This is a genomic window from Mesorhizobium sp. ES1-3, from assembly GCF_020164795.1.
Taxonomy (GTDB): domain Bacteria; phylum Pseudomonadota; class Alphaproteobacteria; order Rhizobiales; family Rhizobiaceae; genus Mesorhizobium.
Window position 1 is genome coordinate 1 of the sequence record NZ_JAIUGW010000007.1, and the last position, 57521, is coordinate 57521.

Sequence of the window (57521 nt, forward strand, 5' to 3'; positions counted from 1 at the left end):
CGCCAACTTCATGGGCTTTGTCAAACTTGCCGCTATCGCTATCTGGCTCAGGTAGTTAAATCGTCACTACGCCCTAGAGCGGTTCAGCGTTTGATAGAATCGCTGAACCGCTCTAACTCTTTGTTTTCACGCAATTCCCTGGGGAAAGCGCTACGCGCCTTTCCTGGAATTGCTCTAGCCTTGCCCTGGAAGGGCCGCGGTGCCCGTCAGGCCGTCGGGTCGTCGGAACCGGGGACGAAGGCGTCGAAGGCAGCGAGGAATTGTTCGCGGTAGAGGTCGACTTCCTGCAGGATTTCGTGTTTGGCGCCGTCGATCATCAATAGCGAACCGAGTCGCAGGTTTCTCGCATATTTTTCCACCGCCTTGGTCGAGACGACCTGGTCGGCGCCGGCGGCGATGATCAGCAGCGGCACCTGAATGCGGGCCATGAAGTCGGGGTCGCTGATGGCTTCCGACGCCTTCGCCGCCGCCTGCAGCCAGCGGACCGTCGGGCCGCCAAGCGCCAGTTGCGGATATTCTTCATAGATGCGCGTGTTGCGGCGATAGCGCTGCGGATCTGATGTCACCTTGTTGACCTCGAAAGGCAGCGTGTGTCTCGGCCGTGGACCCCAGGCGGCGTAGAGCCGGCCGAGCCCCAGGGCGCAGAAAATCGAACAGACCCGGCGGACCGTCCCTATCGAGACCGGCAGGTCGGGCAATGTCAGGAATGGCGCGATCAGCACCATGCGCCGCACGCGGTTCACCATCGACGGCGCGGCAAGCAGCGTGATTACCGCCCCGGCGGAATGGGCGAGGATGTAATAGGGTCCACGGCAGTCCGGTAGCACGATCTCCTCGAAGAACTGCTCCAGATCGGCCGTATAGTCGCGGAACGACCTGACATAGCCGCGCTGGCGATCGCGGATCAGCCTGTCGGAATCGCCTTGGCCGCGCCAGTCGAAGGTGGCGACGCCGAAGCCCCGCGCGGCAAGATCGCGGATGGTCTCGAAATATTTCTCGATGCACTCGTTGCGGCCGCCGAGCAGTACCACGGTGCCGCGCATCGGCCGGGCGACCGCTGCGAACAGTCCATAGCGTATCTTCTTGCGGTCGCGCGTGGTGAAAAAGCCGCCGGTGGCGTTTTCCGGTCGCGGATTGCCCTCAACTTCGTGAAAAAGGGGTGTGTCGTGGAGGAGATCCGTCATTCGGCGCTTTGTGCTCGGCGTCTTGGCGCGCCAGCCCCTCGCGGCTGGCCTCGTCAAGGTGATAGACGCCCACACATCAAAAGCAAAGCAAATCCGGACTACGGAGACCTGCACCAGGGAAGGCCGGAAGCGGCTTTGAGCGCGCTTCCGGCCCCTGTCGATCCGGGAGGAAGGGACGTTAACACCCGGTTCGGCCTCGATGTGGCACCTCTGCAAATCCGGCGCCGCCAATCCTTGATCTTGAAAGCCACTTTAGCGGCGGCTGTCTGAACGGGCGCCGAAGCGCCGGTTCATCTGCCGTTCATCAAAGGCACGCGGCCTCACCTTTTTTGCCGTCAAACGAAACTTGAAATGCTCTTGAGCGCTCCCCAGATGTGTGTTGCGGCCGCCAATGTCGGGGTCGCTGGTCCAGCCGAGACGCCGCTTACGGGTTTCGCACCGGCCATACGCAAACCATGTTGCTCAACAGGAGAACACCTCATGCGTCACGTTGATTTTTCCCCGCTTTACCGTTCGACCGTCGGCTTCGACCGTCTCTTCACGATGCTCGATTCGCTTGCGCAGCCTGATGGCGCGCAGACCTATCCGCCCTACAACATCGAGCGCACCGGCGAGGATTCCTACCGCATCTCGATGGCGGTTGCCGGCTTCTCGGATGAAGAGATCTCCATCGAAGCCCACCGCAACGTGCTGACCGTGAAGGGCGAGCGCAAGGACGAGGGCACCGGCGAAGGCTCCGAGCTGCTCTATCGCGGCATTGCCTCCAGGGCCTTCGAGCGGCGCTTCCAGCTTGCCGATCACGTTGAAGTCGTCGGCGCCGCGCTGAAGAACGGCCTGCTCTTCGTCGACCTCAAGCGCAACATTCCCGAAGAGCTGAAGCCGCGCAAGATCGCGATCACCTCGGCTCCGGCCAAGGCCAAGCAGATCGAGGCCAAGACCGCTGCCTAAAGTCTAAAGTCTCCTCCCGAGACGGAAGCGGCGCCGAAAGGCGCCGCTTTTTTGTTGTCGCGAAGGCTGATTATCCGGCGATCAGCTGGCCAAAACGGTCGACTTCCTCCGAGGTCGTGGCAAAGCTGGTGACGAAGCGATAGAGCAGTTCGTCCTCGCCGATATGGCCCTCAAAGCCGTGCGGCCTGTGCCAGTCGTAGAAGGCCGCGCCCGCCGCCTGCAGCTTCTCGGCTTCCGTTTTCTTGATCACCGCGAAGACTTCGTTGGCCTGCGGCAGCCAGGCCAGCTTGGCCGTGGCCGAATCCTCGATCGCCGCCGCGAGGCGCGCGGCCATGGCGTTGGCATGCCTGGCGGTGTCGAGCCACAGCCCGTCCTTGAAATAGGCTTCGAACTGCGCCGCCACGAAGCGCGACTTCGAAAACAGCTGTGCGGCGCGCTTGCGCAGAAAGGCCAATTCCTTGGCGCGGTCGAGATCGAACACCACGATCGCCTCGGCGCACCAGCAGCCGTTCTTGGTGCCGCCGAAGGACAGGATGTCGACGCCGCGTTTCCAGGTCATTTCGGCCGGCGTCGTGTCGAGCGCGGCCAGCGCGTTGGCAAAGCGGGCGCCGTCCATGTGCAGAGGCACGGAATGGTGTTTGGCGATGGCTGAGATCGCGTCGATGTCGTCCAGGCCATAGATAGTGCCGACCTCGGTCGACTGGGTGATCGAGACGGCCATCGGCCGGCCCCAATGGACCACCTCGCCGGCGAAACGGCCGATCGCCCTGTCCAGATTGTGTGGCTCGATCTTGCCCAGCGGGCCGTCGACGGCGTGAAGCCGCGAGCCGCCTGAAAAATATTCCGGCGCGCCGCACTCGTCCTCGATGACATGCGATTCGCGGTGGGCAAAGGAAATGCCGCCGGGCTTGTTATAGGCAGTCAGCGACAGCGAATTGGCGGCGGTGCCTGTCGCTACGAAGAACACTGCCACCTCGCGTTCGAAAATCTCGCTGAAGCGCTGATAGACGGCCTGGTCGAGGGCACCATCGCCATAGGCGGTCGAAAAGCCGGCGGTATGGGCCGAAAGGCCGGCTGCAATGCTTGGGTGGGCGCCTGCCCAATTGTCGGAAGCGAAGAACATGCGTCTGCCTGTGCTGGGGAAATCGCTGGGACCTTGACCGGTTTCATGACCCGCCCGCAAGAGCCAGACACAAGAAAACGGATAAAGCCAGTGTCGGGCTCGCGGCGCCTTCAGAGACCGAAGCTTACGTTTTGCAATCGCGTCACGAAATTTTGTGTCGCGGCGCGGCCAAGTTTTTTGTGAATCGGTCTTGTGTGGGTTCTGGATTTCTGTCATAAAAATTTAGGACAGTAGTGCTGTCTTATTTTGTCGCACAAAACAGGCTGGATTGGCGTATCGTTTAGGCCACTCCGGCTTTTGCCGCGAGCGACAGGTGGACGGACCGGCTCTGGCCTGTACGATACCGGATGTGAACCAGCGGCGTGCCGCCTGGTTCGGCGATTTCGCAAGACGTGCCGCAAGGATGAAGGGCGAGCCCAAGTGCTCGCCAAGGCAAACCAGCGCCCACAGGCTGACCAATGCCAAGTGGCGCGGAACGGAGGATAGGACGATGACGGAATTGACGCTCTCTGCGACGAACGGCCAGGCCGCGCAGACGGAAGCGGCCGCCGTCAAAAATACCTCCACCAAAAATCGTGCGCCCACCGGCGGCCCGACCGCCCAGGGTCTCTACGATCCGCGCAACGAGCATGACGCCTGCGGCGTCGGCTTCATCGTCAACATGAAGGGCGTGAAGTCGCATCAGATCGTCAAGGACGGGCTTGCCGTGCTCGAGAACCTGACGCATCGCGGCGCCGTCGGCGCCGATCCGCTGGTCGGCGATGGCGCCGGCGTGCTGGTGCAGCTTCCGGATCTTTTTTTCCGTGAGGAGATGGCGGCCCAAGGTATCGAACTGCCACCGCTCGGCCAGTATGGCGTCGGACACTGGTTCATGCCGCAGGATGCCATCCTTCGTGCCCATGTCGAAGAGGTCATAGCGGAATCGGCGCAGTCCGAAGGGCTGCCGCTGCTGGGATTCCGTGACGTGCCCGTCGACAATTCGTCGCTGTCGAAGGCGGCTGACATCGTCGCGTCCGAGCCGTTCCACCGCCAGGTCTTCATCGGCCGCACGGCTGACATCACCGACGACGAGGAATACGAGGCCAGGCTCTACCTGCTGCGCAAGGTCATATCGGGCCGCATCTACGCCGAGAACGACAACAAGGACATCGGCGCTTATTGCGTGTCGCTGTCGGCGCGCACCATCGTCTACAAGGGCATGTTCCTGGCCTATCAGGTCGGGGCCTACTACAAGGACCTGACCGATCCGCGCTTCGAGACCGCGCTGATCCTCGTCCACCAGCGCTTCTCGACCAACACCTTCCCGTCGTGGAAGCTGGCGCATCCCTATCGCATGGTCGCCCACAATGGCGAGATCAACACCGTGCGTGGCAACAACAACTGGATGGCGGCGCGCCAGGCGTCTGTCGATTCCGAACTGTTCGGCAACAATATCTCGAAGCTCTGGCCGATCTCCTATGATGGACAGTCGGATACGGCGTGCTTCGACAATGCGCTCGAGTTCCTGTTCCAGGGCGGCTACAGCCTCAGCCACGCGATGATGATGCTGATCCCGGAAGCCTGGGCCGGCAACAAGCTCATGGATGCCGACCGCAAGGCTTTCTACGAATACCATGCGGCGTTGATGGAACCTTGGGACGGGCCGGCGGCGGTCGCCTTCACCGACGGACGCCAGATCGGCGCCACGCTCGACCGCAACGGATTGCGCCCGGCACGCTACATCGTCACCGATGACGACCGCGTCATCATGGCTTCGGAAGCCGGCGTGCTGCCGGTGCCGGAGGAGAAGATCGTGCAGAAGTGGCGGCTGCAGCCCGGCCGCATGCTTCTGATCGACCTGGCCAAGGGCCGCATCGTCCCCGACGAGGAGATCAAGTCGGAGATCGCGACCAGGCATCCCTACAAGACCTGGCTTGGCAATACGCAGCTCATCCTGGAAGATTTGAAGCCGGTCGAGCCGCGCGCGCTGCGCAAGGATGTCAGCCTGCTCGATCGCCAGCAGGCGTTCGGCTACACCCAGGAAGACACCAAGCTGCTGATGTCGCCGATGGCGACCACCGGTCAGGAAGCGGTGGGCTCGATGGGCACCGACACGCCGATCTCGGCGATGTCGGACAAGTCGAAGCTGCTCTACACCTATTTCAAACAGAATTTCGCCCAGGTCACCAACCCACCAATCGACCCGATCCGCGAGGAACTGGTGATGAGCCTGGTGTCCTTCATCGGACCTCGGCCGAACATCTTCGACCTGGTCGGCAATTCGCGCCGCAAGCGGCTCGAGGTGCGCCAGCCGATCCTGACCAATGGCGACCTCGAGAAGATCCGCTCCATCGGCCACACCGAGGACCGTTTCGACACGAAGACGATCGACATCACCTATGGGTCGAGCGAGGGCGCCGCGGGCATGCAGGGCGCCATAGACCGGCTGTGCGAGCGGGCGGAGGCGGCGGTCGCCGGCGGCTACAACATCATCATCCTTTCCGACCGCCAGCTCGGACCGGACCGTATCGCCATTCCGGCACTGCTGGCGACAGCCGCCGTGCACCACCACCTGATCCGCAAGGGGCTGCGCACCGCGGTCGGCCTGGTCGTCGAATCCGGCGAGCCGCGCGAGGTGCATCATTTCTGCTGTCTTGCCGGCTACGGCGCGGAAGCGATCAATCCCTATCTCGCCTTCGACACGCTGCTCGACATGCACAAGCGTGGCGAATTGCCTGAAGAAGTCGACGCCTACGAAGTGGTGTCGCGCTACATCAAGTCGATCGGCAAGGGCATCCTCAAGGTGATGTCCAAGATGGGCATCTCGACCTACCAATCCTATTGCGGCGCGCAGATCTTCGACGCCATCGGGCTGAAGACCGATTTCGTGCAGCAATACTTTACCGGCACCGCCACGCTGATCGAAGGCGTCGGACTGGATGAGGTCGCGGGCGAAACCGTCAGCCGCCACACGGACGGTTTCGGTAGCGATCCGGTGCTGCGCAACAGCCTTGAGGTCGGTGGCGAATATCTGTTCCGCATGCGCGGCGAGGCGCATATGTGGTCGCCCGACGCGGTCGCCACCTTGCAGCATGCCGTGCGCCAGGGATCGTGGGAGACGTTCAAGGATTATTCGGCGCAAATCGACAGCGAGACGGCGCGCGCCCAGACCATCCGCGGCCTGTTCAAGATCAGGCTGGCGGATGAGACCGGCCGCAAGAAGGTCGCACTCGACGACGTGATGCCGGCGGCCGACATCGTCAAGCGCTTCTCGACCGGGGCGATGTCGTTCGGTTCGATCTCGCGCGAGGCTCACACGACGCTGGCGCGGGCCATGAACCAGATCGGCGGCAAGTCGAACACCGGCGAAGGCGGTGAAGAGGCCGACCGTTACCTGCCGCTGCCCGGCGGCGGCAAGAACCCTGAGCGCTCGGCGATCAAGCAGGTCGCCTCGGGACGGTTCGGCGTGACGGCCGAGTATCTCGTCAATTCCGACGTCATGCAGATCAAGGTGGCTCAGGGCGCCAAGCCCGGCGAAGGCGGCCAGTTGCCCGGCCACAAGGTCGACGCGACCATTGCCAAGGTTCGGCATTCGACGCCGGGCGTCGGCCTGATCTCGCCGCCGCCACACCACGACATCTATTCGATCGAGGACCTGGCGCAACTGATCTACGATCTGAAGAACGTCAATCCGGCGGCCGACGTGTCGGTCAAGCTGGTGTCGGAAGTCGGCGTTGGCACGGTCGCGGCGGGGGTTGCCAAGGCGCGCGCCGACCACATCACCATCTCGGGCTATGATGGCGGCACCGGCGCGTCGCCGCTGACCTCGCTCAAGCACGCCGGCAGCCCGTGGGAAATGGGCCTTGCCGAGACGCACCAGACGCTGGTGCTGAACGGCCTGCGCTCACGCGTGGCGCTGCAGGTCGATGGCGGCCTGCGCACCGGGCGCGACGTCATCATCGGCGCGCTGCTCGGCGCGGACGAATTCGGCTTCTCGACCGCGCCGCTGATCGCGGCCGGCTGCATCATGATGCGCAAGTGCCATCTCAACACCTGCCCGGTCGGTGTCGCGACGCAGGACCCGGTGCTGCGCAAGCGCTTCAAGGGCACGCCCGAGCACGTCATCAACTTCTTCTTCTACGTGGCGGAAGAGGTGCGGGCGCTGCTCGCCGAAATGGGCTTTACCCATCTTGACCAGATTATCGGCGACGCCGACCTTCTGGAAAAGCGCGACGTGATCCAGCACTGGAAGGCGCGCGGTCTCGACTTCTCGAAGATGTTCTACAAGCCCGATGCGCCGCATGAAGCGGTGCACTGGACCGAACGGCAGAAGCACCCGATCGACGACGTGCTCGACCGCAAGCTGATCGAACTGGCCAAGCCCGCACTCGAGGCCAAGCAACCGGTCAAGATCGAAGTGGACATCCGCAATGTCGACCGCTCGACGGGCGCCATGCTGTCGGGTGAGGTGGCCAAGCGCTTCAAGCACAAGGGCCTGCGCGAGGACACGATCCAGGTCAAGCTCACCGGAACCGCAGGCCAGTCCTTCGGCGCCTTCCTGGCGCGCGGCATCTCGTTCGAGCTCGTCGGCGCCGGTAACGACTATGTCGGCAAGGGCCTGTCGGGCGGACGCATCGTAATCCGGCCGCCGCAGGAAGCCAGGATCGTCGCGGCCGACTCCATCATCGTCGGCAATACGGTGCTCTATGGCGCGACCGAGGGCGAGGCGTATTTCGCCGGTGTCGCCGGCGAGCGTTTCGCCGTGCGCAATTCGGGCGTCGCAGCCGTCGTCGAAGGCGTCGGCGACCATGGCTGCGAATACATGACCGGCGGCGTCGTCGTCGTCATAGGCAAGACCGGCCGCAACTTCGCCGCCGGCATGTCGGGCGGTGTTGCCTATGTGCTGGACGAGGCGGGTGATTTCGCCGAGCGCTGCAACATGGCCATGGTCGAGCTGGAGCCGGTTCCGGAAGAAGACGACCTGATGGAAAAGCTGCTGCACCATGGCGGCGACCTCGATCACAAGGGTCGCGTCGACGTGTCGGGCGACATGACCAGCCATGACGAGGAACGGCTCTACCAGCTGATCTCGAACCACGTGCACTATACGGCTTCGGTGCGCGGCCGCGAGATCCTCGACGACTGGACGACTTTCCGGCCGAAATTCCGCAAGATCATGCCGGTCGAATACCGCCGGGCCCTGATCGAGATGGAACGCATGCGCATGGGCGTCGCGGCCGAATAGATTTTTGAGAATTGCCGGGGAGCCCAGGCTTCCCGGCCCCTTCATCGTCAGTTTGACCTCGGGTGCAAGGTTGCCATGGCTGCCTCAAGAGGTTAACGGGTGCGGCGAAAACCGCACCATCTGGACAGCAGGAACTGGACTATGGGCAAGGTAACAGGCTTTCTCGAAATCGACCGGCAGGTGCACAAGTACCAGCCTGCTTCCGACCGCATCCGGCACTTTCGCGAGTTCACGCTGCCGATGTCGGACAAGGAGGTCGAGAAACAGGCCGCGCGCTGCATGGATTGCGGCATTCCGTTCTGCCATGGGCCGACGGGCTGCCCGATCCACAACCAGATTCCGGACTGGAACGATCTCGTCTACAACAGGGATTGGGATAACGCGATCCGCAACCTGCACTCGACCAACAATTTCCCGGAGTTCACCGGCCGCATCTGTCCGGCACCTTGCGAGGAAGCCTGCACGCTGAACCTCGAGGACATTCCGGTCGCCATCAAGACAGTGGAGCAGGCGATCGCGGACAAGGCCTATGAGACCGGCCATATCAGGCCCTATCCGCCGGAGAAGAAGACCGGCAAGCGTGTCGCCATCATCGGCTCCGGCCCGGCCGGCATGGCGGCCGCCCAGCAGCTTGGCCGCGCCGGCCACGACGTGCATGTCTATGAGCGCGAGAGCCGCCCCGGCGGGCTGATGCGTTACGGCATTCCGGACTTCAAGATCGAGAAGCACTATATCGACCGGCGCATCGAACAGATGCAGGGCGAGGGCGTCATCTTCCATTGCGGCGTCAATGTCGGCGTCGACAAGCCCGTCGCGGAACTCCTCGCCGAACATGATGCGGTGCTCTATTGCGGCGGTTCGGAAACACCGCGCGCGGCCGGCATTCCAGGCGACGATCTCGGCGGCGTGCATGACGCGATGCCTTATCTGGTCCAGCAGAACCGCCGCGTCGGCGGCGAGCCGATCCAGTCCGTGGCATGGCCGTCGCATCCGATCATCGCCGGTGGCCAGCATGTCGTCGTCGTCGGTGGCGGCGATACCGCGTCCGACTGCGTCGGCACCGCCTTCCGCCAGGGCGCGGTGCGCGTCACCCAACTCGACATCCGTCCGCAGCCGCCCGAGAAGGAAGACAAGCTCTCCGTCTGGCCCTACTGGGCGACCAAGATGCGCACCTCGTCCTCGCAGGCCGAGGGCGCCGAACGCGAATTCCAGGTGGCGACGCTCGAATTCATCGGCGAGGAAGGCCAGCTTACGGGCGTCAAGTGCTGCGAGGTCGACGAGAAGCGCAAGCCGATCCCCGGCACGGAATTCGTCATCCGCGCCGATCTCGCCTTCATCGCCATCGGCTTTGCCGGCCCGGCTATGGCGGGCGTTGCGGCGGAACTGGAGGGTGAGATGAAGATCACCACCGACAGCCGCCGTTCCAGGAATGTCGAGGCCAACGACCTTGACTACAAGACCAGCGTCGACCGGCTCTATGTGGCGGGCGATGTGCGCCGCGGCCAGTCGCTGGTCGTCTGGGCGATCCGCGAAGGTCGCCAGGCGGCACGCTCGATCGACGAGGCGCTGATGGGGACGAGCGTTCTGCCGCGTTAAGGGCTGATCGCCGTCGTGGTATCGGCCGCCGCAGCGGCTGCCGAACTTGCCTTCGGTGGCCAGGAGAAATCATCGGCGCGGCCAGGCGAAGCCTCCGGCGCCTTGCCCTCGATCATCAGCCTTTCCCCGGGAAGAGCTGGATTGGCCTTCGGCGGCGGGGCGGCGCCGAGCAATTCCGTGCCGCCGTCGAGCGCGGGATCGCTGAGCAGCATGGGCTGGGTGCGATCGATGACGATGGGCGCGGCCGCCGGAGCAGGTGCTTCGACGGGTGCGCCCGCCGGCGCGACGGCCGGCGCCACGCTTCCTGGCGCGGCCAATCCAAGGATCTTCAGCAGCGGCTTTTCGGTGTAGAAGGCGAGTTTGCGCTTGCCGGCCTTGGACACGTTGATGCCGTCATCGGCGCGCAGCCGCACGGGCTGGCCGTTCATGTCGGGGCCGTTGGTGATGAAGGCGCCGTTCTCGTCGACGAAGCCGTCCCAGACATCGACGAACTCGCCGCCGTGGCTTTCGGCCGCCTTGTGGTAGATGTCGTTGAAGGCCAGCATGTCCGAGGTCATCTTCGGCACCCGGAAGGCCGGCATGCCAACCCACAGGAAAGGCACCTTGGCGGTGGCGATTGCCTTGCCGAACTCATCGGTGCGGCGTTCGTATTCCTTGGTCCAGTTCTCGGAGCGGGGCTGCTCGCGCACGTCGCCGATCTTCATTTGCTGGCGGTCGTTAGACCCCAGCATGACGACCACCGCGGCGGGTTTTTCGGTTTCGATCAGCGATTTGATCTGTTCGGGCCAGTTGTAGAAATCATCGCGCACGAAGCCTGACGAGCCATTGCTGCGGACAACGATCCTGACACCGGTATTCTCGGCGAAGGCGTCGTCCAGACCCTCGGCGAGGCCCGCCGCCATGAAGTCGCCGACCACCAGCACGGTGTGGGCGTCCGGCGCTTTTTCGACCACGGGCGTTGCCGGCTCCGCTGGCGGGCGAGGCGCACGCGGTTTTTTCTTCGGCTTAGGCGTCGCCTGCTGAATGTCCTGCGGCGGCTCGACCCGCTCGCTGCGGCGCGGAAACAGGAGGTCGCGCAACGACCAGCCGCGGCTCTGCTGCGGCTGCTCCTGCGCCATGGCTGGGGCATGGACGGCACCGGCCACGGCAATGGCGAGCACGGCGAAGGCCAGGACCAGCACCGGCATGCGACGAACGAACGCCCCGATGCGCGCAGGCCACACCAATCGTTCCCTCCCTACTCAATACGTCAGACTCTATTTCCGCCTGAGCCATTTCAGCACTTCCAAGCTCGGATAGCCATCCTGGGTCAAGCCGACCTTTGCCTGATAGGCCATAATGGCCGTCTTCGAGCCGTCGCCGATCTTGCCGTCGAATTTGCCATCATAAAGGCCATGCTGGGAAAGTCGCTTCTGCAACTCCTGCCGTTCCTCGAAGCTGAGCTTGGTGAAAGGCCGGTTCCAATCCTGCACCAGGCCGTTGCCGCCGGCGATCTCATCGGCAAGCAGACCGACGGCGAGCGCGTATTTGTCGGCATTGTTGTAGGCCTTGATGACCGAAAAATTCCTGATCATCAGGAAGGCCGGCCCGCCACGGCCATCCGGCACTTTCAGCGTCGCCTTGTCGGCGAGGCTCTTGAACGGCTTGCCGCTGGCGCGGACCACGCCGAGCGCCTGCCATTGCGCCAGCGTCTTGGATCCGGCCGGCAATTTGCCTGCCGGCAACGTGACTTCGTAGCCCCAGGTCTTTCCGGCCTGCCAGCCATTCTTCTTGAGCAGGTTGGCTGATGTCGCCAGCGCATCGGGAATGGAATTCCAGATGTCGCGCTTGCCGTTACCGTCCATGTCGACGGCATAATGCTGGTAGCTGGTCGGGATGAACTGGGTCTGGCCCATGGCGCCCGCCCAGGAGCCCATCAGATGGCTCTCGTCGATGTCGCCGGTTTGCAGGATCTTCAGGGCCGCGACCAACTGGGTGCGAGCGTATTTCGAACGTTTCGCGTCGCCATAACCCAAAGTCGCCAGCGAACGGATGACGTTGCGCATGATGTCGTCGCGCTTGAGGATCTCGCCATAGTTGGATTCCATCGACCAGATGGCCAGGAGAACGTACCGGTCGACGCCGAACCTTGCCTCGATCCTGTCCAGCCAAGGCTTCCACTTTTTCGCCATCAGCTGCCCGACGGCGACGGACTGGTCATGGACGCGGTTGTCGAAATAATCCCAGGCGGGGGCGGTGAATTCGGGCTGCGTGCGAGCCTTTTCCAACACTACCGGGTCGGCTTCTTTGATGCCGCTGAATGCTTGGTCGTAAATAGCGCCGGAAACGCCGCCCGCCACGGCGGTGGCGCGGAAGCCGGCGACCCATTGCCGGAACCCGGCGTCGGCGAAAGCCGGCCCGGTGGGGATGAGCAAAGTGAGCGAGAGGCTGGCTGCCGTCATGGCGCTGGTAAAACGTTTTGCGGCATTGCGAACGGACATCTTTTCCTCCTTCTCTGTCTCAGGAAAGACCATTCATCGCCGAACCGGGTTAGGAATTGGTTTACCATAGGCGTCGCCTGGAACGAAAAGACACCTCGATGCTTTAACCGGTGGAAGTTTCCCTCACCCGCCCAGTAATCTTCGATTCCGGCGTGAAAATGTCGCGAGACGGGATTGCGGTGCGGGCCAGCAAACGGATAATTGAAAGTATGAAGAGAGTTCGCAAGGCAGTTTTCCCGGTCGCCGGTCTCGGCACGCGGTTTCTCCCGGCCACCAAGGCTGTTCCCAAGGAGATGCTGACCGTCGTCGACAGGCCGGTCATCCAGTATGTCGTCGATGAGGCGCGCGAGGCGGGCATCGAGCATTTCATTTTCGTGACCGGCCGCAACAAGGCGGTCATCGAGGACCATTTCGATATCCAGTTCGAGCTCTATGACACACTGGCACAGCGCGGCAAGGACGAGCAGCTTGCCCGACTGCAACGACTGCAGCCGTTGCCGGGCCAGACCAGCTTCACCCGCCAGCAGGTACCGATGGGTCTCGGCCATGCCGTCTGGTGCGCGCGCGAACTGGTCGGCGACGAACCTTTCGCCCTGTTGTTGCCGGACATGATCATGCAGTCGGAGAAGAGCTGCACGAAAGCAATGGTCGAGCTCTACGAGGAAACCGGCAACAACATCATCGCCGTGCAGGAATGCGATCCGGCGGAGGCCCATAAATACGGCATCGTCGGCCGCGGCGAAGACACGCATCACGGGTTCCGCATCACCGAAATGGTGGAAAAGCCGAAGACCGGCACGGCGCCGTCCAACCTCTACATCAACGGCCGCTACATCCTGCAGCCGGAAATATTTGGGATTCTGGAAGGACAGGAGAAGGGCGCCGGCAACGAGATCCAGCTCACCGACGCGATGCTGAAGCTGGAGAAGCAGCAGGCCTTCTACGGCTACCACTATCAGGGCCGTACCTTCGATTGCGGTTCGCCGGAAGGTTTTGTCGAGGCCAATGTCGCCTTCGCGCTGTGGCGCAACGACATGAACCAGAGCATGGCCGGCGTCATCCGCACGCTGCTCGACGAGATGCAGCCATCGGAGCGCCGCGGGGCGGCATTTTAGGCCCCATTTTCGTCGTCCTCGGGCAAAGCAGGAGCGTAGCGACGTCGCGGAGACCCGAGGATCCATTCCGTTACATAGACCCAGAGTGTAGCGGTCCGGAACGATGTCCCCAGGCCTGCCATCGCGGAGGCGACCCATAAGTCGCGGCATGGATCCTGGGGTCTGCGCCGCGTCGCTTCGCTCCTTGCTACGCCCCAGGATGACGAAGCTCATACGCCTTCAGCGCTGCACCTTCACGCCGAGGTAGATGCTGTTGGCGGTGTAGTCGCGGCCGGGTAGGTTGCTGGTCAGTTTTTCGGTTCTCACCCGGCTGGTGAGACCGGCATAGCGGTTCAGCCACCAGGTCAGCCCGGCCTCGGCGCTCAATATCCTGTCGTGGCCGTCGATGCCGACATAGTCGCGCCAATCCAGGCCCAGAGCCGCATTCGCGGTGAGATTGGATCGGATCACGCGTTCGCCGGTCAGGCGTCCGGAGTAGAGGATATCGCCGCTTTCGCCCGACGTGGTCGTGGTCTCGACGGTGGTCTTGCCGGTCAGGCCGATCGTGGTGCCGCGCTGCGGCGACCATTTGAGATCGGCATTGACGGTGGTCCCCGAAATCGCTTCCAGGCTTTTGTCGTCGATCGCCTCCCTGAGCCAGCCGGCCGAGAATTCACCCGACAGCTTCTCACCCATGTCGAGTTGCAGGCCGGCGCGGGCGCCAAGCCGCGTCGAGGAGCGCTCGAAGCCTTCATTGTCGATGCGCTGGTCATAGGCCCGGCGGCCGACCTCGATTTCGGTGAAGGGCGTGAGCGCTGGAGATATCTCGTAGCCGGTGCGCAAGGTTGCGGTATAGAGCGTGTTGTCCTGATCTTTCTGCGACAGCGAGGTGCCGTCCGAGAGCTTGGCGTCACCATAGAAGTCGTGTGAGACCGCCCCGGTCAACGTGTACTGCATCTTGCCGACCGCCTTCTCGACGCCGATGCTGCCGTCGATCGTCTGCCGCAGCGGCTGGGTGCTGACGCCGGCGATGGCATCGGGCGAAGACGCGGATTCCGGCACGGCTTCGTAGCCGAGCTTGGCGATGGCGCGCAGTTCCTTGTCGAGGTCGACATTGAGCTGGCCTTCGATGCGGCCCTGCGCATCGTGAACCGGGTAGCCCGACACGGTTTCGCGGAAAATGCCATAGCCGTCGATGGTCGCGGAGTTTTCGCGCCAGTCGGAAGCGGCGGTAAAGCGCAGCGCCGTCTCGGACAGCAGCGCCGATGTACCGGCACTGCTCGAATCGCCGTTCGTGGTGGCGGTCAGCCCCTGTTCGATGGTCGGCCGGATGACGAAGGAGCCCCATTTGACGCCGGTGGCGGAAAACGGATCATCCTCTGGTTTCTTGTTCTGGCCCTCGATTGCGGCGGTGCGCTCGGCGCCGGCATCGAGTTTCTGCCTGTCCACACTGTCGATCGTGAGTGCACGGCGGTTGGCCGCTTCCTTGTCCGCCGCGCTGCTGTCGGTGTCGTCCGTCGTCGCCGTGGTGGCAGTCGTGGCGGTGGTGGTTGGATCTGTAGCCGCCTTGGTGGTCTTTTTCTTCTTCGACTTGTCGGCTGCCTTGTCCTTTGCCTTGTCAGCCGCATTCTGCCTGGCGGTCGAAGTGCGGCGTGGCTTGGGCGGCGCTGGCGTGTCGGCGGAGGCCTCCTCGACCGCCTGGGGCGGGTCGAAGACGCTGGTGGTCGAGTTCGCGGCGTCCGTGTCGTCAGGCACGGCCCCGACGCTGGCCGGCAGATAGGTACGCGCCGGCGCATCGTCCTGCGCGGCAGCGTTGGCCGCCGCTTGCTGGGCGAGAACCAGGCTTCTCGCCTTGCGCTGCTGGTCGGACAGGATCGCCGATTCGGACACTTCTCCACGCAGTTCCGTTTCCTGGGCATGGAGCGGCGCGGGACGCAGCAAGGCAAGGATGCTGGTCGCCAGCAGCAACGCGCAGACCGCCTTGCCCTGTCGTCCTCTCAATTTTTCTGGCTGGACCCCGGACATCGCCACCACTGCTTGCGCGGCGCATGCGCGCCATACTTACCGAACCGTAAATGCGGATGGTTAACGGAGGGTTGAGGCCGTGCGCGCCATGGGCCTCGAACGCCGATTTGGGAGTCTTACGACCGTCGTTGAGCTTCCTGTTCTTGCGCTTGTCGTTGTCCCAATCGATCGCACGGCGTTTGAGCAACAGACGCGGGGCCATTTCCGTTGGACAGGCGGGCGGCAAAGCGCTAATCGCATCATCCATGCATGCGAAATCCCTGGAAAAGAAGCCCTTGGACAGGCAAGCGTCGATCGAATCGGCGCTGAGAACCGTGGCAACCGAACAGGCCGGGATCGCGGCCCTTGCCGACGCGCTCGAGAACGGACTGGCAGCACCCTTTGCCCAGGCCGTCGAAATGATCTCGAAGATTGAGGGCCGGCTCATCGTCACCGGTGTCGGCAAAAGCGGCCATATCGGTTCGAAGGTCGCGGCGACGCTGGCCTCGACCGGCACGCCGGCCTTCTTCGTCCACCCCGTCGAGGCCAATCATGGCGATCTCGGCATGATCGCCAGGGACGACGCCATCATCGCCATCTCATGGTCGGGCGAGAGCAAGGAGATGATGGGCATCGTCGCCTATTCCCGGCGCTTCTCCATTCCGCTCATCGCCGTGACCTCCGGGGAGACGTCGGCGCTGGCGCGCGCGGCCGACGTGGTATTGCTCTTGCCACGCGCCCCCGAGGCTTGCCCGCATGGCCTGGCACCGACGACATCGACGCTGCTGCAGCTGGTCATCGGCGATGCGCTGGCGATTGCGCTGCTCGAGGCGCGCGGCTTCACGCCGGACCATTTCCGCACTTTCCATCCCGGCGGCCAGCTCGGCGCCAACCTGACCATGGTGTCCGAGATCATGCGGGTCGGCGACCAGATGCCGCTGGCCGCGCTCGGCACCAAGATGCCGGAAGCGGTGATGACGCTGTCACAGAAGAAGGTCGGCTGCGTGCTGATCGTCGAGGCGAATGGGGAACTGGCGGGGATCATCACCGACGGCGATGTCGCGCGCAACCTGCACCGCAACCTAGCCGATGTCATCGTCGACGAGGTAATGACCCGCACGCCCAAGACGGTCGACCCGCAGACGCTCGCAGGCACGGCGATCGCGCTGCTCAACGAGCACAATGTCGGCGCGCTGGTGGTGACCAGGAACAACATGCCGCTGGGCGTGGTGCATTTCCATGACCTGTTGCGCATCGGCGCAGCCTAAGGTGCGCTGATATTCCGGTGAAGCCGGCCTGCGAACGGCGGCTTTCTGCGCTTCCGGCCTTCGCCGGCCGAAGCACTCATGAGGGATCGTGGCAAGGCTTCGGCCGGCGTAGGCCGGTGCTCACCTACTGAAGTACGCTCCGCTCCGGTTCTCGAAAGCCGTCGTTCTCGACTCGGCCTGACCTGAATCTCAACACATCTTGCGCCGGTGCTATTCAGGTATTGGCGGCCTGGAAACTCAGACCCGTTCCACCGTCAGTTCCAGATCGGTGTCGGCAGCGGCGGTGACGCGCACCTGGGTGCCGGCGGGCAGATCCGGGCCGGAGACGCGCCACAGCGTGTCGCCGAGCTTGATGCGGCCGCGGCCGTCGCGGATCGGTTCGGCAAGCGTCGCCATCTTCCCGATCATCTGCGCACCACGGCGGTTGAGCAGCGGCTGGTCGCTCGGCTGGTCGCGTCCGCCCATGAGTTTCTTGCCGACAAAGGCTGAAACCAGTGACAGTACGAGGAATAGCAGCACCTGGACCTGCCATGTCCAGATGGCGGCATCCCAGATCAGCAGTGACACCGCGCCGATGACCAGGGCGGCGATGCCGATCCAAAGCATGAAGAAGCCCGGCGCGATGACCTCTACCACCAGCAGCACGAAGCCCAGGACCATCCAGTTCCACGGCCCGAGTTCAGAAACGATGCGATCGAGCATGGGAGTAACCTCCTACGATCTCAATTCTCGCTCGGGCGGACTACCGGCGGACGTGCCGCCTGCCGCTGCGCGCCGGTCGTGCCTTCGCTGCGGAACACTTCCTTGGCGATTTCGCCGATACCGCCAAGCGTGCCGATCAGCGACGAGGCTTCCAGCGGCATCAGCACGACCTTGCTGTTGGTGGCCGAACCGATCCTGGTCAGGGCCTCGGTGTATTTCTGGGCGACGAAGTAGTTAAGCGCCTGCACGTCGCCCTTGGAAATCGCTTCCGACACCACCTGGGTGGCGCGGGCTTCGGCTTCGGCGGAGCGTTCGCGCGCCTCGGCGTCGCGGAAGGCGGCTTCCTTGCGGCCCTCGGCTTCGAGGATCTGCGACTGCTTGAGGCCCTCGGCGGCCAGAATCTGCGCGCGCTTGTTGCGCTCGGCGGTCATCTGGCGGCCCATCGATTCGATCAGGTTGGCTGGCGGGTTGATGTCCTTGATCTCGACGCGGGTGATCTTGATGCCCCATGGGTGTGCCGCCTCGTCGACGACGCGCAGCAGGCGCTCGTTGATGGCGTCGCGGTTGGACAACAGCTCATCGAGGTCCATCGAACCCATGACGGTACGGATGTTGGTCATCGTCAGGTTGAGGATGGCGTTCTGCAGGCCGGCAACCTGATAGGCGGCCTGCGCCGCATTGAGGATCTGGTAGAAAGCAATGCCGTCGACACCGACGATGGCGTTGTCGCGGGTGATGATCTCCTGGCTCGGAACGTCGAGCACCTGCTCCATCATGTTCATCTTGGCGCCGATCCGGTCAACGAAGGGCGTGATGAGGTTGAGGCCGGGGCTCAGTGTCTTGGTATAACGACCAAAACGTTCGACGGTATAGTTGTATCCTTGCGGAATTGTCTTGATGCCCTTGAACAGCACCAGCACGACAAGCGCGACCAAAACAACGACCGCAATATCGAAACCACTGAAATCCATTTGGCTCTCCCTCAGAAGCAGGCCGCGCAAGCCATTCCCGCACAGCCGACTTCGCCAAAGACTTAAGTGTATTTCAGTAGCGTTACAATCAGGTGATGAGGGATTGTTTGCGGTTACACACTCAGTGGTTGAAGGCAAACAGGCTTGCATCCGTGTCTTCAAGCCCGTCGATCGATGCCGAGACGATCTCGGCAGCGATCCGCGAAAAGGTGATGCCGTTGCCGCCATATCCCAACACGGCATGGATGCGAGGATGCCCCGGAATGGCGCCGATATAGGGCAGCCCTGACGTCGTGGTGCCGAAGGAGCCGGTCCAGGAAAAATCGGGGCTGACGTCCAGATGCGGAAATATCAGGTTTAGTTTTGCGGCGATGCGTGCGCTCTTGTCGCCGATCAGGTCATCGCGCTGCGTCTCGTCGATGAAATCCTCGTCCTCGCCGCCGCATATGACCCGGCCATCGGCCGTTGCCCTGACGTAGAGATAGGGATCGGAAGCTTCCCAGACAAACGCCGCACCCGGCCAGAGCTTTCGCGGTTGCGGGCGGGTCGCGATCGCCCATGTCGATATGACCCGATGGGCGGCCGCCGGCACGATGTCGACCAGTTCGTAACCGGTGGCCAGGACAACGTGCCATGCCGTGATGGCGGGGCCGTCCCTCGTTGCCACGACCACTTCGTCGGCGCTGTCCTTGATCGCTGCCGATTCGACCGGCGCATAGAGACGTGCCTTGCGCTCCCGAGCCCTGAGCAGCAACCCGGCCGTCAGCTTGCGCGGGTCGAGCGCGATATTGCCATGGCTGAGGATGGCGCCGCTGCGGTCGATGCCGAACGCCTCGGCGAGCGGCCGAGGGGTCAGATAGGTCGCGGCGATGCCGGCTCGCCGTCGCGCCTCGGCTTCCTCGCGCAATCCCGATGGGTCGAGCACGGTACCGGCCAGATAAAGCGATGCGGTGCGGCTCATGCCGCAGTTGATGCCGAGCTCTTCGATGCGGGCGGCGAGATTGGAAATGGCCAGCCTCGAACGTCGCCAGGCCTGCCGTGCCTGGGCCTTGCCAATCATCCTCGAGAGAACCGAAAGCGGCTGGTCGATTTCGAACTGCACCAGCGCCGTGGTTGCCGCTGTCGATCCTTTCAGCGGCCCACGCCGGTCGATGCAGATTACGGAGTGACCGTCCGCTGTCAGCGTCTCGGCCATCATGGCGCCGCTGATGCCCATGCCGATGATCAGCACATCGGTCTTGACGTCCCGAGTGAGACTGGCAATCGGCACCGCGGGCGCGCGATAGGCGGACCAGACGGGCTGGCCGGTCCTGAGGTCGAGTTTGCGGAGCATCGAATTCTCCGGAGGCGCTGCTCAACGCCCCGGAGCTTGTGTTGTTCCGGTGTCAGGCCCAGCCTGACAGTTCGCGGCGTACCATCGCTTCGATCACCGCCATGCCCTCGGGGCTGTCGTTGAGGCATGGGATGTGGGCGAAGTTTTCGCCACCGGCATGATGGAAGGTCTCGGCCGCCTCGCGGCCGATCTCGTCCAGCGTCTCGATGCAGTCGACGGAAAAGCCGGGATTGACGATGGCAATCGATTTGACGCCGTCCTTGGCCAGCTTCTCCACCATCTTGTCGGTATATGGCTGCAGCCATTCCTGCGCGCCGAAGCGCGACTGGAAGGTGGTGATCAGCTTGTTCTCGTCCCAGCCGAGTTTTTCGCGCAGCAGCCGCGTCGTCTCCAGGCAATGCGCCCGATAGGGATCGCCCTTGTCGGAATAGGGTTTCGGGATTCCGTGATAGGAGGTGATGACCAACTCCGGCTCGAAATCGAGCGTCGCCAGCTGCCGTTCGATCGAACTGGCGAGCGCCTCGATGTAGACCGGCTCGGCATAGTAGGGCGGCACACTGCGGACGGCAGGTGCCGCGCGCATCTTCATCAGCGCCCGGAACAGCTGGTCGTTGGCGGTGGCGGTCGTCGTCGCCGAATATTGCGGATAGAGCGGGAATGAAAGGATGCGGTCGCAGCCTTGCGCCACCAGCCTTTCGGCGACGCTCGATGTCGAAGGGTTGCCGTAACGCATCGCCCAGTCGACGACGACATCGGGCAGGTCTCGTAGCGCCTCGGCCAGTTTTTCACCTTGTGCACGGGTGTAGGTGCGCAGCGGCGACTCGTTCTTCTCCCGGTTCCAGATCCGGGCGTAGTTGGCGCCCGACTTCTTCGGTCGCCTGGTCAGCACCAGCCCATAGAGGATCGGATACCAGATCGCCTTGTTGAGTTCGATGACGCGCGGATCGGACAGGAATTCCCGCAGATACCGCCACATCGGCTTGAATTCGGTACCGTCGGGCGTGCCGAGATTGAGCAGCATGACGCCGACCTTGCCAGCCTTGGCCGGCGCGTGTCCCGCTGTCGGGCCGACCGGCTTGATCGTCTTGGGGTCGACAGCATTGGCAGGCGTCATAAGGGCTCTCCGGACACGGCGTGAAACTAGCGATGGCGCGCCGGTTTTCAATGCAGCGTCTGGCCGCACCATACCGCCTTTCCGACCGGAAACAGAACATCCGCCAGGTTTCCCCGGCGGGTGCTCCCGCTGAAAGCGAAATGACGTTACTTCGCCGGGATGGTCAGGGTTGCGCCCGGCACAAGCCGATGCGGCCTTTGATCCTTGTTCGCCTCATAGATGAGTTTCCACTTGGTCGCGTCGCCATAGGCTTTCTTCGCCAGATCCCAGTAGGTATCGCCGGTAACGACGACATGGCTGCCTGTGGCCGGTGCGGCTTCAGCGGGCTTTGCCGGCTCGGCGGTCGCGGGTGCCGCCGGGGCGGGCGCGGGTGCCGCGGGGGCGGTCTCGGCAGGCTTTGCCGGTTCGGCGGGCGCCGGCGGGGCCGGTGGCGGAGGCGCGTTTTCCGTCGATATGGGTGGCGGTGTGTTGGCGATATCGCCTGAATTGGCAGGCAGTTCAGGCATCGCCGGCGCAGCTTCGGCGGGCGTTGCGGGTTCGGCAGGCTTGGCCGGCTCGGCGGCGGGAGCCGCCGCTGTCGTTGCGGCGATCTCGGTGATGCGGCCGTCGAGCTTCGGCGTATAGGGCTGGTGGGCGCCGAGATAATCGGCGACGACCTGTTCGAGGCCGGGGCCGTAATCATAGGCGTTCCTGGCCTTTTCGGCGAAGACCTTGTAGCCGTCGCCGCCCTGGCGGACATAGTTGTTGGTGGCGACGAGATAGTCCTTGTCGGGATTGATCGGCGTCCAGGCGCCGTTTTCCATCACCTCCACCGACTTCACACGGCCGGTATTGGGCGCGACCGACTTGTCGAAGGAATATTTGAGGCCCGCCACCTGCGGGAAGCGGCCGGCGCCGTCCTCGATCTGGCTGAGTCCGCCTTCGAGCCCGGCGACCAGATCCCTGCCGGAAATCTGGAAGGTCGCCAGCGTGTTCTGGAACGGCAGCACGGTCAGCACCTCGCCCATGGTGACGGTGCCCTTGTCGATCGAGGCGCGCAGGCCACCACCGTTGGAGATGACGATCTCGACGCCCTGTCCCTTGACGCGGTCGAGGATGGCGTCGGAGACGAGGTTGCCCATCGCGCACTCCTTGGTGCGGCAACTCTCACGACTGCCGTCGATGACGTCGGTCGTCTCGGCCACTTCCTTGTTCTTCAGGGCCTCGATCGGTGCGCCGAGCTCCTTGATGCGGGCGAGCACCGCGGGATTGGGCGTGATCGACTTGTCGAGATAGATCGGGTCGCCGCTCGCCGATTTGACGACGCCATTGTCGTCGAACACCACCTTGAACTCGCCGAGATATTTCGAATAGGACGCCGCCTGCACCACCGGCACCTTGTAGCCGTCCGGATTGTCGACCATCGTCGGGTAAGGGCCAGCCGCCTTCGGATCGGTGTTGGACAGAAGCGTGTGGCTGTGGCCGCCGACCACGACATCGATGCCGGGGATCTTGGCAATGACATCGCGCTCCCTGTTGTAGCCGATATGGGTCACGGCGATGATCTTGTTGACGCCTTCTCCCTTGAGCTTCTCGACCTCCGCCGTGATCGACTTGACGTCGTCCTCAATCGTGATGTTGGGGCCGGGCGAGGCGAGTTCGGGCGTGTCGTTGGTGACGGCGCCGATGATGCCGATCTTCTGGCCGCCGACCTCGACGACGATCGACGGCTTGACGCGGTCGCCGAGCTTGGACTGCGCGTTTGCCTTGACGTTGGCACCGAGCACGGGGAATTTGATCATGTCGAGGAACGGCGCCAATGCCGCTTCGCCGTCGTCGAATTCATGGTTGCCGAGCGCCATGGCGTCGAACTTCATGTCGTTGAGGAACTCGCCTTCGACCTTGCCCTTGTAGGTCGTGTAGAACAGCGAACCCTGGAAATTGTCGCCGGCGCTGAGCAAGAGCACGTTCTGGCCTTCCAGCTTCTTGCGTTCCTGGGCGATGGCGGTGATCAGCCGGCCGGCGCCGCCGATGCATTCGCCCTTGGTCTCCTCCTCGGCAGAGCAGGTCGATTCATATTTGTTGTTGCCTTCGATGCGGCTGTGCCAGTCATTGATATGCAGGATGTTCAGTGTGTAGTCGGCAAAGGATGCGCCGGCCGACAGGCCAAGTGTCGACGCGGAAAGGGCGGCAATGGCGGCAAGCTTCTTCATCTTCGTCTCCCGGTAGGCTGATCAGAGGCGGTTAACGCCTTGCTTGACTGGGATATTGCAGCCAGCGTTTCGATCATGTTCCCATCGCGTTCGGGCCGACGCAAGCGGAAATGCCGGTGGTATTTGCTGGCGCAAAACCCGGGGTATTTCCGGCGCAAAAGGCGAGGGATTGCCGGCACAAAAACGGCGACCAAGCGGCCGCCGTTCTTTGTGACTGGAACGTTCGCCAGGTTCAGGTGCGCCGCGTCAGCACGAAATTCTGGCCGGCGGAACTGGTGCAGTTGAGCTGGCTGGTCGACACCATCAGGCAATTGAAGCTCACCGGGGTTTGGCGGATCAGCGAGGTGCCGTTGATCTGCACCGATGTGGCGCCGGTCATCGTGTAACTGCCATCGGCAAGCTTCTGTCCCGTGTCCGTGGCGACGGTCGTGAAGGTGCCGCCGGTGAAGGTCGACAGGCCAGTACCCTTGGCATCGATCCAGGAACCTTCGACGCCTTTCGGCGCGGCAGCCATCGGCGGCTGGTCGGGGCCGCTGGTGGCACAGGCAGCAAGCATCGAGGCGAGGGCACCCGCCATGCCCATCGAAAGAACTTTGCGCGCAATCGTCATATGAAATCCTCTCCAAACGCGTCGGTCCAAAAATCGGGCCGATTTCTGGAAGCGCGACGCGAACGTCCAAAGTGCTGGGGTATGCTGTAAGCGTCCAACGGACGCACATCGCCACCCCAGGCCGCACCCTTCAATCGCCCGATTTCCGGGCGATTGCAAGGCAATGGCGCATGGTCCGGGTGATGCTATCGGACGAGGATGTTGCGGAATTGCCACGGGTCGCTGCGGTCGAGGTCCTCAGGGAAGAGACCCGGGCGTCTGTCGAGCGGCGTCCAGTCGGTATAATAGCCCTTGACCGGTCCGAGATAGGGCGACTGCACGTCCAGGCAGCGCTTGTAGTCCATCTCGTCGGCCTCGACGATGCCGGCGGCCGGATTTTCCAGCGCCCAGACCATGCCGGCCAGAACCGCCGAGGTGACCTGCATGCCGGTGGCGTTCTGATAGGGTGCCAGCTTGCGCGCCTCGGCGAGCGACAGCTGGGAACCGTACCAGTAGGCATTCTTGTCGTGGCCATAGAGCAGGACGCCGAGTTCGTCGACACCGTCGACCAGTTCGTTCTCGTCGAGCACGTGGTGTACCGGCTGCGGCTTGCCGGCGGCACCGAACATCTCGTCCAGCGACAGCATCGCATCGTTGCAGGGATGGTAGGCGTAGTGGCAGGTCGGGCGGTATTGAACCTTCCCCTTCTTGGAATGCACGGTGAAGAAATCGGCGATCGAGATAGCCTCATTGTGCGTCACCAGCAGACCATATTGCGGTCCCGGCGTCGGGCACCAGGAGCGCACGCGGGTGTTGGCGCCGGGTTGCTCCAGGTAGATCGCGGCCTTGGAACCGTGCTTGTGCTTCTTGCCGTTCTTCGGCATCCAGGTCTCGTGCGTGCCCCAGCCGAGCTCGGCCGGCTGCAATCCTTCCGAGATGAAGCCCTCGACCGACCAGGTATTCCAGAACACATCCATCGGCTTGGGCTTCTTGGTACGCTGGGTGTCGCGCTCGGCGATGTGGATGCCCTTGACGCCAGTCTTCTTCATGAGCTTGGCCCAGCCCTCGCGGTCTTCCTGCGCGGGCTCGGAGAACTCCATGCCTAGATCGGTGGCGAGATTGACCAGCGCCTGCTTGACGAACCAGGACACCATGCCGGGATTGGCACCGCAGGTGGAGACGGCGGTGGCGCCGCCCGGCTTGTCGTGCTTTTCCTTGAGCAGCGCCTCGCGCAACGCATAGTTGGTGCGGCTGGCATTGTCGGCCTTGGCGTCGAAATAGAAGCCAAGCCAGGGCTCGACGACGGTGTCGATGTAAAGCACGCCGAGCTTGCGGCAGAGCCGCATCAGGTCCACCGAGCCCGTGTCGACCGACAGGTTGACGCAAAAGCCCTGGCCACCACCATTGGTCAGCAGCGGCGTCAAAAGCTTTTTGTAATTCTTCTCGGTCACCGCTTCCTGGACGAAGGTGATGCCGCGCTCGTCGAGCAGCTTGCGATCGGTGTCGCGCGGGTCGATGACCGTCATGCGCGACTTGTCGAACTTGAAATGGCGTTCGATGAGCGGCAGCGTTCCGTGTCCGATCGAACCAAAGCCGATCATCACCACGGGGCCGGTGATCTCACCGTAAACGGGCCAGTTTTCATTCGCCATTTTATCGAGCACTCCTTCAACTGCGTGCAAAAGCTGGGCAACTACGTGCAAAAGCCGAACAACCACGTGCAAAAGCCGGGCATTTTCGCCCAACGGCCATGCGCTACATCACAGATCATTGTCATAAACCAGCGAAAACCGCCAACCCGCGACTACGCGTCTTTGGCCATGTGGTTAAGGACAGCGGTCAGCCGATCGCGATCCGACGTCAGGCCCTTGTAGTCGAGTTGGGCGATGTCGAGCGCTTCGAGCTGGGCAGCGAAGGACGCCGCCAGCGTCGCCCGGTCCGGATGCCGCGCCAGCACGGCGAGCGGGTCGAGATGGATGCGGATAGTGAACAGGATATCGCGCGAGGCGGGCAGTTTGCGCAGCGTTTGACGCTCGACGCGGATGAAGGCGTGCGCCTTCACGTCACCATCGGGGAAACGCGTCGGCCGGCTGGTGGCGCGGTCGATGCGCTCGACATTGGACAACGGGTGGTAGAGCGCATCGCCTGATTGGATCGACCAATTGTAGCGCTCGACGGCCTGGCCCTGAAGGCCATCGAACATCCGGTTGATGAGATCGGCCGGTCTCGTGCCCGGGCCGAAGCCCGGCACCGGCTGATGGATCTGCTGCAGCGGCTTGCCGAATTTCTCGGTGAGCGACCAGGATGAGGGGAAGCACAGCGAACCCGCGGCCAGACGCCAGCCGTCTTCGCCCCGGCGCATGAGGATCAGGTCTTCCTGGACCAGCAGCGAGGCCGCTACCAAGGGAGCGCCGGCGAGGCTGGACGGGACTGCCGGATGGCTCGTCGCGCCCATGACCGCAACGCCCGCATCGCTGCGCCGGTGGGTGTCGGGAAATCTTTCCGGCAGGTAGGCGCCGAGCAAGTCGAGCACCTCTTGCTGGGCAGCGCGCGTGCCGTCCTCCTCGACGAAGACGCGCTCGGGGATTTCGCCATAGAGCCGGCGCTTCTCGGCGAGATAGGGCAGCAGGTGACCGTCCACCTCGATCCAGTTCGCGGGTTCCAGCGGCTTCAGACCGACGGTGAAGAGTTTCGACGAGCCGTCATAGGGCGTATGGGTGGGTTGCCGGAAACTCATGCCTCTTTGAACGAGCCCAAGCCGGCGGCGGTCATCCGCGCCGTGAATTCGGTGATGTCGTAGTCGGCGGCGCCCGCCTGGGCGAAAGGATCGGCTGCCAACCTGGCATCGAGCACTTCGCGGGGGCAGCGTGCGATGATGATGCCGCCGGTTCTTGGCCGCTTGGGCCCGGACGCAACGAAGATGCCTTCGGCGTAGCAGGCTTCCAGCCACTCGATATGGCCCGGCGCCAAGCGGTCGATCTCGGTGAGCGGCACCTTGTAGTTCAGCGACACGACGAACATTGTATTCTCCGGGCTTGGGTCACGACAGCCTGGCGGGGATCAGCCCGCGCAGCGAATTGCCGACGAACAGCGCCTTGGCGGATTTGAGGTCATCCAAGCTGTAGATCGCTTCACTGGCGCGGCCTTCATCCAGAAGCACGGCGCGCAATACGCCAGGCAGCAGGCCGCAATCGAGCCGAGGCGTCGCCAGGATGCCGTCGCCGAAATCGGCGAAGACATTGGTGATCGTGCCTTCGCAGATCTCGCCGCGCTCATTGGCCAGCAGCACCTCGTCGGCCTGGGTGATGAGATATTCGGAGCGGGCATGGGTGTAGAGCTGCCGCCGGCTGGTCTTGTGGCGCAGCAGCATGTCGCGCGAATCGAGCCTCGTCCGTGCCAGCCGCAGCGCCCACACCTTGTCGGCGGCAAGGGGTTCATAGGGCTGCGCCGAGGCGTTGGCCTCGCCATTGCGCGACAGAGCGAGCCGCGTGCGCATGGCGATGGGCGATCGGTCGACCGCGCCGCTCAGGGCTTCGCCGACTTCTTGCGGATCATAGCTGAACCCCAGTTCCGCCGCCGAGCCATAAAGGCGCGCGAGATGGCGATCGAGTCGCAGGAAGCCCGAGGCGGGCTCCCAGCGCATGGTCTCGATCAGCTCGAAACCGGCGGCGTCCCCGTCGCGAAGCGGGCTTTGAGCAGACACTCCTGATACTCCTCTTGTGCGACCGAATCGAAGACGATGCCGCCGCCGACATTGTAGACGGCCTCGCCGCTGGCAAAGAGCGAGATGGTCCGGATCGCAACGGAAAAGCGCATCGTGCCGCCGGGTGCGACCCAGCCGATGGCGCCGCAATAGACGTCGCGGGGCGTGCCTTCCAGATCGTGCAGGATCTCCATGGCGCGGATCTTCGGCGCGCCGGTGATCGAGCCGCAGGGAAACAGCGCCGCGAAAATCTGGCGTATGCCGAGGCCGGGCAGCAGCTTGGCCCTGACGTCGCTCACCATCTGGTGGACGGTCGGGTAGGTCTCGATGCGGAACAATTCCGGCACCTCCAGCGTGCCGACCTCACTGATCAGCGATATGTCGTTGCGCAGGAGGTCGACGATCATCCGGTTCTCGGCCTGGTTCTTCTCGTCGTTGCGCAGGAAATTCTTCTGCCGTTCGTCCTCGTCGCCTGTTGTGCCGCGCGGTGCGGTACCCTTCATCGGATGCGTTTCGATCGTCCCGGCGGCATCGATCTCGAAGAACAGTTCGGGCGAGCGCGACAGAACGATCGGGTCGCCGAGCGAGACCAGCGCGCCATATTTCACCGGCTGGCGTTCGGTCAGCGCGTCGAAGGCGCCGAGCGGATCGCCAGACCATTGCGCGTGCACCGGAAAAGTCAGATTGCCCTGGTAGCAATCGCCTTGCCTGATGTGCTGGTGCAGCCGCGAGAACCGCTTCTGGTAATCCTCGAACGACCACGTCGCCCTTGCGTCGAAGATCGGGCCGTTGGTCGGCGTGCTTCGCGGCGGTACCGCCTCTTCATGAGGGGCATCGAAGACCCCGAGGCAGACCAGCGGGGCCCGGCGCCTGCCCGGCAGCAGGGGAACGAGTTTCGGCTCGAGCAGGTAACCGGCCTCGTAGGAGAAATAGCCGGCCAGCCATTTGCCGGCGTCGTGCGCGGCCTGCGCCGCTTGCAGCGCGGCCGGGAAGTCCTTGGCCTCATGCGCGACGATAATATCGGCCGGCCGCTCGAAAACGAGCTGGCGCGCGCTTTGGTCGTTGCGGAAAATTGCGGCGGGCAGGGACATGGGAACCGGGATCGATGTAGCCGACGATCGCTCTATATGGGCGGCCGGGCGCGCGCAATCGAGAGAACGGCACCCTGTCCCTCAAAGCCGACCTTGGCCGGATCCAACTTTGCCGGCAAAAGAGAAGCGGCGGCGCCAAGGGCGCCGCCGCTCACAAGGTCTCTGTGCCATCGTTCAGGTGTTGCTGGCGGTTCCGGCCGTCGGAAACTGCTTGGCGAATTCGGCCTCGTTGCCGACGGCGAGCAGCTTGGCCTGCTCGATCCAGCGTTCGCGCGCGATGCGGCCGTCGAAGTTCATCACATCCTCGATCCGCTTGATGTCGGTTGATGTCCAGGCGGCGATCTGGGCGAAGGTGGTGACGCCTTGCGCCTTGAGCAGCTTTTCGTTGACCGGGCCGATGCCAATCAGCCGGCGCAGATTGTCGGGCTTGCCCGACGCCGGTTTGGCTGCGGCCGTTGCGGCCTTCCTGGCGGCGGGCGCTGTCTTGGGAGCGGCCGAGGTCTTCGCTGGAGTTTTGGCCGCTGCGGGCTTCGGCGCCGCCTTTGCCGGGGCGGCCTTCGCCGCGGCCGGCTTGGCTGCAGCCGGAGTGGATTTGGCAGCGGCAGGCGTCGACATCACGGCTGCTGGTGCCGGACTTGACGCCTTTGCTCCGCCGGCGCCCGACGAGGCCTGCGCCTCACGCAACTGGCGCTCGAGGTCGGAGCGGGTCTTGCCGCATGCATTGAGTTCGCCGGTCAGGCGATCGCTGTCGGCGCGCAACTTGTCGCGCTCGCCGCGGGTGCGATCGAGGTCGCCTCGAAGACCGTCGAGCTCACCGCGCAAACGCCCCCAGATGAACCAGCCAACCAACACGCCTACCAGGAACGCCAGCAGCATGTAGAAAAAAGTGCCCATTATCTCTCTCCAGTCAGATCCGTCTGCCGCAGGGTCATGACCTTCGGCGATGGACTACTCGATGGTTCCGCAGATTCGCGAAACAGCCGGCTTCGGTTCGAGCTGTCGGCGATCGGCTTTGCCTGCCCATGGCCAACGGCCGTTGTCGCGTTCGCCTGAGCGCACGGCCGGCCGGGACTTTTCCTCGCCGATCCGCATGCGCTCCGGCTGAGCTTGAAGGGAAAGCTACCATAGAGCTTGCCGAAAGCTATGGGAAAACGTCCGTGCAGAGTTCTTCAAGAACAAATATTTAGGGCAAGAATAGCACGGTCCATACATGCATTCGGGCTAAACTGTTCTTGCCGGGCGAGAGGCGTCTCAATCGTCCAGCGTTTCCAATTCGTCGATCAGGCCGCCGATCACACCGAGCCCGATCTGCCAGAAGGCAGGGTCGGTGGCGTCGAGGCCGAAAGGCGCCAGAAGCTGCGAATGATGCTTGGTGCCACCGGCACGCAGCATCTCGAAATATTTGTCCTGAAAGCCGCGCTCGGCATTCTGGTAGACCGCATAGAGCGAGTTCACCAGGCAGTCGCCGAACGCATAGGCATAGACGTAGAAGGGCGAGTGGATGAAATGAGGGATGTAGGTCCAGAACACCTCGTAGCCCTCGCGCAACTTGATCGCCGGTCCGAGGCTTTCGGCCTGCACTTCCAGCCAGAACTGGCCGAGCCTGTCGGAGGTCAGTTCGCCGTTGCGGCGCTCGGCATGAACCTTGCGCTCGAATTCATAGAAGGCGATCTGGCGCACCACCGTGTTGATCATGTCCTCGACCTTCTGGGCGAGCATGGCTTTGCGCTCGCGCCGGTCGGTGGTCCGCTCGAGCAGCGAACGGAAGGTCAGCATTTCGCCGAAGACGGATGCCGTCTCCGCCAGCGTCAGCGGCGTCGGGGCCATCAGTGCGCCCTGGCCGGCGGCCAGCACCTGATGCACGCCGTGCCCGAGTTCATGCGCCAGCGTCATCACGTCGCGCGGCTTGCCCATGTAGTTGAGCAGCACATAGGGATGAACCGATGGTACGGTCGGGTGGGCAAAGGCACCCGGCGACTTGCCTGGGCGCACCGGCGCGTCGATCCAGTTGCGGTCGAAGAAGGTGCGCGCGATCTCGGCCATCTCAGGCGAGAAGCGGTGATAGGCCGACAGCACGGTGTTCCTGGCCTCGTCCCAGCCGATCACCGCCTGCGGCGTCTCCGGCAAGGGCGCGTTGCGGTCCCAGTGGTTCATCACCTCCATGCCGAGCCAGCGCGCCTTCATGGCGTAGTAGCGGTGCGACAAGCGCGGATAGGCCTCGCGCACCGCGGTGGCGAGCGCATCGACCACGCCGCGCTCGACGCGGTTGGCGAGGTGGCGTGAATCGGCAATGTCCTCGAAGCCGCGCCAGCGGTCCGAAATTTCCTTATCCTTGGCCAGCGTGTTGGTGATCAGCGTGAAGGTGCGCAAATTCTTGCGGAAGGTCGTGGCCAGCGCCTCCGAGGCACGCCGGCGGACCTCGCCATCGGCATCCTGAAGGCGGTTGAGGGCCGGCTCCAGCGTCAGTTCCTCGCCATCGATATCGAAGCGAAGATCGGTCATCGTCTCGTCGAACAAGCGGTTCCAGGCGCCGCGCCCGGTGATCGACTTTTCGTGGAAGAGCTGCTCGACGCGGTCCTCGAGCTGATAAGGCTTGTCCATGCGCAGATCGAGCACCCACGGGCGGTAATGCCCGAAGGCGGGGTCGCCGGCCAGCGCGCCTTCGATCGCCGCATCCTCGATCAGGTTCAGTTCGAGCGCGAAGAACAGGAGATGCGCGCTGGCGTCGGTCATCTTCTCCTGGACGTCGCCATAGAGCTTGGCGCGCTGCGGATCGGCGGTGTTGCCGGCATAGACGAGGCCAGCATAGGAGACGATGCGGCCGATCAGTTCCTCGAGCGCCTCGTAGGCGGCAAGGGCCTCGCCCAGCCTGCCGGCACTGCCGCGCCCGGCCTCGGCGGCGAGCGTGCCTTTCCAGCGGGCCTCGAATGCGATGGCGTCGGCAGCCGCTTTGGCAATGTCGCGCTTCAGTTCCGGCGCGTCCATGCCGGCATAAAGGTCGGCGAGGTTCCATTCCGGCAGATCGCCAAGCCCGGCCGCGCCCTGACCGGACGCTGGCGCCGCAATCCGCCGATCAAACATCATGCGCATCGACATACCTTCTTTTTGGATCAAGAAACCGGCTTTTTGAATCGAGTGGCCGGCTTTGAATCAAGTGGCCGCAATTGGGAAGCCAGGATCAAGGGAATGGAGAAGCCGGTCAAATCCTAAGGAATTCGTTCACCGGGTTTTTTGAAACCTTATTTAGAACCCTGTGCCAAGATGATCCATGGGGATTTCGGGCGCGGGCAAACCAAGACAGTCATGACAGGTTCCATACTCATAGTCGATGACGATCCCGTGCAGCGCCGGCTGCTCGAGGCGGCGGTGACGCGGTTCGGCCATACCGCGATCGTCGCCGATGGCGGTGCTGCCGGCCTCGAAGTTCTCGACGGGCGTGGCGCCCGCGACGTCTCGGTTGTGATTCTCGACCTGGTCATGCCCGGTCTCGACGGCATCGGCGTGCTGAAGGCGATGCGCGAGCGCGACATCAGCGTGCCGGTCATCGTGCAGACCGCCCAGGGCGGTATCGAAACCGTGGTTTCGGCGATGCGCCACGGTGCTTTCGATTTCGTCGTCAAGCCGGCCTCGCCCGACAGGCTGCAGGCCTCGATTTCCAATGCGCTCAAGGTCGAGGCCGTCGAGGGTGAGGTCAAGCGCACGTCGCGCAAACGCGGCGGGCTGCTGACCTTTAGGGACATGATCACCCACAGTCCGGCCATGGACAGGGTGATACGCCTCGGCCAGAAAGCGGCGGCCTCCAATATCCCGATCCTGATCGAGGGCGAATCCGGCGTCGGCAAGGAACTGGTGGCGCGTGCCATCCAAGGAAGCGGCGACCGTCGCTCGAAACCGTTCGTCACGGTCAATTGTGGCGCCATCCCCGACAATCTGGTGGAGTCCATCCTGTTCGGCCACGAGAAAGGGTCGTTCACCGGCGCCACTGACAAGCACACCGGCAAATTCGTCGAGGCGCATTCCGGCACGCTGTTCCTCGACGAGATCGGCGACCTGCCGCTCGACGTGCAGGTCAAGCTGTTGCGCGCCGTCCAGGAGGGCGAGGTCGATCCCGTGGGCGGCCGCTCGACCGTCAAGGTCGACATCCGGCTGATTTCGGCGACGCATCGCAACCTCCTGCAGCAGGTCAAGGACGGCAAGTTCCGCGAGGATCTGTTCTACCGGCTGAACGTCTACCCGATCTTTGTGCCGCCGCTGCGCGATCGCCGCGACGACATTCCCCATCTGGTCACGCATTTCATGGAAAAGGTGGCGCCGGCCGACCCGCGCCATCGGCTGAAGGGCATTTCGGCGGCGGCGCTCGCGGTGCTGCAGGCCTATGACTGGCCCGGAAACATCCGGCAGCTCGAAAACGCCGTCTTCCGCGCCTCGGTGCTGTGCGAAGGCGATGTGCTGACCGCCGACGATTTTCCGCAGATCCGGGCGCAGGTGGAAGGCACCGTCAATCTTGACGCGGACGACACGTTCGAAGCAGGCGGCGCCGCGCCGCCGCTGGCGCCGCGCGATGAGGACGTCGTGTCCGACGAGACCGCTCCCGTGCGCGAGCAGCCGGCCGGGGCGCAGCCCCGCTTCGGCATGCTGCGGGCACTCGACGAGCGCGGCAATGTGCGTGCGCTGGCCGATGTCGAACTCGAAATGATCAAGCTCGCCATCGATCACTACAATGGCCAGATGAGCGAGGTCGCCCGCCGGCTCGGCATCGGCCGCTCGACGCTCTACCGCAAGCTCAAGGAATACGGCATCGACCCGGAAACCGGCCGCGTCGACAGGCTTGCTTCCTGAGCCGCAAGGCCGGGACCAGTTTCCCTCGTCATTATATCAGCTGACAGAGTGCCTCCCCGGACTATGGCGGGCCGGAGGCGGCGCTCGACGGGCAGTGTTCACGCATTAAGGCCGGCGGTAACAGATCGTGTTCGGCCAAAGCCGGAAAACATGATCTAAACCAGCGGTTTACCAAGAAACCTTGGGGACAATTTTTGACGGGATATCGCCACCGTGTTACCGCATTTCGGCTTCAATAAGCGATGATTAACCATTAGGATCGATATTCGGATGTGATAACGACACGTCCGTTTGGGCAAATCCGGGGACAAACGGCAGCCTGCAAGGCCTTTTGATTTGAACAGAATCGAACGACTCAAAAACGGGCGGCAGTATCATTTGAGCGTCTGGCCGAGATGGTTGGCGGCGGTGATTGTCGCATTTGGTTTTGTTGCCGCGGCTGCCACGGGCGCCCAGGCTGAAGTTCGTTCGCTGAAGCTCTACCACCTCCACACGCACGAGAAGGCGGAGATCGTCTACAAGCGCAATGGCCGCTACGTTCCCGAGGGCCTGAGGAAGATCAACATCATCCTGCGCGACTGGCGCCGCAACGAACCCACCAAGATGGACCCGCGTCTGCTGGATCTGGTCTGGGAAGCGTATCGCGAAAGCGGTGCTACCGACTATATCCAGGTTGTCTGCGGCTACCGTTCGCCATCGACCAATTCGATGCTGCGCAGCCGCAGCCGCGGTGTCGCCGAGAAGAGCCAGCATATGCTTGGCAAGGCGATGGATTTCTATATTCCCGGCGTGCCGCTGAAGAAGCTGCGCAATATCGGCCTCAAGATGCAGGGCGGTGGCGTCGGCTATTATCCGACCTCCGGTTCGCCATTCGTCCACATGGATGTCGGCAATGTGCGCCACTGGCCCGGCATCAGCCGCCAGGAACTGGTCAGCCTGTTCCCCAATGGCAAGACGCTGCATGTGCCGAGCGACGGCCGGCCGCTGCCCGGCTATGAACAGGCGCTGGCCTCCTATCAATCGCGCAAGGGTTCCGGCACACCGAATATCGAAATGGCCAGCGCCGGCGGCAGCGGCAAGAAATCCGGCGGGTTCCTCTCTGCCTTGTTCGGCGGCGGTGGCGCCGACGAGGCCGACGACAGCGCCGACGTGGAGACCGCTTCGGCCGCACCTGCGCCCAAGGCTAGAAATCTGAAGCCGGCCGCGACCGCGAAGAGCAGCAACCTGCCTGGTATCGCCATCGTGGCCCCGGAGAATGCCCAGCGCGCCGACATTCCTCAGCTTGCCGACGAGCAAGCCCCAGAGCCGGAGAAGAACACGCCGGAGACGATCATCGCGGCGCTGCCGGCCAAGGAAATCCCGCTGCCCGATTTCGCGCCCCGGCCGAAGGCCGATGTCGGCGCACAGCCTGAGAATGTTCCCTTCGCCATGGCGGATGCGACGGCCACCACCGAACAGGCAGTGGCGACCGCGCAGGCACCGGCGAACATGCCTTTCGGCAAGTCCGATCCGGCAGCCATCGCGCAAGCCGCCGCCGCCGATCAGGCGCAGGTTGCCGTCAACAACATTCCCCTGCCGACATGGCGCCCCGAGCACTCGCTGCCAGCGGACCTCGCCCCGCCGCCCAGCAAGGATGTGCTGATGGCGCTGGCCGAAACGGCTGACCAGGACAAGACCGCGACGGATGCGTTCTCCGTGCTGCCGACAGCGCGTCCCGAGCCAACCAAGCCCGACGCCGTCAAGGCCGTGCTCGACGAAGCCAATGCCCAGGTCGGCACCGCCGCCGAATATCAGGTGGCTTCGTTGTCCGAAGAGCCGCGTTCGGCCTTCAACGATCCGTCGGGTGTCGATGCGGCGTCGCCGCGCCAGGCTGTTGCCGCCCGTCCTGCCGGTTCCGATCCGGTCGCCGCGATCGGCGCCGGCGTGAAGACGACCCGCAAGGAGGCCAGGGCCACCGCCCGCGATCAGAAACCCGGCCCCAGGGCCGTGGTGGTTGCCGCGGCGCCGCAGGCCGCCCGCTGGGCACTGACCAGCGGCGAGAACGTCGCTACCGTTTCGAGCGCGACGACCGCGCCGGGCTACGCCTACAACATCGTGCATACGCCGCCGAGCGAGGTCTATACGGCCGGCTTCCAGCCGAGCAACCAGATGGCCGACGCCAGCCGCTTCACCGGCAATGCCGTCAAGTTCCTGTCGGTCGCCCGCTTCCAGACGAAGTAATGAACAGGCCACAATATTGCTGAAGCCGCGCCGGGCGACCCGCGCGGCTTTTTGCTGTCCGAGGCACGATGCATCGGCGATGGATCACGTGCTGCTGAACTCCTCGTGAAGCCGGAACCGCTTGCTCGTTTCCCAGTTGGTGTGGGTATGTTCCAACCTGAGGAAATTCATGAAGAAGATACTATTGGCATCGGTTCTGGCAGTGGCGGCAGCATCGGCCGCGATCGCCCCATCGCAAGCTGAAACTCTGATCGTCAAGCATGGTAGGCATCACTGCAGGACCAAGGTGGTCACGCATTGGCAGCACCATCACAGGGTGGTCGAGAGGGTCAGGGTCTGCAACTGACCTGTGCTTGAGAAGAAAGCAATGCGGCCCGGTTGGCGAAAGTCGGCCGGGCTCTTTCGTGCCGAGCCGACAGGCGTTATCGCTGAAGCTTACTCGCGGCCCGCGCGAGCGCTTCGATCTCGTCCCACTTGCCGGCCTTGACCATGTCGTCGGGGGTCACCCACGAGCCGCCGACGCAGATGACGTTGGACAGGCTGAGATAGTCGGCGGCGTTCTTGCCAGTGATGCCGCCGGTCGGGCAGAATTTGACATCCGCCAGCGGCGAGGCAAAAGCCTTCAGCGAAGCGATGCCGCCGGACTGTTCGGCCGGGAAGAATTTCAGGAAGCGTAGGCCGGCTTCGCGCGCGGCCATGATCTCGCCGGGCGTGATGGCGCCGGGCAGCAACGGGACCTCGTTGTCGGCGGCGGCAGCCAGAAGCTCGCGGGTGATGCCGGGGCTGACGATGAAGCGCGAACCGGCGCCGGCTGCCTCGTCGAACTGCTTGCTGTCAAGAATGGTGCCGGCGCCGACGATGGCCTCCTCGACCTCGCCCGCCACACGACGGATCGCTTCGAGCGCATCCGCGGTCCTGAGCGTAATCTCGATCGCAGGCAAGCCGCCGCGCGCCAGAGCACGGGCCAGCGGCACCGCATCGGCGACGTTGGCGATCTTCAACACCGGAATGACTGGCTGGCCATTGAGGAGCGACAGGAGTTTCTCGGTCTTGCTGGGCATCTGTCTCTCCTTGTCAGGCCGCATCGAAGGGAATTTCAACCGATTAGCAGACGGGTATTGCCCTGTCCACGAAACCGGTCGCGGCGCGATGTCACGCGCTGCCATCAAGCTTAAAGGTTCTTTCTCGACAAGGCCATGACAGGCAGCCCGACCCGTTTCGCCTTGAATCGGCTTCCACGAGCGTCTAGTTGCTCAGGCAATGACAACACCGCCCGCGCCATCCCAGCCAGTTCGCGTCGCCGCGCTCTACCGTTTTGCCCGGCTCGACGCCTTCGCGGCGTTGCGCGCGCCGCTTGCGGCCTTCTGCTGCGGCCGCGGCATCAAGGGTACGCTGCTCCTGGCTCATGAGGGCATCAACGGAACCGTAGCCGGCAGCGAGGAAGCGATCGCCGCGCTGGTCGAACATATCCAAGCCATCGACGGACTGGCGGGCCTCGAGGTCAAGTACAGCAGTGCCGCGGCCATGCCGTTCCACCGCATGAAGGTGCGGCTGAAGCGCGAGATCGTCACCATGGGCGTCGAGACTATCGACCCGGCGGCAAGCGCGGGCACCTATGTCGAACCGGGCGACTGGAATGCGCTGATCTCGCAACCCGACACGATCGTCATCGATACGCGCAACGCCTATGAGGTCTCGATCGGCACCTTCAAGGGCGCCGTCGACCCGGCGACGGCGAGCTTTCGCGAGTTCCCGGCCTGGGTAGAAGCGCATCGGGCGGATCTCGAAGGCCGCAAGGTGGCGATGTTCTGCACCGGCGGCATACGCTGCGAAAAGGCGACCGCCTATGTGAAGTCGCTCGGCTTCGAGGATGTGTTCCACCTCAGGGGCGGCATTCTCAAATACCTCGAGGAGGTTCCATCCGAACAGAGCCTCTGGCAAGGCGAATGCTTCGTCTTCGACGAGCGGGTTTCGGTGTCGCACGGCCTCGCGGAGGGCGCCGCGGAATTGTGCCGCGCGTGCCGCCATCCGCTGACGGAGAGCGACCTGATGTCGCCGAAATATGCCGCCGGGGTTTCGTGCCCGCACTGCTTCGACGCCCGCTCGGATGAGGACCGCAAGCGCTACGCAGAGCGCCAGCGGCAGGTCGAGCTCGCGCAAGCCCGGGGCAGGGGACCGCATATCGGATCCTGATGGAGGCGCCGGGGCCGGGCAAACCGGGGCCGCCTGTCATTGCAATGTCAAGCTTCGGGACCTACGTCTTCGGCGTTCGAAACCTGCCCGTTCGGCCGGGCAAATCCTGGAGGCATCGATGTTCGATCCCAAGAAGCTTCTCGACGATCTGCTCGGCTCGCAAGTTCCCGGCACCAGCGGCACGGTCCGCGACAAGGCCGGCCAGGCGGTGCAGATGGCCAAGGATAATCCGCTGGCCGCCGGTGCGCTGGCGGCCGTGCTGCTTGGGACCGGGGCCGGCCGGCAGGTGACGGGTGCCGCGGTGAAGCTCGGCGGGTTGGCCGCCATCGGTGGCCTCGCCTACAAGGCCTACCAGAACTACAAGGCCGGCAACGCACCGGAACAGGCGCCCGCCGCCGGCGAGCCGGCATTGCTGCCGCCACCCAAGGACACTGCCTTCCACCCGTCGCAGGCGCCACAAGGCGAGGATGAGTTCACGCTGACCCTGGTGCGGGCGATGATCTCGGCGGCCAAGGCCGACGGCCATGTCGACGACGAGGAACGCCAGAAGATCGCCGGCAAGCTCAGCCTCGCCGGGATCGGCACCGATGCTGAAAAATTCTTGATGGCGGAACTGGAGAGCCCGCTCGACCTCGACACGCTGGTGGCCGGCGCCAGGACCGACGCGCAGAAGCTCGAGCTCTATACCGCGTCGCGCCTCACCATCGACCCCGACACGCGCGCCGAGCGCGGTTACCTCGACCTGCTTGCCGGGCGGCTTGGCCTGCCGGATGCCCTGATCGACCATGTCGAGGCAACGGTTTCGGCGGCGAAAGTGCCGGCCGCCAAGGGTACGTCACCCAATCCGCGGTGGTAACCCGGATTGGCACAGAGGGCCCTGGAGGCGTTTACCTTTCGTTAACTCAGGAAGCGCATGATTCTACACAGTCGGATCGGCTTTCCTCCTCCCAAGCCCGGTTCAGATCAGGGCGGTCGCCAATGACCGCCCTTTTTGTCGGCGTTCGCCTGGTTCTCTCCAGAGAAACGCGTTTCACTTTTCGACGGCATGTCCCGGTGGCCGCGCTTGCCATCGCCGCCATCATTTGCGATGCCTTCTCCACTCGAACCAAACTTGTGGATCAGGCGAGCACGCACAGCGCCGCCGGAGGACAACTGCCATGACCGAGCAAAAAACCGCCATCGTCACCGGCGCCGGCACCGGGATCGGCAAGAGCGTCGCCACGGCATTACTCAAGGCGGGCTGGAACACGGTGTTCTGCGGGCGCCGCAAGCCGGTGCTGGATGCCGCGATCGCCAAGATCGGCCCGACCGAGGCCAAGGCATTGGCGGTTGCCTGCGACATCAGCAAGGCCGGCGAGGTCGACGATCTGTTCGAGACGGTGGCGGAGGCGTTCGGCCGCGTCGACCTGCTCTTCAACAATGCCGGCATGGGCTACAAGTCGACGCCGATCGACGAGATCCCGGTCGAGGTGTGGAACGATATTGTCGGCGTCAATCTCACCGGTTCGTTCCTGTGCGCGCGCGCTGCCTTCGGCGCCATGCGCAAGCAGAAGCCGATGGGCGGCCGCATCATCAACAACGGCTCGGTGTCGGCCTATGCGCCCCGTCCGGGCTCCGTGCCCTATACGGCGACCAAGCACGCCATTACGGGGCTCACCAAGACGCTGGCGCTCGATGGCCGTCCCTTCGACATCGCTTGCGGCCAGATCGACATCGGCAATGCGCTGACCGACATGGCGCAGCCAATGACCGTCGGTGTGCCGCAGGCCAATGGCTCGATCGCCGCCGAAGCGGTGATGGATGTCCAGCGCGTTGCCGACGCGGTGCTTCACATGGCGAGCTTGCCGCTCGACGCCAATGTGCTGTTCATGACCGTGATGGCGACGAAGATGCCGTTTGTCGGCCGCGGATAGCCGCCAAGCATTGGTCGAGCGAAGCACCTACAGCATGTCGCGCTGAGACGGGTTCAGACGACGCGCTTCAGGTTTTTGTCTCGATGCATTCGCCGAAGCCGCTGCCCACTTTGGGCGATGTGCATCAATCGCCGAGCACTCGCCGTCGCTCCTCGAACTCGTTCTTGTCGATTTCGCCGCGCGCGAAGCGCTCCTTGAGAATGTCAACAGGCGAGCGACCCGGCAGCGCGTGGTGATGAGGTGGCATTACAACCGCCCCGCCCAGCCAGCGAGTGAGAGGCAGAACGGCAGCCACCAACACGACGAAAAAGAGGATCATGAACAACGGACCGAAAATCATCGCCCAACCTCCGCCCCACCACATCATGCGGGGACCATAGGCATACCTGTCCGCATCCGGCAGTGCCTGTGCCCATGCAGCGCCGGGCGCAAGGGCCAGGATCGCGCTGATTGCCGTGGGGGACTTCATCAAAGCTTTCCGCATGGGATTGTCCTATCGCTGACGATTGTCATCCTACACGTCAGGCAGCCCGGCATTTTGCGCTGGATCAAACGCCTGCTTTTTTGCTCCGGGTCATCATGCGGCGGCGATGCTTGCGACGCCGAGACTGCGACTGGACCGTCGCGAAGACGCGCTTGATAACAACAAGGCTTGGAGCGCGTCGCTCGAGCTCACTTTGTCAGGAACGCTCCGATCCGCTCCAGCGCGCGCAGGATGTTCTCTTCGGAATTGGCGTAGGAAAGCCTGATATAGCCTTCGCCGAGAATGCCGAAATCGGGGCCGCCGATCAGCGCCACACCGGCCTCGTCGAGTAGCGCCGAGGCGAGCTTCTTGGCCTTCCAGCCGGTCTTCGATACATTGGGGAAGGCATAGAAGGCGCCCTTGGGCGTGATGCAGGAGACGTTTGGCAAGGCGTTCAGGCCTTCGACCACGATCTTCCGGCGGTTGTCGAAGGCGCGCATCATCTTGTCGACGTCGTCCTGCGGGCCGTCGATCGCAGCGATGCCGGCGAACTGGCTCGGCGCGTTGACGCAGGACCAGCAATTGACCGCCAGCTTGCGCACCTTGTCGTAGAGATGGGCGCCCTTGTCGCCGTTCGGCCAGATCGACCAGCCCATGCGCCAGCCGGTCATTGCCCAGGTCTTCGACCAGCCATTGAGTACGATCAGCCGGTCGCGGATCTCGGGAAAGCCGAGCAGCGAGCAATGCGTCTCGCCGTCGTAGGTCATGACGTCGTAGATCTCGTCGGAGAGGATGGCGACGTCGGGGTGCTTCTCCAGCCCCTTGACCAGTTTTTCGATCTCGGCCCGGGGCGTGACGCCGCCGGTTGGGTTGGCCGGCGAGTTGAGGATCAGGAGTCTGGTCTTCGGCGTGATCAGCGCCAGCGTCTCTTGCGCCGAGAAGGCGAAGCCGTTCTCCTCGCGCATCGGCACGGGAATGGGGGTTGCACCGGTGAATTCGATCATCGAGCGGTAGATGGGAAAGCCGGGGTCGGGATAGAGGATCTCCGCGCCGGGTTCGCCAAACATCAGGATGGCGGCGAACATGGTCGGCTTGCCGCCGGGCATGATCATCACCGCCCCGGGCGAGACCTCGACGCCGGTGGTGGTCAGCGTGCGCCGCACCACCGCCTCGCGCGTTGCCAGAAGGCCGTTGGCCGGCGTGTAGCCATGATGGCCGTCACGCAGCGCCTTGATCGCCGCCTCGACGATGTGCTGCGGCGTCTTGAAGTCGGGCTGGCCGATGCCGAGATTGACGATGTCGCGGCCCTGTTGGGCAAGTGCCGTTGCTCGCGCCAGCACGGCAAAGGCGTTTTCCTCGCCGAGACGGTCGAAGGCCGAAATCGTGTGGAGCATTTTTCCCGTCCCTGTGGTTCTTACTCTGCGGCAGCGTTTTTGTGAGCGTCCGCTCGCAAAAGTCAAACGGATTGGAGTTTCTGGTGTCGGAAAATCTTGAAAATTGGCAGCCGCGCCCGCGGCCCGAGCGCAAGGTGCTGGAGGGCCGCTATGTCAGGCTCGAGCCGCTGAGTGCCGCAACACATGGCGACGGCCTCTATGAAGCGTCGTCCGTAGCCGATGTCGACGGCCGCTTCGCCTGGCTACCCGATTATCCGCCGGAAACCCGCACCGCCTTCCAGCCCTGGCTGGACAAGGTGGAGGCGAGCGAGGATCCGTTGTTCTTCGCGGTCATCGACAAGGCCAGCGGCAAGATCGCGGGACGCCAGACGCTGATGCGCATCGATCCGGCCCATGGCGTCATCGAGATCGGCAACATCTACTGGGGACCGCTCATTTCGCGCAAGCCGGCGGCGACGGAAGCGCAGTTCCTGTTCATGAAATACATCTTCGACGAACTCGGCTATCGCCGCTACGAGTGGAAGTGCAACAACCGCAACGAGCCGTCGAAGCGCGCGGCGGAACGGTTCGGCTTCAAGTTCGAGGGCATTTTCCGCCAGCATCTCATCGTCAAGGGTGAAAACCGCGACACTGCGTGGTATTCGATCATCGACGAGGAATGGCCGGCTCTGCGCAAGGCCTATGAAGCCTGGCTCGATCCGGCCAACTTCGACGCCGATGGCCAGCAGAAGCGCCGCCTGGAAGATTTTCGCGCGGAATTCGGCGCGTAACGGGAGTTTGCCATTTGGCGCATACCCACGATCACAGCGGGCACGATCACGGCGCCGGCCATATGCATGGCTCGACCGACAAGAAGCGCGTCCTGATCGCGGCCTGCCTGACCGCGGGCTTCATGGTGGCGGAGGCGCTCGGTGGCCTGTTTACGGGGTCGCTGGCGCTGCTGGCCGATGCCGGCCACATGCTCGCCGACGCCATTGCGCTCGGCCTGGCCTGGTATGCCTTCCATCTGGCAGGCCGGCCGGCGACCGGCCAGCTCACCTATGGGTTCGGCCGGGTCAAGACGCTGGTAGCCTACACCAACGGCATCGCCATCTTCGTCATCGCGCTGTGGATCGTCTACGAGGCATGGAATCGCCTGCTGACACCGGCGCCGGTGCTGGGCGGACCGATGCTGGTGGTGGCGATCCTCGGCCTGCTGGTCAATATAGGTTCCTTCCTGGTGCTGCATGGCGGCGATCGAGACAACCTCAACATGCGTGGCGCCATCCTGCATGTGCTTGGCGATCTGCTCGGCTCGGCCGCCGCGATCGTGGCGGCACTGGTCATCGTGGCGACCGGCTGGACGCCGATCGACCCGATCCTGTCCGTGCTGGTCTCGCTGCTGATCCTGTCCACCGCCTGGTCACTGATGCGCGCCGCCGCCCACGTCCTGCTCGAAGGCGTGCCGCCAAGCCTCGACCGCGACCTGATCGCCGGGGATATCCAGACAACAGTCAAGGGCGTGCGCGAAGTGCACCATATGCATATCTGGTCGATCGACGGCACGAGCAGCATGGCGACGCTGCACGCCTGCCTTGACGAGGGCGTCGATGCGCATCAGGCGGTCAGTGCCATCAAGAAGCGGCTTGCCAGCGAGCACGGCATCAGCCATGCCACCGTGGAATCGGAATTCGGCCAGTGCGCTGACGATGGCGACGACCACGATCATGAGCATGAGCATGAGCATGAGCACGATGCGGCCCCGCGTCATGGCCAATATCACTAGGTCCGATCGATGACCATTAGTCGGATCTGCCTCAGGAGTTCTCCAGCCTTGAAACTCAGCCCGATGAACGACCGCCGCTCCGGTGGTGCAGCATGATGGACCGTGACACGCGCAATGCGGCCATCGCGGCGGTCTGGATCATGCTTCTGTTTGGCATTGCCGTTTTCTACCTGCCGACCGTGATGTTGGCACTCGGCAACTATTCGACCGTGCTGGCGGGTATCTTCGGCACCGCCTTCGTGCTGGCGTTTTTCTTGGTGTTCTGGCTGCGCGCGCGCACCCAGCGCAAAAATCGGGACAAGTAAGGGGTATCGGACATGCGCATTCTGATCACTGGCGCCGCGGGCATGGTCGGCCGCAAGCTCATCGCCCGGCTGGCCAAGGACGGCACGTTGCGCGGCAAGAAGATCACCGCGCTCGATTTGCACGACATCGTGCCGCCGCAGGCGCCAGCCATGGACGGCGTCAGCGTCGCACTGCACATGGGTGACCTTGCCGAAGGAGGCGCCGCAGAAGGCCTGGTTGCGTCGCGGCCCGACGTCGTCTTCCACCTCGCCGGCATCGTGTCGGGTGAGGCGGAAGCGAATTTCGAACTCGGCTACCGCGTCAACCTCGACGGCACGCGCGCGCTGTTCGACGCCATCCGCCTGGCGGGGTTCGCGCCGCGCGTCGTGTTCACCTCGTCGATCGCGGTGTTCGGCGCGCCGTTCCCGGATGTCATACCGGACGAATTCCACCCGACGCCGCTGACCTCCTACGGCACCCAGAAGCAGATGAGCGAAGCGCTGCTGGCCGACTATTCCAGGCGCGGCTTCTTCGACGGCATCGGCATCCGGCTGCCGACGATCTGCGTGCGGCCGGGCAAGCCGAACAAGGCGGCCTCCGGCTTCTTCTCGGGCATCATCCGCGAACCGCTGAGCGGGCAGGAGGCGATCCTGCCGGTGCCGCGCTCGGTCGTGCATACCCACGCCAGCCCGCGCTCGGCGGTGAATTTCCTGATCCATGCGGCTGGCATCGACGGCAATGCTGTCGGGCCGCGCCGCAACCTGACGATGCCGGGCGTCGCCGTCACCGTCGGTGAGCAGATCGAGGCGCTGGAACGCATCGCCGGATCGAAGGCGGTAAGCCTGATCCGCGAGGTGCCCGACGAGACGATCTGGGCGATCGTCAAGGGCTGGCCGACGCGGTTCGAGGCGCGGCGGTCAAGGGAGCTTGGCTTCAGCGCCGAGAAGAGTTTTGACCAAATCATCCGAGCCCATATCGAGGATGAGCTCGGCGGCAAGATTCCCGGTTAGGAGTTGCGGTGCGCCTTGCCCATCCAACGGTATGGGCAGCTCTACACGGTGCCTGTCAGGCTCGCCGACAGCAACAGCAGTCCAAACAGGAACACGAAGGCCGCGCCGCCAATCTCGACGATCGAATGGATGCGGTTGCCCATGCGGCCGTCACCGGCGAAATAGACCGCCCAGTTCTTGGCGGTCACGGCAAGCGTCGCCAGCGCCGAAACGGTGATGGCGGTTCCAATCGACATCGCCAGCACCGACAGCAAGCCGCCGAGCCAGAGCCCGTTGAGAAGCGCGAAGCTCAGCACTATCAGCGCGCCGGAGCAGGGGCGGATGCCGACCGCCGCCACCGCCGACCAGGCCGTGCGCCAATCGAAGCGGTCACCCGAAAGCAGCGCCGGATCGGGCGCATGCGAATGGCCGCAGGTTTCGCAGACCTCGCCGCTGGCGTGGTCGTGATGCGCATGATCGTGCGCGCCATGGTCATGATGGTGGCCATGCGCGCCGTGGTCGTGATGATCGTGCGAATGGCCATGCGCATGGTCGTGATCCCCATGCGCGTGAAGTGCATGGGAATGTGCATGCGCAGTATGGTCGTGAGCGCCATGCGAATGGCCGGCGTGGGACTGACCAGCATGGCCCGCATGGGAATGACCGGCGTGAGCCGCCGAGAGGCTGTAGGCTGGCCCCTTGCCAAACAGGCGCAGGACGGCTGGACCCAGCTTACGCCACAAAAGCCAGGCGCCAAAGAGGGTGACCAGGGCAAAGCTCATGATCTCCATGAACCAGGCCGCATCGGTCATCGAGATGGTGGTGCCGCGCAGGACGAAATATGCAAGCAGCATGACCAGGATCGCCGTCAGGCCCTGCAGCAGCGCCGAGACGAAGGACAACAGGATGCCGCGCTTCAGCGCCACTTCGTTTGCCACCATGTAGGACGAGATCACCGCCTTGCCGTGGCCGGGGCCGGCGGCGTGGAAAATGCCGTAGGCGAAGGACAGTCCGACGAGTATCCAGATCTTGCTGTTGTCCTGGCGCATCGCCTTCATGGCTGTCGCCAGCGCGCGATAGAATTCCTGCTGCCTGAGATTGATCCACATCAGGATATGGGCGAACGGACCGGTGGTCGGCGCCATGCCGTCATTGACGCCGATGCCGAGCGAACTCTGGGCGTGCGCGGCATTGGCGAAATGCATCATGGCAAAGGTGAGGGCCAACAGGCCCAATGCCAGACGCAGGGACGGTTTCGAGCAGTTCCCGATCAGGTTCACCGGATCTATCCTTCTGGCTGACAGGTCAGTTCGAGCTTGGTGGCAAAGATCTTGCTCATGTCGGTGCCTGTCGGATCGTTGAAGAAAGCATCCGTCAGGGTCTTCTGGTTTTCCTTGATCGCCTCGTCCGGGTCCGGCCGGACGACTTTGCTCGTGCAGTTCGACGGCAGCCCCTCGACGGTGATGTTGGAATCCTCGGTGAAGTCGATCGCCGTGTAGAAGGTCGGATCGTAGACGCCTATGTCGATCGTGCCGGTCAGCTTGATCGGCACCTTGGGTTCGGACTCGAACAGGATGATCAACTGGTCGTTGTCGAAATTGGCCATCAGATGCGGCGGCGGCACCATCGTCACGTCCTTGCCGTTCTGCGTGACGAGTTGGAAATAATTGAACTCGGCCAGCGAGGCATGGACGGTATCGGCGACCTCCTTCAGCTCCTTGTCGTCAAGCTTCAGGTCGGAGTTCTTGTCGAACTCCATCATCACAGTACTCGAAAACAGGTCGTCGAAGCGCCACAGGTGACGCAACGCTTTCACACTTTGGTGATCCGGGGACAGGATGACGTCGAGGCGTGCCTCGGCGAAGACGTGCGGATGCACCTCGGCGGGTCCCGTCGCGGCAAAGGTCGCCGCCAAGGCCGAAGCCGCCATGATTGCGTGCCGTTTCAAATGCATTCGCGGTCGCGATTCCCTTGGCTTTCGGAGAGAGTTGTCGAAGGTTACCAGAAAGGGGGCGAAAATGGGACCGCCGGCGCATGTCACCCAAAAGTGCGAAGCGGTTTCGGGACAACGACACGCACACTGAGGCTGGTCAGGCGTTCTCGCGCGTCCTGAACCACTGCACCAGGAAGTCGACGAAAACGCGCACCTTCGCCGGCAGATAGCGGCGATGCGGGTAGACGGCGAAGATGCCGCCGCCGGGCAGGATGCGGTCATCCAGCACCGCCACCAATTGGCCGCTCTTGAGGTCGGGCGCGGCGATGAAATCCGGCAGGATGCAGAATCCAAGCCCCGACAAGGCCGCGGCGCGCGCCGCCATCGGGCTGTTGACCTCGATCGGACCCGACACGGCGATGCTCACCGGATCGCCATTGTCGCCCTTGAACGGCCAGTTGTTCAGGCCGCGGCCATTGGTGTCGACGATGCAGGGCATGTGGCCGAGATCCTGGGGCCGTGTCGGCATGCCGTGCCTGGCGATCAGGTCGGGAGAGCCGCAGAGCTTGATCGAAAACGGCGCCAGCCGTCTGGCGATCAGCGACGAGTTCTCCAGCCGCGAGATGCGCACCGCGAGGTCGAAGCCTTCCTCGACCAGATCGACGAAGCGGTCGTCGAGCTGGATGTCGAGGACAATATCGGGATATTGCTTGGCGAAGTCGATCAGCGACTGGCCGATCGGCGCGTCGGCGAAAGTGCGCGGCGCCGACAGCTTGATCCGGCCGCGCACGTCGCCGGAGGATTCGCGCACGGCGTCGGCCAGGCTGTCGACCTCGCGCACGATCTCCGAGGCGCGGCGGTAGTAGGTGTGGCCGGCTTCGGTCATCGAGAACTGGCGCGTGGTGCGGTTCAGCAGCAGCGCGCCGAGCTCGTCCTCCAGCTCGCGCACATATTTCGACAGCAGTGCCTTGGAGCGGCCGATCTTGCGCGCCGCCGCAGAAAAGCCCTCGGCCTCGACGACGTCGATGAAGGCGCGCATGCGCGTCAATGTGTCCATGAATCAAGCCTTTCGTGCGGCATCGAGAAGTCTTCGGCCGAGCCGTATCAGGGCTATGTCGCTGCCGGAAGGGCCAAGCAGCGACAGGCCGAAAGGAGCGCCAGCGACCGAGCCGATCGGCAAGGTGATTTGGGGAAAGCCGGAGAGCCCGGCCAGGCACAGAAGATGCAAGGCGCGCTCGCGATAGGCCTGGAACTGCTCGGGTGTGCTGTCGACGTATGGCGCCGGGCCTGGCACCGTCGGCAGGACAAGGAAGCCGTCCTTGCCGAGCAGGGCGCTCAATTCATCGCGAAAGGTCAGCCGGCGCATTTTTTCGGCTTGCGCCGTCCGGTCGTCGACCGCACGGCCGAAGCCGAAACGCTCCTCGACCCCAGGCCCAAGGTCGCGCTCGCCGCTGGTGATCCATTCGCCATGCACCGTCCAGGCCTCCCTGGCCTGCAGCCGGCGAAAGCACCAATAGAGTTCATCCGGCGGAGAGCTGAAGCGCGTCGTCGGCGTCGCCGGCGTGCCGAAAACCGCGCCGGCCAGCGCCTTCATTCCCGCATATTCGGCGAGTGCCGGCCGGGCGACCATTTCGTCCAGCCAGCCGAGCGTCAGCGGGCGGTCGAGCGGATGCTGGTGCGGGTCGCGGCCAAGCAGCAGCTTGCCGACGGTCTCGTAGGTTTCAATGTCGTCGGCGAACCAGCCGAACGTGTCGAAACTGGGGGCCAACGGCATGGTGCCTTCGAGGGAAATGCGGCCATGCGTGGTGCGCAGCCCGATCAGCCCGCAGAAACTTGCCGGCGCGCGGATCGAACCACCGGTGTCGGACCCCGTGGCGATGCCGGCCAGCCTGCCCGCCACCGCCGCCGCCGACCCCGACGACGAACCGCCGGTGACGCGGTCGGGAGCCGCCGGATTCACTGGAAACGGAAAATGCGCGTTCTGGCCGAACAGAGCGAAGGCGAGCTCGTCGGTCTGGGTCTTGCCGACGAAACGCGCGCCGGCGTCGAGAATCATCTGCACGGCGGGTGCCGTGCGCGACGCGGCGTGGCCCTCGGCGAATTTCTGCAAATTGCCGCAACCGGTACGGTAGCCGGCAACGTCGTAAATGTCCTTGACCGCCAGCCGCAGCCCGGCCAGCGGCCCAAGCTCGGCATGCGCCACCGGCATCTGGCGAAGGTCGAGAAAGGCATTGAAGGGGCCGTGCGTGCCTGTCATCGTTCGATATCCGGATACGGTTGCGCCAACATTGTTCGATGCCAGAAATTTTACAACCTGGGATACGATTTTTATTGATTGTGAAATGCTTCGCTCTTATATCGCGCTTGCCCAAAGTCGCACGTGCCTGTGGGTGTCCGCCGGTCCTCGAATGGTGAGGAATTCGGTAAGGTAACTGGAGCCAACCCCTCCAGTCGGTTTAGCGGCCAACCGCCAGACCGAGGACACCTTGAAGCAACGACGGTGCGGGCCTTTCTGGTTCTCTGCCGGTTGTCCAAAGACCGGGGTTACTGAAGAGGCACACCTTCATTGCCGGCAGTGCGGAACGGGGTTCTCCCAATCCAAGCCAAGGCAGACAAAGCGAACCGAAGCCGGGCAAGGCCAAGGTTCATCGCCGCGAGACGGCGTTTCATGGTTCCGGGGTCTCCACCGGCTGGTTCCATGGATTTTCCGTCCCGCCTTTGTTTGACCGCGTGTTCGCGAGGCCGAAAGCCCGTGTCCGCACCCTTGTGCGCGCCGAAAGGCGCGATGGAGAAACCCGATGGCTACACAGCGCATCCTCGACTTCCTCGCCACCCGACGCCCGTCCGGCCCCTGCCTCGTCGTCGACCTCGATGTCGTGCGCGACAATTTCCGCGCCTTCGAGAAGGCTCTGCCCGATTCCAGGATCTACTATGCGGTGAAAGCAAACCCGGCGCCGGAAATCCTGCGCCTGCTTGCTGCGATGGGCTCGTCCTTCGACACCGCTTCCGTTGCCGAAGTCGAGATGGCGATGGACGCCGGTGCGCCGGCGGACCGCATCTCCTTCGGCAACACCATCAAGAAGGAGCGTGACATCGCACGCGCCTTTCAGCTCGGCATCAAGCTGTTCGCGGTCGACTGCGTCGAAGAGGTCGAGAAAATCGCCCGCGTCGCTCCCGGCGCCCGGGTGTTCTGTCGTGTGCTGACCGATGGCGAAGGCGCCGAATGGCCGCTGTCGCGCAAATTCGGCTGCGTGCCTGACATGGCCGTCGACGTGCTGCGCCATGCCAAGGGCCTCGGCCTCGACGCCTATGGTGTGTCGTTCCATGTCGGCTCGCAGCAGACCGACCTGACCGCATGGGACCGTGCGCTGGCCGACGCCAAGAAGGTGTTCGCGACGCTCGCCGAAGAAGGCATCGTGCTCAAGATGGTCAATATGGGCGGCGGCTTTCCGACGCGCTATTTGCGTGACGTGCCGGCGTCGCAGGCCTATGGCCAGGCGATCTTCTCGGCGCTGCGCAAGCATTTCGGCAACGCCATTCCCGAGACCATCATCGAGCCGGGCCGCGGCATGGTCGGCAACGCCGGAGTCATCAAGTCGGAAGTCGTGCTGATCTCGAAGAAGGCCGACAACGACAATGTGCGCTGGGTGTTCCTCGACATCGGCAAGTTCGGCGGTCTGGCCGAGACGATGGACGAGGCGATCCGCTACCCGATCGTCACCGCGCATGACGGCACCGAGACCGCGCCTTGCGTGCTCGCCGGCCCGACCTGCGATTCGGCCGACGTGATGTACGAGAAGACGCCGTATCCGCTGCCTTTGTCGCTGACCATCGGCGACGAGGTGCTGATCGAAGGCACCGGCGCCTACACGACCACCTACTCGGCTGTCGCCTTCAACGGCTTCGAGCCTCTCCGATCCTACGTGATCTGACGGCTCGCTAGAGCTGTTCAGATCATCCCAGGTGGGCGCACGTCGCCCGCTTGGGCTCGCCTGTGGAACAGATCTCCGCTCGCCAGGGATCGCGGAAATGGAAATGTCAGTTGAAATCGTAGCTCATGCGCCGGCCTTCGTAATGGCCGCCGAAACCGTTGCCGACGTGGCGGCGCGCGAAGCCTTGCTCGATCGTGCCATGGGGCCGAAGCGCAAGACCAAATCGTCGGAGAAGCTGCGGCGCGGCCGCCGGCCCTCCGAGGGCCTGGCCTTCGTCGCGCGCTATGCCTTGGGCGGCGTGGCCGGCACGGTGCGGCTATGGGACGTCACCTTGGGCGAGGGCGGTCCGGCAGCGCTGCTGCTTGGTCCGCTCGCCGTCGATCCCTCGCTCACGAGTGCCGGCATCGGCTCGGCGCTGATGCGCCATGCGATCGCGGAAGCCGCGCGCCTCGGCCACGCGGCGATCCTGCTGGTCGGCGACGAGCCCTATTATGGCCGCTTCGGCTTTTCGGCCGCCAGGACCGGTGCGCTCGCCATGCCGGGGCCTTACGAGCGGCACCGCCTGCTGGCGCTGGAACTGGTGGATGGCGCGCTTGACGGCGCCGAGGGTACGCTGAAGGCGTCCGGCCGCAAGCTCAAGGCGCAGGCGCAGATCCTGGCGCGTGAGGCTTAAGCGCGACTCCTTCAATACAAAACGCCGCCTGAAAAGGCGGCGTTTTGCTATTTCAAGGCCGCTTCTGGCGGCTGCGTCCGTTCAGCCGATCAACTGGCTCAGCGCCATGGCGACGGTCATGTCGCCTTCGACCTTTATCTTGCCGGTCATGAAGGCCATGGTCGGATTCAGGTCGCCCGCGATCAGAGAATCCAGATCGTCGAGCGACAGCTTGATGGTGCAGTCGGCGGGAGCATCCGTGGTCGAGACGGTTGCGCCGTCGATGACGATGACGCCGTCGCTACCGGTGTCGAATTTCACGGAACGATCGAACCCGCTGCTGGCCACGCGCGACTTGATCTTCTCGGCAATCTCCTGAACGCTCACGCTGTTCTCCTGTCTGGTTGCATTCTGTCGCGCATCGGCACTTCGGTCCAGCCGAAGTCCATGCGGCATCACTGGCGATCATGATCGCTGCCGCATATAGCTTTGGATTGACGTTTACGTCAACGCGAATTGCAGGAATCGGCCCCGACCCCGACTGCTATCGGGGCGACCGGAACCGGGCCGATAGCTCAATGCGCGCTGACCGGCTTGGGAGTCTCGGGCGCCGGGGTTCCGGCGTCCTGCCGCCGGCGCAGCCAGTTGTCGCGAATCTCATCCTTGCTGAGGAAATTGACCTGGTCGATCAGGACCTCATGGACCAGGGTTGCGCCGACACGGGTGTTGATCGTGTCGCGGATGGCGGCGCGAAAGGCATCGAGGTCGACCGTCGCCTTCTTGCTGAAGTCGATCTGGGGGTGGGCGTAGAGATAGGTGTAGACCTCGTCCGTGATCAGCGCCTCGGCTGGGATCGACAGCTTCTTTATCTGCTCCGGTTCGACGGTATAGACAAGCTTGGCCAGGAAGTAGCCGTCGATCTTCGAATCGTGGATCAGCGGCACCGAAATGACGTCGGTCTTGACGTAGTCCAACCCGCCCAGCATCGGCTTGGGTTTTTCGCCGACGCCGCGTTCGCCGGCGGCCTGGAACGAATAGAACACCGCGCCGAGCGTGGCGGCGCAGATCCAGACTGCTATGGCGATGACCTTGATCATGTTGATCCCGAGCCCGGCATCGCCGCGCTCTAACCTTTCTGCCTGCCGAACTCGCCGGCGGAGTAGGTGCCGTCGGTTTCGGCGCGCTGGATGGCGCTGCGCAGCAGGCCGGCGACTTCGTTGACGGCGCTCAGATGCGCCAGGATGGCGGCCTCGTTCTTCGCCAGCTTCTGGCGCAGCCGGGTCAGGCCCTCGCGGTGCTGCTCGAGGAATTCGGCCTCGCTGCCGCCCTTCATGGCACGGGTCAGCTCGTAGAGATAACGGCTCTTGCGGGCGTTCGACGCCTTGAGGTCATAGCCGGTGTCGGTGCGGATGCCGGCGGTCTCTTCCTCGACCACCTCCTCGATGCGGCCGATGATGGCAGCAAGGTTTCCAGGCCGTGCAAAGGCGGTCGGTGCGTCCGACGCGCTCGCGCGCGCTGGCAGGTTGGCGGTCAATTCGGAAGAGTCGGCCATGGTGTTTCCCAGTCTAGATCTTGATGTCTGTTTTTATGGTTGTCTCGTCGCCGGTCATCGACTTGGCGGCCTTGCGCTGCAATTCCTGGACGAGCGAGGTCGACAGACGGGTCTGCTGATCGATCTCGGTCTTTTCCGGTCCGTTCGAAACCGGGCCGATCGGCACCTTGCGCTTGCCGTCCATGTAGTGGTCGGCGAGCAGCGACTTGGCGATGCCGATGCCGCCGCGGTCTGCCATGACGTCGGCGACGCGCTCGGCGAGCTGCGATTTCCACATGTCGCCGGCGAGACCCGTGCCGTAGACGCCCTCGGTATCCTTGGGCAGCATGTTCTGGATGAAGGTCTGCAAGACCATCGCCTCGAACTTCTTGAATTTCTTGGCAGGATCGGCTGTCGCCGCAGCCTTGTCAGCCGTCGCGCGCGACAGGATCGAGCCTGCATCGACCGAGGCCGCGGTGTCGACCGAAAACGTGCCGGCGACGCTCCCGGCGCGCTTGGTCAGCGCGGCGCGGGCAGCCTCTATATCCATCGGATCGACAGCTCGGGCGACATCCATCACGATGTCGCTGGGTGGAGAGATCGCCAAGAAGGTCCGCCTTTTGCCGGGTTTCCTTAGCCAGGACCATGCCTCAACAAGCTTGTGGCAGGCTTGCGGGGAGTGGGGAGGCGCAGGGGCGGGAATCTGGTCTGCCAAGTGCCAGAAGCAGAACATGAGGGGATGACGCTAGTCGATAAGCAATCAGCTTGTTCGGAGCGGATCGCTCGAGACTTTCGTCACCCCCACCCAAATCAGCGCACCGTGCTCGGCACGGGCGTGTTGAGAAGCTGCTGCTCCCAAAGATACGCGATGCCGCTGCCGCCGAAGTGCTGGATGAGAATTTCGGTCAGCTCCTCGACATGCTCGGTGCGCGCCCAATCGCGTTGCCATTCGCCAGCGAGCGCCATCACGGTCATCACGTTCGCGCCGGCCGTGATCATTCGCTGGATGGCAACTTCGTGAGACTCCTTCGAAATGCCGCCCGACGCGTCGGTGATCACGGTCACGTCCCAACCTTCGCCGGCGGCCTGGATAACAGGCATTGCGACGCAGACCTCGGTCCACAGACCGGCGATGATCAACTGCTTGCGGCCGGTCGCCTTGACGACGTTCACCACATTCTCGTCCTGCCAAGTGTTCACCCAGGTGCGATCGATGACTTCCTGGTCCGGAAATACGTCGGTGATCTGCTTAAAGAGAAGTCCACCGCGCGCCGCGATCACGCTGGTGAGAATGGTTGGAACATTGAAGGCTTTTGCCAGCTTCGCCAGCGCAGTCGTGTTGTTGACCACCATGTGCGGATCGTGGCTGTTCAGGTTTGCGAGCTGATAAGGTTGGTGATCGATCAGAACGAGGACCGAGTCTTCAGGACGAAGAAGCGAATCAAGGCCGTTGCGAGGGGTCATCAAGACTTCCTTTCTCTGCTGCCATGGACGGCAATGGGTTCAGGGGAGACATGCGCCAGCGGGCGGCGTTGCCTGGACGCAATTTGCTGTTCCTCTTGGTGATGCGGTAGTGCCATAGTCAGGCAAGCTGCGTCGCGAAATGAGGAACGCCGGAATGGACATTGAAGATCTACAGACATTCGTCGCGGTGGCCGATGCAGGGGGCGTATCGGCCGCCGCGCGCCGGCTCGGCGTCTCCAAATCGATCGTCAGTCGGCGGCTCTTTCGGCTTGAAGCGGAGCTTGGCGTCCAGCTTCTTGCACGCACGACCCGCGGCGCCACGCTTACAGAAGCGGGAATCACGTTCAGGGATCATGCGGCCCGAGCCAGCGCCGAGATCGACACGGCCAGGGAAACGATCCTCCCAACCGGTGATCTGCGCGGTCGCCTGAGGGTTGCCATGCCGCTTTCTTTTGGCCCGACCCACTTCGCCCCCGTGCTTGCGGAAATGGCGCATCATCACCCTCAGCTCCACATCCATACTTCCTACAGTGATCGCTTCGTCGACCTTGTCGCGGAGGGTTTCGATTGCGCGATCCGGGTCGGTTATCTTCAGGACTCCTACCTGATCGCGAAGCGCATCGGGCCGATCTACGGAAAGCTTGTCGCAAGCCCGGCTTATATCAAAGCGCACGGTTCACCTGAGACGGTAGAGCAACTCGTCGACCATCAGGCCCTCATGCAGGGAACGGAAGCCTGGCAGTTCATGGATGGCGACAAGATCGTCACGGTTCAGCCGCAGGGCAGGTTCAAGGCCGACAACGCTACGGCGCTTGCCGTTGCCGCTGCGGCAGGACTCGGCATCGCCTGGCTCCCCGATTGCATCACATACGAATATGTGGCCTCCGGCGCGCTGGTTCCGGTGATGACACGCTATCCCCCACCTTCGGCAGGCGCTTATGTCGTCCGACCGCCGGGTCGGCACCCCGCGCGGAAGGTCCGGGTCCTCATCGAAATGCTGATCGAGTACTTCGCACGAAATCCGGACGTTTGGGGTGTCGACCGTTAAACACAATTTCCGCGGCAGGCGGATGGGCTGTCTTCGCAACATTGATGAATTCGGGCCAATGATCGAGCCCCGGCACTATTCCTCGCCCCGCTTCTGCGCGATCAGGTCCAGGCGCTCGCGGTCTGATCTCTCGCGTTCGTCGCGGTTGCGCACGTCCTTGTAGGCGCGCTCGACCATGTTGGTGCGGGCGCTTGCCGCGGCGATGAGGCCGGCTTCTTGCCTTGCGCTTTCCAGGCTCTCCTCCTGGCGCACGACGGCCTGGGCGATGCGGCGATGATAGAGATCGGGGAACAGGCTGGAGAGGGAATTGTCCTGGTCGAAATGGCCGATCAATTCGCGGGCTTCGGTCTCGGCGGCGTTTGCCGCGGCGACGAAGGTGGCGTGGCGGGTTTCGTGCAGGGCTTTCAGCTGCTCCTGCACCTTGACCAGTTTTCTCAAGCGATCCTTGCGCGTGCTCATGTCACCTCGCCAGCGTGAGGTCGACGAAGCCGTCGACGAACAGCGACAGCATGGTGCCGATGGCGAAATAGAAGATCAGCATGCCGCCGGCGATGACGAAGGGCTGGGAGATGAAGTAGATCGGGATCTGCGGGGTCAGCTTGTTGACGAAGCCGATCGTCAGGTTGACGAGAATGGCATAGGCGACGAACGGGCTGCCGAGGCGGATGACCAGGAAGAACGTGTCCGACACGGTGTCGGTGACGTCGACCAGCGCTGCCTGCGGGTTGAAGAAGACGTTGACCGGCGCGACCGTGTAGGACGTCACCAGGGCGCGGACGATCTCGTGATCGAAGTCGAAGACGAACAGCATCAGCAGCGCCGAGAACGAAATGATGGCGGCAAGCGCCGCCTGCGGCTCCGGCTCCTCGATCGCCGGTCCGCCGGAGCCGCCATAGCCGATCAGCATGGCGATGGCCGAGCCCATGAAGCGAAGCGATTCCATGTAGAGCCTGGTCATGGCGCCGATCAGTCCGCCGACCAGCAGCTCCGAGACGATCATCGGCACCAGGATCTGCGGGCGCGGATCGACGAAGGGAAAGATCTTGTCCCACAGGAAGGCGAGCAGGCCGCCGGTAGCGGCGACCGCGACGAACAGCCTGACCTGAACCGGGATGCGGGCGCTGGACAGGCCCGGCATCAGCATGAAACAGGCACCGATGCGGCAGAAGGCGAGAAACGCCGCGATGACGACGGCCTGCGAGAGAACGCTCACGATATGGTCCCGAGCACCCTGATCTCGACGCCCTTGGCGATTTCGACATGGGAGAGCACCGGCAGCGTGGTGAACAGGCGCTCGATGATCATGCGCACATAGGGGCGGGCGTCGGGCGCCGTGACCAGCACGAAGCGCTCGCCGGCTTCCAGATGTTTCTTGATCGCCTTGGTGGCGTCCTGGCCGAACTCCTCGAGCTGGCGCGGATCGATGTCGAACTCGCGCACCTCGCCCTTGGCGTCGCGCTTGAGGCTCTGGTGGAAGGCGAGGTCCCAGCGGTTGCCGAGGCGCAGCACCTTGAGCACGCCGCCTTCCGAGAGGTCGCCGCAGATCTGCTGGGCCATGCGGATGCGCACATGTTCGACGATCTGCTCGGTGCGGCGCACATGCGGCGCGATCTCGGCGATGGCCTCGATGATGAGGTGCAGATTGCGGATCGAGACGCGTTCGGCAAGCAAAAGCTTCAGCACCGCCTGCAGGCCGGGATAGGAGATGTGGGTGGTGCAGATCTCGTCGGCGAGCTTGCGGTATTCCTGGTCCTGGCGTTCGAGCAGCGCCTTCATGTCCTTGTAGGAGAGGAGCTGCGGCAGGTTGTTGCGGATGACTTCCGAGAGATGCGTGAGCAGCACCGACATGTTGTCGGCGAAGGTGAAGTTCTCGCGCTTCAGATCCTCGGCGAAGGTTTCCATGACGGAGTAGGCGCGCATGCCGAAGGCGGGCTCGCGGATTTCCTCGCCGGGGATTTCGGGTATATCGCGGTTGCCGAGCAGCACCATGATCTCGCCGACGCGCATCGAATATTCGGCGACTACGGTGCCGTGCACCTTGATCTGATAACTTTTCGGCGGGATGGCGAAGTCGTCGGCGACACGGACTTCAGGCACGACGAAGCCGTATTGCTGGGCGAATTTCTTGCGCATCTTGGACATGCGGAAGACCAGTTCCTGATGCGAGACCAGGAGCCGGGTCGAAAGCTGCTTGCCGATCAGGAGTTCGATCTCGGCGGTGGCGAGCGAGGCCTTGACCGAATTCTTTTCTTCCTCGGCCTTGGTCGCCTTCTCCTGGCTCTTC

The 57521-nt window shown here is 63.6% G+C and carries 51 protein-coding genes (1 of these 51 running past the window's edge); 18 read left to right on the top strand and 33 right to left on the bottom strand.

The genetic code is table 11. The features are described from left to right. Positions 1 to 206: 206 nt before the first annotated feature. Positions 207 to 1184, bottom strand: a complete 978-nt coding sequence (locus LB536_RS12260; protein ID WP_224592533.1) for an alpha/beta fold hydrolase — start codon at positions 1182 to 1184, stop codon at positions 207 to 209. A gap of 480 nt (positions 1185 to 1664) precedes the next feature. Between LB536_RS12260 and LB536_RS12265 the strand changes: the two genes are divergently transcribed. Continuing rightward, positions 1665 to 2132 carry an Hsp20 family protein gene (locus LB536_RS12265; RefSeq protein WP_013893124.1) on the top strand — a complete coding sequence of 156 codons (468 nt, stop codon included), beginning with the start codon at positions 1665 to 1667 and terminating at the stop codon, positions 2130 to 2132. 70 nt (positions 2133 to 2202) lie between these two features. Here the strand turns inward: LB536_RS12265 and LB536_RS12270 are convergent, their stop codons facing one another. Beyond that, positions 2203 to 3255: a threonine aldolase family protein gene (locus tag LB536_RS12270; protein ID WP_224592536.1), complete on the bottom strand. Its 1053-nt coding sequence runs from the start codon at positions 3253 to 3255 to the stop codon at positions 2203 to 2205. Between the two features lie 490 nt (positions 3256 to 3745). Here LB536_RS12270 and gltB point away from each other — a divergent pair, with 490 nt between their 5' ends. Together gltB and LB536_RS12280 are read left to right on the top strand one after the other, a co-directional pair. Then, positions 3746 to 8479, top strand: a complete 4734-nt coding sequence (gltB, locus tag LB536_RS12275) for a glutamate synthase large subunit (protein WP_224592539.1) — start codon at positions 3746 to 3748, stop codon at positions 8477 to 8479. Positions 8480 to 8620: 141 nt separating this feature from the next. After that, positions 8621 to 10075: a glutamate synthase subunit beta gene (locus LB536_RS12280; RefSeq protein WP_224592541.1), complete on the top strand. Its 1455-nt coding sequence runs from the start codon at positions 8621 to 8623 to the stop codon at positions 10073 to 10075. On the opposite strand, the gene LB536_RS12285 is transcribed toward LB536_RS12280, so the two are convergent. Together LB536_RS12285 and LB536_RS12290 are read right to left on the bottom strand one after the other, a co-directional pair. Further along, the gene (locus tag LB536_RS12285; RefSeq protein ID WP_224592543.1) at positions 10072 to 11301 is read right to left on the bottom strand and encodes a DUF459 domain-containing protein; all 1230 of its coding nucleotides are present in this window, start codon (positions 11299 to 11301) and stop codon (positions 10072 to 10074) included. The two genes, LB536_RS12280 and LB536_RS12285, sit on opposite strands and share 4 nt — an antisense overlap. A 30-nt stretch (positions 11302 to 11331) precedes the next feature. Next, on the bottom strand, positions 11332 to 12555 hold the full coding sequence (locus LB536_RS12290; RefSeq protein ID WP_140810578.1) for a lytic murein transglycosylase: 1224 nt from the start codon (positions 12553 to 12555) through the stop codon (positions 11332 to 11334). 200 nt (positions 12556 to 12755) lie between these two features. Here LB536_RS12290 and galU point away from each other — a divergent pair, with 200 nt between their 5' ends. Further along, complete coding sequence (gene galU / locus LB536_RS12295) at positions 12756 to 13670, top strand: UTP--glucose-1-phosphate uridylyltransferase GalU (protein WP_181178348.1); 915 nt, start codon at positions 12756 to 12758, stop codon at positions 13668 to 13670. Between the two features lie 219 nt (positions 13671 to 13889). On the opposite strand, the gene LB536_RS12300 is transcribed toward galU, so the two are convergent. Next, complete coding sequence (locus LB536_RS12300) at positions 13890 to 15674, bottom strand: outer membrane beta-barrel protein (RefSeq protein ID WP_224592546.1); 1785 nt, start codon at positions 15672 to 15674, stop codon at positions 13890 to 13892. Positions 15675 to 15919: 245 nt separating this feature from the next. Here LB536_RS12300 and LB536_RS12305 point away from each other — a divergent pair, with 245 nt between their 5' ends. Continuing rightward, complete coding sequence (locus LB536_RS12305) at positions 15920 to 16921, top strand: SIS domain-containing protein (RefSeq protein WP_140756037.1); 1002 nt, start codon at positions 15920 to 15922, stop codon at positions 16919 to 16921. Between the two features lie 237 nt (positions 16922 to 17158). On the opposite strand, the gene LB536_RS12310 is transcribed toward LB536_RS12305, so the two are convergent. The 13 genes from LB536_RS12310 to LB536_RS12370 all read right to left on the bottom strand — a co-directional run bounded on the left by LB536_RS12310 (position 17159) and on the right by LB536_RS12370 (position 31706). Further along, on the bottom strand, positions 17159 to 17623 hold the full coding sequence (locus tag LB536_RS12310) for an NfeD family protein (protein ID WP_140810577.1): 465 nt from the start codon (positions 17621 to 17623) through the stop codon (positions 17159 to 17161). A gap of 20 nt (positions 17624 to 17643) precedes the next feature. Next, positions 17644 to 18594, bottom strand: a complete 951-nt coding sequence (locus LB536_RS12315; protein ID WP_127278883.1) for an SPFH domain-containing protein — start codon at positions 18592 to 18594, stop codon at positions 17644 to 17646. A gap of 121 nt (positions 18595 to 18715) precedes the next feature. Continuing rightward, positions 18716 to 19927, bottom strand: a complete 1212-nt coding sequence (locus LB536_RS12320) for an NAD(P)/FAD-dependent oxidoreductase (RefSeq protein ID WP_140756031.1) — start codon at positions 19925 to 19927, stop codon at positions 18716 to 18718. A gap of 52 nt (positions 19928 to 19979) precedes the next feature. Then, positions 19980 to 21041, bottom strand: coding sequence for a ferrochelatase (gene hemH / locus LB536_RS12325; RefSeq protein WP_224592549.1), 1062 nt, complete (start codon positions 21039 to 21041; stop codon positions 19980 to 19982). A gap of 146 nt (positions 21042 to 21187) precedes the next feature. After that, complete coding sequence (locus tag LB536_RS12330; RefSeq protein ID WP_224592552.1) at positions 21188 to 23233, bottom strand: bifunctional metallophosphatase/5'-nucleotidase; 2046 nt, start codon at positions 23231 to 23233, stop codon at positions 21188 to 21190. Positions 23234 to 23465: 232 nt separating this feature from the next. Continuing rightward, positions 23466 to 23843 (bottom strand): hypothetical protein, encoded by a 378-nt coding sequence (locus LB536_RS12335; RefSeq protein WP_140756023.1) that lies wholly within the window; start codon positions 23841 to 23843, stop codon positions 23466 to 23468. Between the two features lie 185 nt (positions 23844 to 24028). After that, a complete protein-coding gene (locus LB536_RS12340; protein ID WP_224592554.1) occupies positions 24029 to 25474 on the bottom strand; it encodes a homospermidine synthase in 1446 nt (481 codons plus the stop codon). Positions 25475 to 25626: 152 nt separating this feature from the next. Next, positions 25627 to 26559 (bottom strand): heme-dependent oxidative N-demethylase family protein, encoded by a 933-nt coding sequence (locus LB536_RS12345; protein WP_224592557.1) that lies wholly within the window; start codon positions 26557 to 26559, stop codon positions 25627 to 25629. Continuing rightward, on the bottom strand, positions 26556 to 26843 hold the full coding sequence (locus LB536_RS12350) for a YciI family protein (protein ID WP_140810570.1): 288 nt from the start codon (positions 26841 to 26843) through the stop codon (positions 26556 to 26558). Before LB536_RS12350 ends, LB536_RS12345 begins: the two co-directional genes overlap by 4 nt. 19 nt (positions 26844 to 26862) lie before the next feature. Beyond that, a complete protein-coding gene (locus tag LB536_RS12355) occupies positions 26863 to 27525 on the bottom strand; it encodes an aminotransferase class IV family protein (RefSeq protein WP_224592560.1) in 663 nt (220 codons plus the stop codon). After that, positions 27474 to 28628: an aminodeoxychorismate synthase component I gene (locus LB536_RS12360; RefSeq protein WP_411966544.1), complete on the bottom strand. Its 1155-nt coding sequence runs from the start codon at positions 28626 to 28628 to the stop codon at positions 27474 to 27476. Before LB536_RS12360 ends, LB536_RS12355 begins: the two co-directional genes overlap by 52 nt. Positions 28629 to 28790: 162 nt before the next feature. After that, complete coding sequence (locus LB536_RS12365; RefSeq protein WP_140810566.1) at positions 28791 to 29510, bottom strand: proton-conducting membrane transporter; 720 nt, start codon at positions 29508 to 29510, stop codon at positions 28791 to 28793. A 357-nt stretch (positions 29511 to 29867) separates the two neighbouring features. Continuing rightward, positions 29868 to 31706: a M3 family oligoendopeptidase gene (locus LB536_RS12370; protein ID WP_224592566.1), complete on the bottom strand. Its 1839-nt coding sequence runs from the start codon at positions 31704 to 31706 to the stop codon at positions 29868 to 29870. Positions 31707 to 31919: 213 nt separating this feature from the next. Here LB536_RS12370 and LB536_RS12375 point away from each other — a divergent pair, with 213 nt between their 5' ends. Together LB536_RS12375 and LB536_RS12380 are read left to right on the top strand one after the other, a co-directional pair. Continuing rightward, a complete protein-coding gene (locus LB536_RS12375; RefSeq protein WP_224592568.1) occupies positions 31920 to 33455 on the top strand; it encodes a sigma-54-dependent transcriptional regulator in 1536 nt (511 codons plus the stop codon). A 408-nt stretch (positions 33456 to 33863) separates the two neighbouring features. Beyond that, positions 33864 to 35675 carry a DUF882 domain-containing protein gene (locus LB536_RS12380; protein ID WP_224592571.1) on the top strand — a complete coding sequence of 604 codons (1812 nt, stop codon included), beginning with the start codon at positions 33864 to 33866 and terminating at the stop codon, positions 35673 to 35675. A 422-nt stretch (positions 35676 to 36097) separates the two neighbouring features. Here LB536_RS12380 and LB536_RS12385 read toward each other — a convergent pair whose 3' ends face one another. Then, entirely contained in the window at positions 36098 to 36736 is a 639-nt protein-coding gene (locus LB536_RS12385) for a 2-dehydro-3-deoxy-phosphogluconate aldolase (RefSeq protein WP_224592574.1), read from the bottom strand. Between the two features lie 199 nt (positions 36737 to 36935). Between LB536_RS12385 and LB536_RS12390 the strand changes: the two genes are divergently transcribed. The 4 genes from LB536_RS12390 to LB536_RS12405 all read left to right on the top strand — a co-directional run bounded on the left by LB536_RS12390 (position 36936) and on the right by LB536_RS12405 (position 39781). Next, entirely contained in the window at positions 36936 to 37868 is a 933-nt protein-coding gene (locus tag LB536_RS12390) for a rhodanese-related sulfurtransferase (protein WP_224592577.1), read from the top strand. Between the two features lie 118 nt (positions 37869 to 37986). Next, positions 37987 to 38724, top strand: coding sequence for a tellurite resistance TerB family protein (locus LB536_RS12395; protein ID WP_224592579.1), 738 nt, complete (start codon positions 37987 to 37989; stop codon positions 38722 to 38724). A 122-nt stretch (positions 38725 to 38846) separates the two neighbouring features. After that, positions 38847 to 39029, top strand: a complete 183-nt coding sequence (locus LB536_RS12400; RefSeq protein WP_224592582.1) for a hypothetical protein — start codon at positions 38847 to 38849, stop codon at positions 39027 to 39029. After that, complete coding sequence (locus LB536_RS12405) at positions 39026 to 39781, top strand: SDR family oxidoreductase (protein ID WP_224592584.1); 756 nt, start codon at positions 39026 to 39028, stop codon at positions 39779 to 39781. Before LB536_RS12400 ends, LB536_RS12405 begins: the two co-directional genes overlap by 4 nt. Before the next feature lie 124 nt (positions 39782 to 39905). Here LB536_RS12405 and LB536_RS12410 read toward each other — a convergent pair whose 3' ends face one another. Both LB536_RS12410 and LB536_RS12415 read right to left on the bottom strand, forming a co-directional pair. Continuing rightward, a complete protein-coding gene (locus tag LB536_RS12410) occupies positions 39906 to 40250 on the bottom strand; it encodes an SHOCT domain-containing protein (RefSeq protein WP_224592587.1) in 345 nt (114 codons plus the stop codon). A gap of 203 nt (positions 40251 to 40453) precedes the next feature. Further along, positions 40454 to 41638 (bottom strand): pyridoxal phosphate-dependent aminotransferase, encoded by a 1185-nt coding sequence (locus LB536_RS12415; protein ID WP_224592590.1) that lies wholly within the window; start codon positions 41636 to 41638, stop codon positions 40454 to 40456. Positions 41639 to 41721: 83 nt separating this feature from the next. Here LB536_RS12415 and LB536_RS12420 point away from each other — a divergent pair, with 83 nt between their 5' ends. The 4 genes from LB536_RS12420 (at position 41722) to denD (ending at position 44698) form a co-directional block, all read left to right on the top strand. Beyond that, positions 41722 to 42408 carry a GNAT family N-acetyltransferase gene (locus tag LB536_RS12420; protein WP_224592593.1) on the top strand — a complete coding sequence of 229 codons (687 nt, stop codon included), beginning with the start codon at positions 41722 to 41724 and terminating at the stop codon, positions 42406 to 42408. 14 nt (positions 42409 to 42422) lie between these two features. Continuing rightward, positions 42423 to 43403 carry a cation diffusion facilitator family transporter gene (locus LB536_RS12425; protein ID WP_224592596.1) on the top strand — a complete coding sequence of 327 codons (981 nt, stop codon included), beginning with the start codon at positions 42423 to 42425 and terminating at the stop codon, positions 43401 to 43403. Between the two features lie 92 nt (positions 43404 to 43495). Further along, the gene (locus tag LB536_RS12430) at positions 43496 to 43708 is read left to right on the top strand and encodes a hypothetical protein (RefSeq protein ID WP_140755990.1); all 213 of its coding nucleotides are present in this window, start codon (positions 43496 to 43498) and stop codon (positions 43706 to 43708) included. 12 nt (positions 43709 to 43720) lie between these two features. Then, positions 43721 to 44698, top strand: a complete 978-nt coding sequence (gene denD, locus LB536_RS12435; RefSeq protein WP_224592599.1) for a D-erythronate dehydrogenase — start codon at positions 43721 to 43723, stop codon at positions 44696 to 44698. A 41-nt stretch (positions 44699 to 44739) separates the two neighbouring features. Here denD and LB536_RS12440 read toward each other — a convergent pair whose 3' ends face one another. The 4 genes from LB536_RS12440 to LB536_RS12455 form a co-directional block, all read right to left on the bottom strand. After that, the gene (locus tag LB536_RS12440) at positions 44740 to 45885 is read right to left on the bottom strand and encodes a nickel/cobalt transporter (RefSeq protein ID WP_263489045.1); all 1146 of its coding nucleotides are present in this window, start codon (positions 45883 to 45885) and stop codon (positions 44740 to 44742) included. A 77-nt stretch (positions 45886 to 45962) separates the two neighbouring features. Then, entirely contained in the window at positions 45963 to 46631 is a 669-nt protein-coding gene (locus LB536_RS12445) for a DUF1007 family protein (RefSeq protein WP_224592602.1), read from the bottom strand. Between the two features lie 136 nt (positions 46632 to 46767). Next, a complete protein-coding gene (locus tag LB536_RS12450) occupies positions 46768 to 47667 on the bottom strand; it encodes a LysR family transcriptional regulator (RefSeq protein ID WP_140755984.1) in 900 nt (299 codons plus the stop codon). A 3-nt stretch (positions 47668 to 47670) separates the two neighbouring features. Beyond that, positions 47671 to 48867, bottom strand: a complete 1197-nt coding sequence (locus tag LB536_RS12455) for an amidase (RefSeq protein ID WP_224592605.1) — start codon at positions 48865 to 48867, stop codon at positions 47671 to 47673. Positions 48868 to 49408: 541 nt separating this feature from the next. Between LB536_RS12455 and odc2 the strand changes: the two genes are divergently transcribed. Then, positions 49409 to 50542, top strand: coding sequence for an ornithine/lysine decarboxylase (odc2, locus tag LB536_RS12460; RefSeq protein ID WP_224592608.1), 1134 nt, complete (start codon positions 49409 to 49411; stop codon positions 50540 to 50542). Between the two features lie 97 nt (positions 50543 to 50639). Continuing rightward, positions 50640 to 51215 carry a GNAT family N-acetyltransferase gene (locus LB536_RS12465; protein ID WP_224592610.1) on the top strand — a complete coding sequence of 192 codons (576 nt, stop codon included), beginning with the start codon at positions 50640 to 50642 and terminating at the stop codon, positions 51213 to 51215. A gap of 81 nt (positions 51216 to 51296) precedes the next feature. On the opposite strand, the gene LB536_RS12470 is transcribed toward LB536_RS12465, so the two are convergent. The 5 genes from LB536_RS12470 to LB536_RS12490 all read right to left on the bottom strand — a co-directional run bounded on the left by LB536_RS12470 (position 51297) and on the right by LB536_RS12490 (position 54189). Continuing rightward, complete coding sequence (locus tag LB536_RS12470; protein ID WP_027144782.1) at positions 51297 to 51581, bottom strand: SCP2 sterol-binding domain-containing protein; 285 nt, start codon at positions 51579 to 51581, stop codon at positions 51297 to 51299. Positions 51582 to 51769: 188 nt separating this feature from the next. After that, entirely contained in the window at positions 51770 to 52291 is a 522-nt protein-coding gene (locus LB536_RS12475) for a hypothetical protein (protein ID WP_224592613.1), read from the bottom strand. Between the two features lie 29 nt (positions 52292 to 52320). Further along, a complete protein-coding gene (locus LB536_RS12480) occupies positions 52321 to 52746 on the bottom strand; it encodes a hypothetical protein (RefSeq protein ID WP_140755974.1) in 426 nt (141 codons plus the stop codon). Between the two features lie 13 nt (positions 52747 to 52759). After that, complete coding sequence (locus LB536_RS12485; RefSeq protein WP_224592616.1) at positions 52760 to 53332, bottom strand: rod-binding protein; 573 nt, start codon at positions 53330 to 53332, stop codon at positions 52760 to 52762. A 203-nt stretch (positions 53333 to 53535) separates the two neighbouring features. Next, complete coding sequence (locus tag LB536_RS12490; RefSeq protein WP_224592619.1) at positions 53536 to 54189, bottom strand: hydrolase; 654 nt, start codon at positions 54187 to 54189, stop codon at positions 53536 to 53538. A gap of 154 nt (positions 54190 to 54343) precedes the next feature. Here LB536_RS12490 and LB536_RS12495 point away from each other — a divergent pair, with 154 nt between their 5' ends. Then, positions 54344 to 55237: a LysR family transcriptional regulator gene (locus LB536_RS12495; protein WP_224592622.1), complete on the top strand. Its 894-nt coding sequence runs from the start codon at positions 54344 to 54346 to the stop codon at positions 55235 to 55237. Between the two features lie 75 nt (positions 55238 to 55312). Here the strand turns inward: LB536_RS12495 and LB536_RS12500 are convergent, their stop codons facing one another. The 3 genes in view from LB536_RS12500 to flhA are tightly spaced (at most 1 nt apart) and all read right to left on the bottom strand, a layout consistent with a single transcriptional unit that may run on beyond the window. After that, entirely contained in the window at positions 55313 to 55696 is a 384-nt protein-coding gene (locus LB536_RS12500; protein ID WP_140810543.1) for a hypothetical protein, read from the bottom strand. A gap of 1 nt (position 55697) precedes the next feature. Then, a complete protein-coding gene (gene fliR, locus LB536_RS12505; RefSeq protein ID WP_140810541.1) occupies positions 55698 to 56450 on the bottom strand; it encodes a flagellar biosynthetic protein FliR in 753 nt (250 codons plus the stop codon). Further along, a protein-coding gene (gene flhA / locus LB536_RS12510) for a flagellar biosynthesis protein FlhA (RefSeq protein ID WP_224592625.1) crosses the window boundary here: on the bottom strand, positions 56447 to 57521 show its 3' portion. It continues 1013 nt past the right edge of the window; the window shows 1075 of its 2088 coding nt (coding positions 1014–2088); the start codon falls outside the window, past its right edge — the gene reads right to left on this strand; the stop codon is at positions 56447 to 56449. Before flhA ends, fliR begins: the two co-directional genes overlap by 4 nt.

Bases quoted from the DNA above. Each gene is read 5' to 3' on its own strand.
- LB536_RS12260 (WP_224592533.1), bottom strand. From the start codon at position 1,184: ATGACGGATCTCCTCCACGACACACCCCTTTTTCACGAAGTTGAGGGC.
- LB536_RS12265 (WP_013893124.1), top strand. From the start codon at position 1,665: ATGCGTCACGTTGATTTTTCCCCGCTTTACCGTTCGACCGTCGGCTTC.
- LB536_RS12270 (WP_224592536.1), bottom strand. From the start codon at position 3,255: ATGTTCTTCGCTTCCGACAATTGGGCAGGCGCCCACCCAAGCATTGCA.
- gltB (WP_224592539.1), top strand. From the start codon at position 3,746: ATGACGGAATTGACGCTCTCTGCGACGAACGGCCAGGCCGCGCAGACG.
- LB536_RS12280 (WP_224592541.1), top strand. From the start codon at position 8,621: ATGGGCAAGGTAACAGGCTTTCTCGAAATCGACCGGCAGGTGCACAAG.
- LB536_RS12290 (WP_140810578.1), bottom strand. From the start codon at position 12,555: ATGTCCGTTCGCAATGCCGCAAAACGTTTTACCAGCGCCATGACGGCA.
- LB536_RS12300 (WP_224592546.1), bottom strand. From the start codon at position 15,674: ATGTCCGGGGTCCAGCCAGAAAAATTGAGAGGACGACAGGGCAAGGCG.
- LB536_RS12305 (WP_140756037.1), top strand. From the start codon at position 15,920: ATGCATGCGAAATCCCTGGAAAAGAAGCCCTTGGACAGGCAAGCGTCG.
- LB536_RS12310 (WP_140810577.1), bottom strand. From the start codon at position 17,623: ATGCTCGATCGCATCGTTTCTGAACTCGGGCCGTGGAACTGGATGGTC.
- LB536_RS12315 (WP_127278883.1), bottom strand. From the start codon at position 18,594: ATGGATTTCAGTGGTTTCGATATTGCGGTCGTTGTTTTGGTCGCGCTT.
- LB536_RS12320 (WP_140756031.1), bottom strand. From the start codon at position 19,927: ATGCTCCGCAAACTCGACCTCAGGACCGGCCAGCCCGTCTGGTCCGCC.
- hemH (WP_224592549.1), bottom strand. From the start codon at position 21,041: ATGACGCCTGCCAATGCTGTCGACCCCAAGACGATCAAGCCGGTCGGC.
- LB536_RS12330 (WP_224592552.1), bottom strand. From the start codon at position 23,233: ATGAAGAAGCTTGCCGCCATTGCCGCCCTTTCCGCGTCGACACTTGGC.
- LB536_RS12335 (WP_140756023.1), bottom strand. From the start codon at position 23,843: ATGACGATTGCGCGCAAAGTTCTTTCGATGGGCATGGCGGGTGCCCTC.
- LB536_RS12340 (WP_224592554.1), bottom strand. From the start codon at position 25,474: ATGGCGAATGAAAACTGGCCCGTTTACGGTGAGATCACCGGCCCCGTG.
- LB536_RS12345 (WP_224592557.1), bottom strand. From the start codon at position 26,559: ATGAGTTTCCGGCAACCCACCCATACGCCCTATGACGGCTCGTCGAAA.
- LB536_RS12350 (WP_140810570.1), bottom strand. From the start codon at position 26,843: ATGTTCGTCGTGTCGCTGAACTACAAGGTGCCGCTCACCGAGATCGAC.
- LB536_RS12365 (WP_140810566.1), bottom strand. From the start codon at position 29,510: ATGGGCACTTTTTTCTACATGCTGCTGGCGTTCCTGGTAGGCGTGTTG.
- LB536_RS12370 (WP_224592566.1), bottom strand. From the start codon at position 31,706: ATGCGCATGATGTTTGATCGGCGGATTGCGGCGCCAGCGTCCGGTCAG.
- LB536_RS12375 (WP_224592568.1), top strand. From the start codon at position 31,920: ATGACAGGTTCCATACTCATAGTCGATGACGATCCCGTGCAGCGCCGG.
- LB536_RS12385 (WP_224592574.1), bottom strand. From the start codon at position 36,736: ATGCCCAGCAAGACCGAGAAACTCCTGTCGCTCCTCAATGGCCAGCCA.
- LB536_RS12390 (WP_224592577.1), top strand. From the start codon at position 36,936: ATGACAACACCGCCCGCGCCATCCCAGCCAGTTCGCGTCGCCGCGCTC.
- LB536_RS12395 (WP_224592579.1), top strand. From the start codon at position 37,987: ATGTTCGATCCCAAGAAGCTTCTCGACGATCTGCTCGGCTCGCAAGTT.
- LB536_RS12400 (WP_224592582.1), top strand. From the start codon at position 38,847: ATGACCGCCCTTTTTGTCGGCGTTCGCCTGGTTCTCTCCAGAGAAACG.
- LB536_RS12405 (WP_224592584.1), top strand. From the start codon at position 39,026: ATGACCGAGCAAAAAACCGCCATCGTCACCGGCGCCGGCACCGGGATC.
- LB536_RS12410 (WP_224592587.1), bottom strand. From the start codon at position 40,250: ATGAAGTCCCCCACGGCAATCAGCGCGATCCTGGCCCTTGCGCCCGGC.
- LB536_RS12415 (WP_224592590.1), bottom strand. From the start codon at position 41,638: ATGCTCCACACGATTTCGGCCTTCGACCGTCTCGGCGAGGAAAACGCC.
- LB536_RS12430 (WP_140755990.1), top strand. From the start codon at position 43,496: ATGATGGACCGTGACACGCGCAATGCGGCCATCGCGGCGGTCTGGATC.
- denD (WP_224592599.1), top strand. From the start codon at position 43,721: ATGCGCATTCTGATCACTGGCGCCGCGGGCATGGTCGGCCGCAAGCTC.
- LB536_RS12440 (WP_263489045.1), bottom strand. From the start codon at position 45,885: ATGATGCATTTCGCCAATGCCGCGCACGCCCAGAGTTCGCTCGGCATC.
- LB536_RS12445 (WP_224592602.1), bottom strand. From the start codon at position 46,631: ATGCATTTGAAACGGCACGCAATCATGGCGGCTTCGGCCTTGGCGGCG.
- LB536_RS12450 (WP_140755984.1), bottom strand. From the start codon at position 47,667: ATGGACACATTGACGCGCATGCGCGCCTTCATCGACGTCGTCGAGGCC.
- LB536_RS12455 (WP_224592605.1), bottom strand. From the start codon at position 48,867: ATGACAGGCACGCACGGCCCCTTCAATGCCTTTCTCGACCTTCGCCAG.
- odc2 (WP_224592608.1), top strand. From the start codon at position 49,409: ATGGCTACACAGCGCATCCTCGACTTCCTCGCCACCCGACGCCCGTCC.
- LB536_RS12465 (WP_224592610.1), top strand. From the start codon at position 50,640: ATGGAAATGTCAGTTGAAATCGTAGCTCATGCGCCGGCCTTCGTAATG.
- LB536_RS12475 (WP_224592613.1), bottom strand. From the start codon at position 52,291: ATGATCAAGGTCATCGCCATAGCAGTCTGGATCTGCGCCGCCACGCTC.
- LB536_RS12480 (WP_140755974.1), bottom strand. From the start codon at position 52,746: ATGGCCGACTCTTCCGAATTGACCGCCAACCTGCCAGCGCGCGCGAGC.
- LB536_RS12490 (WP_224592619.1), bottom strand. From the start codon at position 54,189: ATGACCCCTCGCAACGGCCTTGATTCGCTTCTTCGTCCTGAAGACTCG.
- LB536_RS12495 (WP_224592622.1), top strand. From the start codon at position 54,344: ATGGACATTGAAGATCTACAGACATTCGTCGCGGTGGCCGATGCAGGG.
- LB536_RS12500 (WP_140810543.1), bottom strand. From the start codon at position 55,696: ATGAGCACGCGCAAGGATCGCTTGAGAAAACTGGTCAAGGTGCAGGAG.